The following is a 57,671-nucleotide window of genomic DNA, read 5'->3' as shown; positions in this document are numbered from 1 at the left end:
AAGCGCTTTAAACCCTCTAGCATGACACTTCCCGCACGATCGCGGCCGATATATCCAACAATTCCACACATAAAGCTTCAAATAAGTTCAGAGTGCGTTTAAGTTTTCAAGCTTATTGACTCACCCTGATACCTCAGAAAATATGAAAAAACGAAAAATCATCTGCATAATTATGGGCGGTGGCCGTGGCTCGCGCTTGAGCCCTCTGACGCGCGACCGCTGTAAGCCTGCTGTTCCACTGGCTGGCAAATACCGCTTGGTTGATATACCGATTAGTAATTGCCTGAACTCGGGCTACAACCAGATCTACGTTTTATCGCAATTTAACACGGCTTCCCTGCATCGTCACATCCAGGAATCTTATAAATTCGATCCCTATGCCGGCGGTTTTGTTGATATTTTGTCTGCAGAGCAAACGAACAAGGGCGACACCTGGTACCAGGGCACGGCCGATGCCGTGCGTCAGAATATGCACCACTTTCAAGGGCATAGTGAAGGTGATCTATACGTGATTTTGTCTGGTGATCAATTGTATCGAATGGACCTGGCAGATGTGGTTCGAGAGCACGACGCATCTGGCGCAGAGGTGACGATTACGGCTAAGCCGCTTGGTCTTGATGAAGCGGAAGGACTTGGCTTAATGCGGGTCAATGAGGACTTGGAAGTCACGGAATTTGTTGAAAAACCCACGGATCCTGAAGTCATTAAAGGTTTGGCGGTAGGTCAGAACGTCTTGAACAAAATGAAGGACCCGGGAGGGCGAGGCTACTGTCTGGCATCGATGGGCATTTATGTCTTTAATGCCAACACGTTGATTGAGGCGTTAAAGACGGATACGACGGATTTTGGCAAGGAGATCATTCCAGGTTTACTCGGAAAGTCGAAGATGTGCAGTTACGTTTTCGATGACTATTGGGAAGATATCGGAACGGTGAAGGCGTTCTTCGAATCGAATATTCGATTAACAGATCCAGTGCCACCGTTTAACTTTTTTGATGAAGAGGCCCGCATTTTCACCCATGCCCGCTTCTTGCCCGCTTCGAAGATTAATTCTTGTATTATCGACCGTGCGATTCTCGCGGATGGATGCATTGTCACGGATGCGAAAATAAAGCATTCCACGCTCGGGGTGCGTTCGGTTGTGCGTGAGAAAAGCGAGTTGGAGAATGTTGTGATGATGGGGGCGGATAACTTCGAAACCATGGAGGATATTGAGGATAACCTGCAGCAGAATCGTCCAAATTTCGGGGTAGGCCAACACTGTGTGATCAAAAATGCAATTCTGGATAAGAACGTGCGTATCGGTAACAATGTCGTGCTAGATCCCACTGGGCTGCCAGATAACTTCGGGCCTGATGTCGATATTGCCATTCGTGATGGAGTGCTGGTTGTCTGCAAAGAAACCATTGTGCCCGACGGTTTTGTGTTAAAAGCCTAGCGGGAATTGACAGCAAATTAACAAGCCTTTTGGCAGATAGGGCTAAATATCAACCGCGATTTCAGACTTCTCCGGAATCGCGGTTTTCAGTTGCTCTATATCAATCTTTGGATAGTATTATTGCGTCGAAGAAAATAGTCATTTGATGACTCTTATATAACCCAATATTGCGATGAAAAATATTCTAATCTGCACAGATGGTTCTAACTACTCGCACGAAGCCTGCCTTTACGGAGCATGGCTTAGTCAGCATACAAATGCCAGTATTAGTGTGCTCTATGTCACTGACTTACGTCAGTTCGAGATTCCGGCTGTGGCTGATTTTAGTGGTAGCCTAGGGATCCAGCCATTTGAAGGCATGGTTTCGCAATTGCATGAAGTTGAGGAAGTTAAGGCACAGTTTGTCAAAGAGCATGCGCTCAAAACTTTACAGGGTGCAGGAGTGGACGAGGTCAAGATCACTTTCCATCATGAGACTGGCTTATTGGTTGATGTGATGTCCGATTATGCCGACATGGCAGACTTGGTATTGATGGGAAAGCGCGGGGAGAATGCAAATTTCGCAACCGAGCATTTGGGGTCGATGCTGGAGCGTGTGCTTCGCTCCGTCGAGCAGCCCTGCTTAGTGACGAATCGTCAGTTTAAACCTATAGATAGTATTGCGATAGCTTATGATGGGGGTGCCAGTTGCCGGAAAGCGCTCAATTACATTATTGCCAACGAACCTTTCCGTTCAATGGACTTGCACATCATTGTTTGTGTTGAAGGGCATAAAGAGGATGAGGCAACACAGCGACTCAATGAAGCTGAGGCTGTTTTGAAAGCAGCGGCCCTAGCGCCGACTTGCCAAATGCTGACGGGGGAGGTGGAGACAGCAATTGCCGAATACGTGGTGCAATCGGATATTGATCTGTTGCTACTGGGTGCTTATGGACATAGTCGCATACGTGAGTTGTTAATCGGTAGCACCACGACGGAATTACTACGCAGTTGCTATGTGCCGGTGCTTTGCTTCCGTTAAACGCGATTACATGCATTAATTCTCATTCTGAGTTTCATGGTTCCGGCGTCGGTTCCACACTATGACGGAGCTGGCGTGTTCCGGGAGCGGCGTGCTAGCCAAATGGCTACAGTACCAGCAATTATCATGAACATTGAGTAAAATTGCCCGCGGCTGAGGCCGAATACAAGCGCTGCATCTGGTTCGCGAAAGAGTTCGCCCAGGATCCTGACAAGTGCATAGCCAATCAAAAACTCTCCCGCAAGTTGACCCGCTGGTGGGCGGGTGCACCAGAAGCGCCACTGGACATATGCAAGCATTAGGCCTCCTTCGAGAGCGGCTTCATACAGCTGCGAGGGATGGCGTGGTTGCGGGCCATAGGTCTCTAACAGCGGATTGTAGCTCTTGGGGCTATCCAGGAAAATTACTGCCCAACTGACTGTTGTGATACGTCCCCAGAGTTCTCCATTGATAAAGTTCGCGATTCGGCCAAACATTAATCCCATTGGAGCCAAGGTGACTACGACGTCACTCAAATGGAGGAAGCCACATCCTTGTTTACGTGCAAACCATAGAAGCGCGAACATCACGCCTATAAAGCCCCCATGGCTTGCCATTCCGCCTTGATCCACACGTAGAACTAATAGGGGATTGGCTAAAAATGCCTCCAAATCGTAAAGTAGCATGTAGCCGACGCGGCCACCGACTAAAACGCCCAGAATAATCGCCGTCATCAGGCTTGCTCGGGCATCGGCATCAATTGCGAATTTTTTCTTGTTATCGTAGAGCTTCAATAAGAGCCAAGCCCCCAGAAAGCCAAGTAAGTACGCGAGTCCATAGTAACGAATTCCGTCGAGCCCCAGTGGGTTCTCGGGAAAACGAATTAGAAAGGGGCTTAAATTGTGTACCCAGTATTGGCTTTGTTCGATCATGTTGATGCAATTTACAGAATAGTATGCCCCCCGCGATTCAACTGCTTTTACTACTTATTGCCAATACACTGAATCTCCACTCTTTTCTTTGACATTTCAGCCTGTGCCGAAATCTTCCTATTTTATGATCAAATCTTTCACTACGGCGTTTTTTTGCCTTTGCACCCTTTGTGTCTATGTCACTCCGGTGGTCGCTCAGGATAATCTCCGCGTGACCGTCGCAAACATGAGTCAGGATATGAACCTGCTCGCGCAGAACCTTAAAACGCTGCGGCTTGAAATTGAGGAACTGCATCGCGAAAATGCTCGTTTGCGTGCGGAGCTTGCTGCCGCCAGTTCGAGTCGTGATACCGAGGTACAAATTTCCAACCTGTCTAGTGCGATTGAAACCCTGCGTCGGGAATATCGTGCTGCAGACGATGCGCAGAAGCAACAGATACTTGCCGAGGTTAACCGTCAGGTGAGTGCATTAGCTACAGAAACTCAGGCAGCGATTAATTCGGTGGCGAAGGCAGTGGATAGTCAACCTCAGGTAGCGGCTTCAGTGCATTTTTCAGATGATTTTCCCAAGACGGGCAAACCTTACGTAGTTCGCTCCGGAGATACCCTCAGCAAAATTGCGCGGGTGCATGGTTCTACAGTAAAGAATATTCAAAATGCCAATAAGATTGTGAATCCAGCCCGTGACCTACAGGTAGGCGAAACTATTTTCATCCCGATCGCACAGTAAACATGTCAAATTCTAAAACAAGACTCGGCCGCGGACTCGGCGGCCTCATTTCCGGAGTCGGTAGCTCACAGCCTCAGACTAAATCCGAAACCAGCTCGCAAGTGACAAAAAAAACGGCGTCCAAGCAAGCTTCAGCTGCGAGTCAATCCAAGCCCGCGGTAAAGACGACGCAGGCAGCCACTACTAGCGCAGCCACTGCCCCCGGTTATCGTGAAATTGAAGTCAATGATGTGGTGGCCAATCCCTACCAGCCACGCCGCGAAATTCATGAAGAATACGTTGAAGAATTGGCGAAGAGTATTCAGTCTGAAGGACTCTTGCAGCCGATTGTGGTACGTGCAAAAGGTGGAAAATTTGAACTGATTGCAGGTGAGCGTCGTTTACGCGCGTTTAAGTATCTAAAAATCAAGACGATCCCTGCTCGCATTATTGAAGCGAGTGACGCTTCCTCAGCGACTCTCGCTTTAATTGAGAATCTTCAGCGCGAGAATCTGAATCCGATTGATGAAGCACTTGGTTATGCCAGCCTTGTGCGTGATTTTGATCTGACTCAAGAGGCAGCTGCCGAGCGTGTTGGCAAGGGGCGTGCCACTGTGGCCAACGCCTTGCGTTTGTTGACACTTGGCTCCGAGATTCAAGGTTATCTGAGCCGTCGTCTTATTTCAACCGGGCACGCAAAAGTTCTGCTTGGACTTGAAAGTTTGGAGCATCGCAAATTACTCGCACGTCGGATCATTGAAACTGGCATGAGCGTGCGTGAGGCCGAAGCCCAAGTGCGACGCTTGAAGGAGGGGCGCGCCAGCACTGCTAATAAAGGCACCAGCAAAACTCCAGAGGCCGAGCAGACCGCTATCCGAGATCTTGAAAAACGTATGGGGGCTCACTTTAATACTCGCGTGGCGCTTAAACATACCGCGAAGAAGGGGCGTATTACCATCGAGTATTTTGGCAACGAAGATCTCGACCGAATTCTGGAAAAGCTTGGTTTACAATAGTTGAGTATCCTATCTGTATCTTAGAATATGAATTACTGGTTAATGAAATCCGAACCTGATGTCTTTTCGTTTGAAGATCTTAAGGCACGCCCGAATCAAACTGAACCATGGGATGGAGTGCGCAATTATCAGGCACGTAATTTCATGCGAGATGTGATGCAGGTGGGAGATACCATATTGTTTTATCATTCGAATACCAATCCTCCAGGTGTGGCTGGAATTGCTCAAGTGGCCAGTGCAGCGTACCCAGACCCCACTGCGTTCGACCCTAAATCGAAATATTTCGACGCTAAGAGCGATCCAGCGAAACCTCGTTGGATGCTTGTCGACGTTAGCTATAAGGCTGACTTGAAGCGCTTGGTTTCGCTTCAGGAAATGAAATCGATGCCAGCACTTGCAGACATGCGCGCGCTACAGCGTGGCAATCGTCTATCGATTTGTCCTGTGAGTGAAGCGGAGTTTCAAGCCATTGTCAGCACGGCCAACCAGTAGTCAATCAGGGGAGGAGTAGTCCAATCACTTGGTGCATTTCCAGGGTATCTGTCACTTATTCACTCGCTGAGTTAACAGGCTCAAGTACTGTGTTATCCGAGATTGCTTCAGGCTTGTCGGTTGATTGCTTAATGAGTGTCAAGCCAGCCTTTTCAAGGTCTGAACCACTGGGGGCTTGGTAAGCACTTAAGCCAAATTCAGGCAGGACTGAGAGGAAATGATCAAAGATATCTCCCTGTATATCTTCATAGCGTGCCCAAGCGATATCATTGGTGAATACGTAAATTTCTAGCGGTAAACCGTGAGCATTTGGGGTTAATTGACGCACTAAAAGCGTCATATCCTGATGAATCTTGGGATGGTTACGCAAATAGGCGACACAGTAGGCGCGAAAAGTCCCTACATTTGTCAAGCGGCGCCCGTTGATTAGTTCAGAGAGTTCCTCACCTACGCCATCGTTGTATTTTTGGATCTCTTCGAGCTTTGTTTCAAGATATGGGCGAAGCAGGCGGATACGTTTGAAGCGCTCCAAGAGCTCTTCGTCGGCAAATTGGATCGTGCGCAGGTCAATATGTAAACTGCGTTTGATGCGTCGACCGCCCGCTTCACTCATTCCACGCCAATTCTTAAAAGAATCTGTAATGAGTGCATAAGTTGGTACAGTGGTAATCGTCTTATCCCAGTTTTGTACTTTGACTGTGGTGAGTGATACATCGATCACGCTACCATCGGCGCCGCGAGCCGGCATTTCGATCCAATCGTCGACCATGACCATATTGTTGACAGAGAGCTGGAAGCCGGCCACCAAGCCAAGTATGGCGTCTTTAAAAATTAAGAGTAAGATTGCTGTGACTGCACCTAAACCAGAAAACAGGACTAACGGGGATTTTTCCAATATGGATGAAAGAATGAAAATGAAACCGATCAGGTTCACGACAAGCTTTGCGGCCTGAACGAAGCTCTTGGCGGGGTAGCGTCTTCCCATGGAACTGCGCTCCCATAATGAGCGCGTGAAATTCAACACACCATCGATCACGAATAAAATGATCACGATTAGGTAGATGTTGACTAGTAATTGAAAGAAACTCGCTATGGTTGGTGTGTGTGCAAATAGTGCGGGTGCGAAAAAATGAATAATTGCAGCAGGGACGATGTGAGAGAAGCGTACGATTACCTTGTGCTCAATCAGTAAGTCGTCCCACTGCATCGAGGTTTTTCGTATTACTGGGTGTACGACATAAGCGATGAACCGTTTTGCTACAAAGTTAGCCAGAAGTGCCAATATGAACAGATACAGTCCAGCCACCAGTAGGCCGATGATACTTGCGGCAGCGGCGTTGACATTATAATTAAGGAGAAATTCGCTAATGAATTCTGGAGTCATAGACAGCATTGTTGGAGGTAATTTTGCTTGCTGACAATGCTTCGTTCAACACGAAGCTAATTAAATACAAACTGTTCTACCAAGGACTCTGCGTCAGCAATGCCATTACGCGAGCTACCTGTAATCCTGGCTCGTTTGTTAGCTTTATAATTTGAGTAAGCAGTGGAGCGGTGTGGCAACTAATTATTGCCTATATTGTCTTTGCCGAGCCCGCCCTTGAGCTGATTATCTAACTTCAGACGTTCAATTTGTGTGCGTAGTGCAACTACGAACTTTTCGAAGCGTGCATGGATGCCGCGAGTTTCCAAAAGCTCTTGTTTGAAGCGGCCATCTGGGCAGAGCGTGTAGATTGCCAGATCTAAAACATTTTCAGGTTCCTTGATATTGGATAAGAATTGTAAAACTTCCTGTGGTATATCGGCTCCAAGCCGTTTTTGCGTTTGCATCAGCGCTAATAGAGTAGGTTGAATCTTCCCCATTGTTTGCGTACTACCGTCTGATTCGCTTAAAACCTGATGGATACGAGCGCAGCGATATGGCTCTTCGGATACAAAACTCTCGAATTCGACGCGCGCTAATCCTTGTAGGATAAGATTGGACGTGCCGTCTGCGTTTTGTTTGCAGGCCCTTACGACGCCAACACTGGCGATCGAATAGGGGGTTTCCAATGCTTCTGCATCCTCTCTACGGTCATCCAATGCCGCGACAGCAAAAATACGATCCTGCTCCAAAACCCGACGGAGCATCTCCCGGTAACGTGGTTCAAATATAAATATGGGCATCATCGCCTGTGGGAAGAGTACACATTGACTTAAAGTCATCACCGGCACTTCGCGCGGTATTTCAATTTCTTGTGGCTTCATTGTGATTTAGTGGGCCAAGCGGAGAACTAGTTCCATTCGTCTGGATGTAATTTAGACACCTCGGGAGACTCGCTTTCTGCATAGTAGACTGCCATGCGGAAATAGCGAATATGAGTGTCGAATAAGGTGTCACTTCGTTTGCGTGCCTCTTCAAACAGAATTTCCGGGGCCCGTCCCTGAAGGTCGTAGATCTCACGGATGCCCATGTCGAGTAGACTGCGGGCGACGACTACATCCATACGTGGAATTCGCATGAGTGCGGAGTTGAGTGCTTCGTAGTCGACCTTTTTTTTCTTTTTTTGTGGAAACATTGTGTTTAATATCCGCTTTTAGATTGTGCCTTGGTGCCTTCGCAAATTGTCTGACAAGATGTCCAGCCGACGCCCAAGCGATGAGCGCCCATTTTTATGAAGTTTAGTGCATCCGATTGGTCGCGGATGCCCCCGGATGGTTTGACTTTGATTCGGCCAGCAGCGCTTTCGAGCATGATTTGTACGTCCTCCACTTTGGCACCTTCACCATTGAAACCGGTTGAAGTCTTTACGAAATCAGCTCCAGCACGGACGCATACCTCCACCATTCGCTTAATGGCTTCAGAGCTTAAATGTGCGGTTTCAAAAATAACTTTTAGTGGAACACCAGCACTGCGGGTCAGTTGGGCGACAGTGACGATGTCTGCTTCTACGTCCTTCCATTTTTCAGACCGAATCCATCCATAATTGGCCACCATATCAATCTCGTCGACTCCTCGCTCAATGTAACGTCGTGCTTCATCTGCTTTTGACGCGGGTAATTGTACACCGTGTGGAAAGCCTAATACTACACATACTGCGGTCTCTGTTTCTTGGCAAAGCTGCTGTGCGATTGTGATGTCGCAGGGGCGCACGCACACGCTATAAGTTTTTAGCTGGATGCATGCTTTGATGGCCTCGATTAGATCGGATTCAGTAAATTCCGGTTTTAAAATTGCGGCGTCGAGGTAGCGATTGATGTCAGGCATGGTGCTTCATATGTTATCTATTCAGGGGGGGGCATCTTCACTTAATTGCGATGCAGAGTCAATTCACCTCCTTTGTTTACTTTGAAATACTCAGAATGTTGATTTGAATCGTTGCTGATAGTATTCGTTTCGAACTCGCTGCCGACAGATACTCTGGGTTACCACCATTTTGAGATGACTTTTTTATGCTTTATCTGCAGGGCTTTCTGCCACTAGGTAGCTGGAATAATATAATGATTCAGGATCAACAAGGAAGAGGACTTACAGATTTACGGATATCGCTAACAGATCGATGCAATCTGCGCTGTACCTACTGCATGCCGAAAGAAGTATTCGGGGCGGATTACCAATTTTTGCGTAAATCGGAATGGCTGCGGTTTTCAGAATTGGACGATCTCGTGGCAGCATTTGTGCAGATTGGAGTACGTAAAATACGCCTGACCGGCGGGGAGCCTTTGTTGCGGCCTGGACTTACTAAATACATTCAACGTTTAAAGGACTTTCATGGGGTCGAAGACATTGCGATGACCACTAATGGCTTGCGTTTAGCTGAGCGCGTTAGTGAATTGAAGGCCGCTGGTTTGGATCGTGTGACAGTTAGTTTAGATGCATTGGATGCTGAAATCGCAGGTAAGATGAACGGTCGTGGGGTAGCACCGCGTGCCGTCCTCGCTGGCATTGCGGCGGCTCAGCACGAAGGCTTTTCGGTAAAGGTAAATATGGTGGTCGAGCGGGGAGTCAATGATAGTCAGATTCTACCGATGACGCGATATTTTAAACAACAGGGTGTAACGTTACGCTTCATCGAGTTTATGGATGTTGGCAACCACAATGGTTGGAGAATGGACCGAGTGATCAGCGGCCGTGAAATTTTACAGACGATACAAAGTGAGTTTGATGTGGAAGCTTTGGATCTGAGTTCTCGAAGTGAGGTCGCCAAGTGTTACAAATTTACCGATTCGTCTGCGGAATTTGGATTAATTACTTCTGTGACTCAGCCTTTTTGCCATGGTTGCACTCGTGCGCGTATTTCGGCGGATGGTCAGTTATATACCTGCTTATTTGCCAGTTCTGGCTTGAATTTGAAGAAAATTTTGCGTGCCGACAATTATTGTAAAGAAGCATTGGTTGAACTGCTATCGCAACACTGGGCTGCACGCTCCGATCGATATTCGGAACTGCGCACGCACTCCAGCGTTGTGCGCGATAAAGTGGAAATGTCCTATATTGGGGGCTGATGTATCCGATCAACACCGGTCACGTGCTACCATCGGGACTTAGTACGCGCAAAACGCTCTAGAGTGCCGATTGCATTGTGCTAGCGACTGCCTGACTGAGACCTAGGAAGGTTTCTTCATTGATCGAGAGCTTTTTATCCTTGGCGTAGCAGACTCCCCAATTCCGTATAATTGTACGTTTTCCCGTTGAGATTTGTACGAGACTACCCGCATTAATTTCATCTTCGACTGTCCATGAAGCCAGAAAGCTCACTCCGTAGTTGATTTTGACCAGTTCCTTAATCGCTTCCATGCTACCGAGTTCAATGTAATTTTGTAGCTGTACTTTGCTTTGCCGAAAATATTGCTCGATGAGATCGAAGGTTAGGCTTCCTTTATTGTAGAGCACCATGCGTTCTTGAGCAATCTTCTCCATTTGGACACGCTTATTCTGAGCCAATTCATGAATCGGGGACGCAACTAGAATGAGTTCGTCTGAAAAGAGTGGTTTAACTTCAATATTTTTGAGTTCGTTTGGAGTCACGATAATTGCCAAGTCGATCTCATGGCGACGGGTCATGTCCAGTAACTGCGGAGTATCGGCTGGAATAATCGTCAAAATACAGTCAGGGAAACACTCATTGTATTCCCTTAATATGCTGGGCAGTAGATGCTGACAAGCTGTTGTGCTAGCGCCTACGCGTAGACGTCCCCGCCCCCAGTTTTGGCGATCTTGTATGCGCAGACGCGCACCTTGCATCTGGTTTAGGATGTGGCGGGCGTCCTTATACAGCGCTTCCCCGTCGGCTGTAATGTTGATTTTTCGTCCCGTTCTGGTCACCAGTTGACAGCGAAGATCCAATTCGAGGTTCTTTACTGAGTGACTGATCGCTGATTGGGTTAGATTGAGTATATGAGCCGTTTCAGTAAAGCTGCCGGTCTGCACCAGTGTGCAAAAGGCGAGGAGTTGGCGACTGTCGATAGTTTCCTGCATGAGCAAAATTCATTCTATATATGATTACATTTGTTAGATGAATTCTACAAATGGGTATGGTCAATGCTAATCATAGGACAAGATGTTTACACCAGCAGCCAATATTTCAGCCCGTACGCGCCGCAGCGCTTCCATCAAACTCGGTTACGTTCGTTTACTCGATGCTGCACCGCTGATTATCGCGGATTGCTTGGGCTTCTTTCGCGAGGCTGGTGTGGATGTGAATTTGACTCGTGAAGTGGGGTGGGCAACTATTCGCGATAAGCTGGCATTTGGTGAACTTGATGTAGTTCAGGCACTAAGCCCGCTGCCCTTCGTCATGCAAATGGGGATTAATGTGGCGACGACCGAAGTTATTACGGGAATGGTGCTTAATTGTAATGGTAACGCGATTACATTATCGAATCAGTTACGTGAGGAGGGCGTGGATGATGGGCCTAGCCTACGGCGCTACATTAACACGGGTTTTAATTCTAGGAAACTGGTAATTGGCGTAGTATCTTTAGCCTCATCGCATCATTTCATGCTCTGTCGTTGGTTGGATAGCCTGGGGATCAATCCTAAGCAGGATGTGATTATATCAGTGCTGCCTCCTGATCAGATGGTGCGAAATCTCGCTTCCAATAATATTGATGGAATTTGTGTCGGCGAACCATGGAATTCATTGGCGGTTGAGGAAGAATTAGGTTGGTGCGTCGCGACCAGTGAACAAATCGCTAAGGGGTATCCGGAGAAGGTGTTGGCGACGACTGAACGTTTTTATAGCTATCGTGGTGAAGAGTATATTGCTATGATTCAGGCATTGCGACAGGCCTGTGAATACTGCGATAACCCGAATCAAAGAATAGAAATGTTAAAGATATTATCTAAATCAAAGTATTTAAACTGTAGTCCTAAGACATTATCCCATGCCTTTTCGACGGAATTTCCGATGGGATATGCGCAGACTGTTCACGGTGAGTTCATACGCTTTAGCGGGAGGGATTTAAATTGTCCTGACCTTAAGCGGGCCGCTTTGGTTTACGATGATTTATTACGCTTTATGCCGCACAATGTTTCTAAGCTCAGCACTGATTTGATTCCTCGCGTATTTCGAGAGAGTATCTATGCACAGGCTGCGGGTCTGTGTGAAGTTCGTTGAAGTTCCGCGGATCGATCACGACGCTGCAGCTATTCGCAACGTGTGCAATCTTGCACAGATTGATATGATGTGGGTAAGTGGTATTCTCAATGATGGTAATCTTGCTATCATTGTAGGTATTAATTTATGAAAAAAATACTCCCCATCATTTTTACTAGCTTATCTCTGCCCCTATCTATTCATGCGTGGCAAGATTCCTTTGAGGGGCCTGATCATAATTGGGAAGCTTCACCAAATACGACGCTTGCAGTTGTTCGTCAGGAGGTGGGGATTCCTGCAGAGGCCGTGAGTGATGGACAACAGTGTCTTATGCTATCCGGTTCTAAGGGGCATGCGTGGAATCAATTAGCCATCCGCAAAGATCTCTTGAGCAAAATAAAGTCTTCCACCTCTTTGAGCTTCGATGTATATGTGCCAGAAGAAAGTTTACCAGCAACCGGTTGGGCTAAAATACAGGTGCGTATCTATGGCGGACAAGGCAATAGTGCTGATTTTGATATCACTAGTGAACTAGAACTTGATCTAAATGCTGAGGGTGGAAAAAGTTATCATTTTTCATGGGATTATGCGGCGGACCCTGCTTTTGATCAGGATATTTATTGGGGGCATATAGGCATTGTTTCCATCGCGAGTGGTGGCTCGATGGCGCCGATTTACATCGATAATATGCAGTTATTTAATGCCAATGAGCTGGACGCTGAACTGCAAACTGATGCTTTCTTGCTTAGCGATAAGTGGGAACTTATCTGGAATGATGAGTTTGAAGGTAAGAAAGGTGATGCCCCAGCTGAGCATTGGCGGCCGGGAGCAATTTGGCGCGCCGATGGTACCTGGCGTGATTCGACCTTAGCTCCGGAGGAGGCATATTTAGATGGTCGCGGTAATTTAACAATGCGCACGCGTTATGAGAATGGCAAGCGCTTGGCTCCCTATTTAGTCACCTCTGAAAAAGACACTTACAGTAAGGATGACAGCATTACTTTTGGGCCCGGCGAGGAGGGCATCTATATTGAATGGCGTGCTAACGTTTCTCAATTCAAAGCGCATGCCGCATGGTTTGCGTTGTGGCTATTCTCGGACAACCCTTACACTGGTGATGCGGCTTTAGGCTCAGAGATTGATGTTATGGAGTATGTTCCTTTTAAAGGTCCAAACTATAGTTTGATGAATAAGTTTAATGCGGCCATTCATATCAGAGATGGTGGCAAAAGTGTTCAACCTCCACAGCCACACGGATTGGTCTCTTTTGATGAGAAGGTCTGGAATACATGGGGACTCTATTGGACTAAAGATATTCAAGTATACTACCTGAATGGTGAACCTTACTGGGTGAACCGCAATAAGGACTATATTTCTACTGATGATACGCACGGCATTCGTCTCACGATCGAAATTGCAAATGGTGATCCGGCCAATGGTAATAAAAATCACTGGGGACATGCAGTTGGGCGCTTTGAAGATAATCCGGAATCACGTTTGCCATCTTTTGCTTACGTAGATTATGTACGTGTCTACCGTAAACTTGCAGAGTAAATCAGTATGACTGATAAGTTGAGCCGCTGGAGAGAGAGAGAGCAGTTAATAGCTACTTGCAGAGATGATGAATCGGTATGATCTAGATGCGCTTGTCGAGCAGCGCTTATCAAAGTTAAGTTTGATTGAGAAGATTGGCCAACTCTGTCAAGAAACAGCTGAATGCGATGATAGGTCGGCATTGTCTGAGCGCATTCGCAGTGGCCAAGTTGGCTCATTGATATTGGCATCGACTCCTTTTGCCGGGAGTGAAGCTCAAGTTAGTTTGACTCTTTCAGAGCTCAATGAGCTCCAGAGAATCGCAGTGGAGGAAAGCCCCAATGGCATTCCTTTGCTTTATGGCAGGGATATTATTCATGGGCATCGCACTGTTTTCCCCGTGCCGCTTGGTCAAGCATGCACATGGAATTTGGACTTGATTGAAGCATGTAGTGACTTAGCAGCCACTGAAGCGTCACGAGCAGGAGTGCACTGGACTTTTTCACCGATGCTGGATGTCGCTCGAGATCCGCGCTGGGGACGCGTGGTCGAAGGTTATGGCGAAGACCCTTTTTATGTCGGCGAATGTGGAGCCGCCGCAATTCGCGGTTATCAAAATGTTGCAATTGGCAGTATGAAGGAACAGGGAAAATTAATCGCCTGCGCCAAGCATTTTATTGGATATGCTGCTGCAGAAGGAGGGCGTGATTACAATACCACTGAAATCACACAGCATAGCATGTCGAATGTCTATTTACCACCCTTTGAGCGAGCCATTGCGACTGGCTGCATGACGGTGATGAGTGCATTCAATGAGATTAATGGTGAAAGCGCATCTGGTAGTTATCACTTAATTAGCGAGCTTTTGAAGCAAGGGATGGGCTTCGATGGCCTTGTCGTGAGCGATTGGGCCTCGATATGGGAAATGCTTGAACATGGACTTGCAGCGCATGAATCTGATGCCGCGCGAATCGCCATGAATGCTGGCGTCGATATGGAGATGGTGACACGGTGCTATGCGGATTCTCTTGAGTCTTTACAAGCAACTGGACAGGTCTCGATGGAACGTATCGACGACGCCGTTCGACGTGTGTTACGCATTAAGTTGGCCTACGGTTTATTTGCGGATCCATATACCGTGCCGCAACCCGTTTCAGTGGTTCGTCAGTCACAGGTCCAAGCTCGCAAACTGGCCCGCCAGATGATGCAAGAAAGTGTTGTATTATTGAAAAATGAGCATGGTACACTTCCTTTGGAGCAATCTGAGCAAAAATTACTTTTAGTTGGGCCAATGTTGCACGAGCAAGATGCTTTGTTAGGTACATGGGCGATGGATGGAAACCCTGCAGATGTTTGTAGTTATGCCATGGCCGCTCAAGCTGAATGGGGAAGTGCGTGTCTGTGCATGCATGATGTCAATGCCTCAATGGAGGAAATGTTAGAATTTGCTAAGACGGCAGTTCTTTCGGCTTCGGATACAATTGTGGTTTTTGTCGGTGAACCGGCGACACGGAGTGGTGAGAATCATTGCGTCACGGATATACAATTACCACGTGGACAAATAGAACTCATTGAAGGCTTAGCTAAATTGGGGCGACCGCTTGTTGCTGTGGTCACTGCTGGTCGACCGCTGATACTGGATCGAGTCATCGCCTGTGCTGATGCGATTATCTTTAGTTTTCATGGTGGTGTTGAGTCTGGTCCGGGTTTGATTGATGTCCTTGTTGGCCGCGTTGATGCTGTCGGCCGCTTGCCGGTGAGTTTCCCTAAGGCTACAGGGCAGATTCCGATTTACTACAATCGTAAGCGTGTGGGGCGTCCGTGGGCTGGTGAATATTTGGATATGGATGCCTTACCGCAATTTAATTTCGGATCGGGATTATCGTACACTAAGTTTCAGATTCAAGAAGTTAACTTGTCTAGCAATTGTTATAGCCTCGGTTGTGATGATACACTTGAAGTGAAAGTCAGTATAAAGAATGTCGGTGCTCGTTCAGGTGTTGCACAAATACAGGTTTATGCTGAGGACTTGGTATCGACTCGATCCAGACCGAAGCGTTTTCTGGTTGGATTTTTTCGAGCCAAACTTAAACCGAATCAGAATCGGTCGATCAAATACCCAGTGCCCCTGACGCGTCTTGCATATGTTGTTTCAGGCGAAGAACGTATTGTTGAACCTGGTGATTTTAAGCTATGCGTTGGAATGGATTCGAACTGTGATATAGAAATACCTTTCTCAGTTTGTATTTGAATTTTAATACAATGATGCAGTTTTCGGCTGTAAACAAAAGAATATATATAATGAGAGAGCGCTTTTACTTTATTTGTCAGTCCTTGACTGTCACGGTCCTAACATTTGTTTTATTTCAGGCATTGCAAGCGAATCATGTCCCCTCTGAATGGCTTCCCGCGGGTGATTGGTTGCTGGATTGGTCCGACGAATTCACAGGGGAGGGGACAGTAGAAAAATGGTACCCGATGTTGGGATATACCCCAGAAGAATTTGCAAATAAATCCTCCAAGGGCTTGCGATGGAATGGGAGCACTGAGGCGAGCGCGCAAATGTACAGTGCTCGTAAGGGGCAACACTGGTTGAATGGCGATGGTCAATTAATCATACGTGCGAGTAGTAGCCGCTCGACTTCGAACGAAAATGGTCCAATCGTTGAAACTGCTTATCTTATGACAGGTTTCCCCCAAAGCTGGGATGAGTCGGAACCTACTAAGGTAAAATGGTCCGGCAAGTTTGTCAGTCCACAAGAGGGCGCTTTATATATTTCTGCTCGAGTACGCACAGATCAAGTCGTTGGGCATTCAACATGGTTTGCCTTTTGGCTGTTTTCGCAGACTCGTGCTTACAATGGTAATCCTATAGATGGCACCGAGGTGGATGTGATCGAGATCGCTAAAGGAGCTAAGAGCTATCTAGATCATAGCTTTAACGTGGCGAATCATTGGGCGAAAACTGGAGGATCGGAATCGAAGCAATTCAATCCACTCTCGGACCCTACTGCACTTTCATTAGTCGATGTTATGGATAGTGATTATCACATCTATGGTTTGGAATGGAGCACTGATTGGATGAAGTGTTATGTTGATGGCCAGTTGTATTACACCTTCACGGATAATATACCTAGTGACCCAATTGATATGATGCTGATGTTGACTATGGAGTTTCAACTTAACGCCTGGGATCCCCAGCAAGGAGATGGTCGCAATAGCGGTCCTTTTGTTTCTGAAACAGAACAGTCACGTGAAATGTCACGTGCCGTGATTGATTATGTGCGTGTTTATCGTGCTTTAAGCGAGTGAAGAAGAGTTAAAATTGTTCATTGGGACGCTGGGATAAAACTGGTAATCTATTTTGATACCGGTTTAATCCAGTAAACAAATTGTAACTTGATTCATGAATATTCATTTCAAAGAAACGTCTCGTTTTAAGGAAGCGATTGCTGCATTTGATGCGCTCAATCAACAAGATCCCAATCTTGTTGAAATTGAAGGGCAATCAGTTCCCCAGGAGCTGCATAAGTCACTCGCCATGACTCGCTGGGTCAATCACCTGGCACCGAATGCGAGCGAAGCCGTGCATTTAGCTGCTCGTTGTCAGCATCTTTGCCGCTGGGAAGTGCCGCGTCGTAGCTATCCTGAGGGGCGAACTGGCTATTTGCAATGGCGGGCCGATTTGAAGATCATGCACGCGCAGAAAAGTGCCGATATTTTGCGCCAGCTTGGTTATGAGCAAGAACTCATTGATACCGTCAAAATGATTAATCTAAAGCAAGGAATTAAAAGGCATCAAGAAGTCCAATTAATCGAGGATGCCCTCTGCCTAGTCTTCTTGGAATTTCAGTTTGAAGCATATCTTGATCAATGGGATACATCAAAAATGATTGGCATCTTACAAAAAACATGGGCTAAAATGAGTGATCAAGGTCATCAAGCGGCCTCACAGTTGTCTATGTTCGAGCGAGCCCAAAAAATCATACAGCAAGCGCTGGGATGAGAAATCGAATCAATTGTGCAACACTTACGATCGCAGTAACGACTGGGAGTTCGATTAACGTGAACGCACTCCAGCAGTGTCTAGTTTTTGATGGGACATCATTGTATAAACTTAATTAAGTCATCCGATCATAGAGTTCTAGGCTAATTTCGGATAGCAGGGGTTCATTAGCTGCATAGCGACGGATATTTTCTATGCTGTGTGCAAGTGCGTGTGCTCGACTTTCGGTAGTGAAACCGCCCAAGTGTGGCGTGAGCACCACATTTGGAAGTTTGCGCAAATCTGAGTCGCCAGGGAGTGGTTCTTTTGTAAATACATCGAGTCCCGCTCTCAGTTTGCCACTTTTCAGTCGTTTGATTAGAGCGGACTCGTCAACCAGTTCGCCACGCGCAACATTTATAAATGTTGCTTGGTCGGGTAAGCGATTGAGTAGGTCAGCGTTAATAATTTTACGCGTTTGATGGGTAAGGGCACAGAATACAACAAGTACATCGCAATTTGCATACAAGTCTTCGAGGGAGGCCGCCGCCTGTACTCCGAGCTCGGACATTTCTGAATGACTGACAAATGGGTCCCATGCCCGACACTTGGCACCATAGGGTTGGAGTAACTTTAGAAATTCACGACTGATTGCGCCAAACCCATGTAAGCCTACTTTACGCCCAAATAAACTAACCTCTGGCATGTGCTCAAAACGCCAAGGTTTATTTTCACGCATTGCATGCTGATGTGTCCCAATATTGCGTAGCGTTGCTAGGCTAAGTGACATCGCGCATTCAGCCACATAGCGTGAAATAGAGTGTCCCCAATTATCCCACCAAGTAGTGATTCTAGTAGCATCTAGCTTAAATGTGCGCATTGTTTTCAATTTTAGGATATTTGAGTCGTTGTGCCCATTCTGAATTCGCTTCTGGTATCTTGGCCTCTACCTCAGATTGCCAAGTCCGTAGTTTATGATAGAGCCGGTTCACTATCTCCGGTTTCTGATCCGCAATATTTTTTGCTTCACTTACATCGTCCTCTAGGTTGTAAAGCTCCAGTTCAGAGTTTTCAAAATGCTGAATTAACTTCCATTCGCCTTCTAATACGGATGCTGAAGGTGAGTCCCCCTGATTGCCATAATGAGGAAAGTGCCAGAATATCGGCCGTTCCGGTATCGCTTTATTCATGGTCATTGCGTCCAGTAGACTTATGCCATCGACGTGTTGCTCTGGTATTAAAGGCAATTGTGCAGCCTCAAGAAAGGTTGGATATAAATCGGTACTAGTTACGTTTTCATGATTCAATGAGCCTGCAGGGATTCTACCCGGCCAGCGGGCTAGTTGGCAGACTCGAACGCCGCCTTCATAGGCCCAACCTTTGCCTTCGCTCATCGGTGCATTACAAGTCGGAGCACCTTCGGCGGTTGAAAGACCACCATTATCGGAGGTCATGACTATCAGAGTATCTTCGGTGAGTCCTTCCTGTTCGAGTGCATCCAACAGACGACCAATATTTGTATCCAGGTTTTCAATCATGGCCGCATAAGCAGGGTCTGATTGCAGAACTCGCCGTGTGATGTGTTGATCTGATTTATGTAAGCAAGGGAAAGGCTCTCCCTCAATGATGGGATTGACCTGATCTAACTGTAAACGTTTTGCTTTGGCTTGATATTTTTTTATCAGATGTTCCGGAGCTTGTATCGGTGTGTGGACTGCATAGTGCCAAAAATTCAGAAAAAAGGGTTTGTCACCTCGATTGTGAATCAAATTGATTGCCTGGTCAGTCAAATGATCGGTGAGATAAGTTCCTGTTGGGGCCTCCTCTAATGTTGGGAGTTTCCATGGGGCGAAATATCCATTGTTAGGATGTCCGGCATGGCAGCCTCCGATGTTACAATCGAAACCGTGTTGTTCAGGATAAAAATCTTCGTCGCCCAGATGCCACTTTCCGAGGTGCCAAGTTTGATAGCCACCAGCTTTCAGTGCAGTAGCAATGGATTTTTGCTCTAACGGCAGATAATGCAAGTAGGGGACTGAAGCTAGTCTACCGGTATCTTGCCCTCCTATATAATGCGTCACACCCACGCGAGCCGGATACTGGCCACTTAGAATCGAGGCACGAGTCGGGGAACATACCGGCGCGGATGCGTAGGCATTCTCAAAGCGTATCCCCTCGCTGGCCATTCGGTCTAGATTGGGAGTTTCATAAAAAGATGAGCCAAAACAACCAAGATCGCGACAGCCGAGATCGTCGATTAACAGGAAAATTATATTAGGTTGTGCCATATCTTGTGATATCAGCTGCGATGGATATGTCTTGGCAAATTTTCTCTGATTATAATTATAAACTTTTATTACTTAGCTAGCCACCAGTTTGCTCTCTATCGTTTTGAAATCCCTATAGGCTGCTGTTTATTTAAAGCCTTTAAGGCTGAGGATAATTGAGCTTTAGATTTACAGTGAGCCGGTGCCTGTTATGCAACAATATGAATTGTTGGCTCCTTGTCTTTTTTGAGCGAATGATTTCTATCGAGATCCATTATGTCATTACTTTAATTTGTGGCTCCCATACTTTTATTTGTCTATCGCATGGACTTGCTAAGGTTGAATCTACGGGGACTGTGTTCTGATTTACGCTATGCCGACAACATCCAACGACTCCACATCCAAGAAGCTCTCAGTTCGAGAAAAAGCTGCCTGGGGCTGTGGTGGATTTAGTGATCAATTGGCTGCCAATGGATTGAATAATATTTTTGTCCCTATTTTTAATATTGGTCTAGGATTGAGCTCTGTCTTGATTGGTTGGGCGGTGTCCATACCGCGATTCGTGGATATGATTTCAGACCCGCTGATGGGAAATATATCCGATAACAGCCGAAGTCGATTTGGTCGTCGGCGGCCATTAATCTTTCTTGGCAGTATACTCATGGCTTTGGGGTTTGGTGTTTCCTATATGGCGTCCCCTTATTGGGGGGATTGGCAGCTCTTTAGCTATGCTCTGGTCAGCTGCATCTTCTTTTACCTAATGTATACGGTGTATTCGGTACCTTACAATGCCTTGGGGCTTGAACTAGCAGAAGATTATGATGATCGGGCTGATTTGCAGAAATATCGACTCCTCGCTTCATCGTTTGCGTCGTTTACGATCCCATGGCTTTATAAGTTGTGCATCTTGGCTGGTGAGCACATTCAGGCAGTCATCCTTTCAGAGAAGACGGTATGGTATGGATCATTACTAGCGCCAGTTAGCGAGATGATTCTAGCCGACGATGTTAAATTGGAAGTGATTGGGGCTCGTTACGTGGCCTGGGGAATTGCTTTGATGATTGTATTGACGGCGTTGCCTGCTGTGCTCTTCACCAAGGAGAAATTGACGCTGACAAGTGTCCCCAAAGTCAGTTTTTTCAATTCGGGTGTTTTGGCGGTGAAGAATCGGTCGTTTCGAACACTCTGCTGCATGATCTTTCTTGTAATCACTGGTATGTATTTCATTGGAGTTCTAGTGACTTATGCAAACATCTTTTATGTTTTCGACGGTGATCGATCAACGGCGGCGACTTGGACTGGCTTGTATGGAACAGTCACTGGGATTACCGGAATGGTCTCATCGTTTCTGATTCCCGTCTTAGTGAAGCGTTTTGATAAGAAACGTGTACTGATGTTTGGCTTATTGTTAGCAGTCGTATCCATATCCAGTTCTTGGTTTTTATTGAATCCGGCGCTGCCACAGCTTCAACTATTGATGGCGGCTATGGTTAGCTTCGGAATGAGTGCTTGCTGGCTGTTGAACGGAGCTTTTATCGCTGATATTTGTGATGAGGATGAACTCCTGAATGGATATCGTCAGGAGGGAATGTTTGCGGCGTTCTTTGGTTTTGTCGTTAAGATGGCCTTTTCGGGAATCGCGCTGCTCTTGGGCTTAGTACTTTGGCTGATTGGCTATGAAGCAGGCGCTGAGTTAATGTCTGAACAGACCATTCTTCGCATGCGTCTATTTATCGCAGTCTTTCCTCCGATTTGTTTGGTCGGTGCTTTTTGGGTCTTTCGAAACTATCGCCTGAACCGTCAGGTGATTTATGAAATCCAGCATGAACTTAAGAAGAGGAAGGCTATGGAATCTGCCTAGCAGTTTACCTGTATATAACATAGCCTTCTAATCATACAACGATGTGAATGCAATATTTGTTGAGTTCAGAGATCATTTCAAAATGCTTAAGGACAGTATGTTAAAGTTGCCCCGCTTATTTGGTATATTCTGTATGATCCTTTCTGCACAGGTGACTTATGGTGAACTGCCTCTGCGAGAGGAGTTGACATGGGTTCCTCGGCCTGAAGTCTTTGTATCCGGTGAGGATATGGGTGAAACTATGGCATGGTTGAAGCGGGGAGGCTCCGATTCTGAAGCGATGTGGGAGGCGTTTGTCAGGAAGGTGAATGTTGCGATCGATGAGTCCTCTCAGCCTTATCATGGTAGTGACTTAGTTGCGTTTCGATATGCGGCAATTGGCGATGCGACAGCGGTTTCAGATTTGGCATTATATTATGAATTAACTGGCGATGAAACAGCCTTGGCTGTGGCGAAGCAGCGCCTAATGATTTGGGCTGAGGTCGATCCGCTACCTGGATCGACAATTTCTATCTCACATTACCCGCCGAGAACCGACGATTCCAATATGGGGGTGAACCGAGGCATCAATTTTGCGATTCCAGCTGCGGCATTTTCCAACGCTTATGCCTTACTTTACCCTTATCTGAATGAGACTGAGCGTGTGGAGTTCCGTGATTGGTTACTCTATTTGGTGTCGAATGTGCAGTTTTGTTTTAACTTGTGGGTCAATAATGACTTTTATGACCATCAGGCATTCAACAATCACATGACAACCCATATGTTGGGCTTGGCTGCGAGTGGGGCTGCACTTGAGGATGTGGGATTGCTGGATTTTGTTTATCGAAATTCCAATAATCCGCGGAGGTTTGAATGTTTAATTGAAGGGGTCATTTTGACTGAGGCAGAAGGGAGTGAACAGCTTTGGTATAAGGATAGCTCGCCCGAGGTTCAGGACGGTGAAATTTATGATCGCTACCGGATTATTAGCCTCCGTAACGGCAAAGGAAGTGGTTTAATGTATTCTATGATACAAATGCGAACCTTACTTTTGTTGTCAGAGTTGGCACGAATCAATAAAATCGATGGTTGGCAGCATGTTGGGCACAATGGTGAATCGCTCGACTTAGCTTTCAATTTTATGGCTCCCATCTTGTTGGATGAGAATCCTGCGGCTCAAGGGGAGTATTATGCGAATGACCATTTACTTACTCCGGTAAAGGAAGCGACCGTTTGTTATTATCATTTGGCTCGTGCGCATTATCCTGAATCTCTCCCCATTTCAGCGGTCCTTGAGGCATTTCCTGGATATTATTCCGACGAGGAGTTTATGGGCTTTGGTTTAGCCCTATTACACCAACGACCTTTGACTTTCACACCCGAGGAACACTCTGAAAACATCGAGTAACTTTGTCACAAACTATACACCCAAATAATCATATAATTAACGAAAGTACTTACCTATGAAAATGAAATCCCGATCCGCACTATTAATTGGGGGCATGTTCGTCTCCGCTCTCAACCTGGCACAGGCTCAGAACTCGTTTTCGGACGATTTTAACCGGCCTGACTCATCTGGCTTGGGTTCGGATTACACTTATTATGATGATGAATCTACGGGCTCAAGTATCTTTTCGATTTCCAGTCAAACAGCGATTACCAATGACACAGTAAATGTTGGCGTTGCTGCGATCAATTCAGGGGATTTCTTATTGCAGACTGGTGTGGGCTTTACGGTCGAAGTGGATATTTTGGCGAGTGCGACAGCGAGCTCTGCACGTGTAGGTTTAGCCTATAATTTTCAAGATATCGATAATTACAGTTTGGTCCGATACCGTTCTTCGGATGGTGCGGTTCAAGTCCTTTCCTATACTGCTGGTTCGCTCTCTCACTACAATCAAGTCGTGGATGCTAATTACATTTTAAATGGTACAGTGAACATGCTTCTGAGCGTAGATGAGACTGGGGATTATACAGTCACACTCTCGGCGACAGGATTAGACGATTTTGTGGTTACCGGTAACAATAATACTGCATTTTCAGGGGGACTTGCGGGGCTCTATTATAATGGTGTAGGGACTGGCGCAAGTGAGTATGGTTTCGACAATCTCTCTGCGTCGAACATTCCTGAAAGTAATTCGGCGGCCTTACTCATGGGCATCGGAGCCGCACTCTTTTTGGGATCGCGGCGAAGCCGTCAGCGTTAGTTACTGAGGAATCATTTACGTAGCGAGGGTGATTTACATGCCCTCGCTTTTTTGTAAACTCCTCAGGAGATTAAGGAAAGTGAATCGAATTAAGCTGATGAACCGACGATGGATTCTTAACTTACACCCAGAGAGGCGCGATGGAAGTTGGACTCCGACCGATTTTTGCGATTGCCGCTTGAACACTTGGAAACTGGGGCTCGGCTGCCAACAGTGATGGCACCTAATTGATGAGATGAACTTTGATGAGTGTATGGAAACATGCGACGAGCTGGGGTTGGAGTCTGTCGTCGTCATCATCAACATACTGTCCCATCAGTCTCTTCGGCGTTTTAATCACAGTGACTTTACTCAGAGTCAATGAGAAGGCTTTTTCTTGGGCAGCGTTGAACCGTCTTTCCAATTTCCTTTGACGAGGACTTCAGTCGGATCTGTTTGCTCGCCCGGTTGTCCGTTCGGCAGCATTCCTACCAACATCTGAACCGATTTATTTCCAATGACTTCCAGTTTTTCGTCCACGCCTGACATGCTTTCGTCTGGTGAGACTGCCAAACTGACCACTGCGACATCTTCAGGCACGCGTAAGCCAGCAGCTCTCAAGCTATCAACGGCTTGATCTTGGCCATAAATCGTAAGGATAACCTCCACGTTTTCCTTGCGTATCCAAGGAATGAGTTGATCCAGTGAATCATTCTCATCGAAATGCGGGGGCAGCAGAATCTTTAAACTGAGGTCCAGTTGCTGGAAAACGAGACATCCTCCGAGGTGACGCTGCGCCAGTCGATGATTATGCGCGGCAGATACGGCAAATCCAATTCGCCGATAGCCGCGTTCCAAACATGCTTGGACGCAGATTTGTGCATTAATAAAATAGTTTGGGCGAACGTAGTGTAGTCCGAAACCCTTCAGTGAACTCCCGATGGCAACCGAGTGGAAATGCATCCATGGGAATTCCTGAAGCGGCTCTCCACAACCAACCGGAGCGACCAATACCGCGTTGATGCTCCGATAGGCCATGATTTTACCCAAGCGCTCTGCTTTCCATTCGACATCGCCGGTCCAAAATTCTTCTAGCTTCCATCCGAGGCGAGAGGCCTCAGCCTCACACCCAAGATAAAAGCGTTTTAGGTAAGGGACCGATTTCCAGACGGCTCGGGTGGGATGACTGGTGAGATACGCGAGTGTGGGAGCGGCGTCTGGGTTACGACCTCGACTTCGATGTTGCATTAGGGCGGATACATATGGATTCGCTTTGTAGCCGAGTTCAGCGGCAATCTTTTGAATCTGCAATCGCGTTTTCTCCGGTAGACGGGGACTGTTTCTCAGTGCGAGGGATACTGTTGATGGGTCGACACCAGCTTTGGCGGCAACATCTCGCATGGTTAGGTGCTTTTGTGAAGATTTATCCAACGATATGAATGAATGGCTGCTTGAGCGCTTAGGTCAAGATGGAATGCTCATTAGGATGAATCGCTGCCAGAATTCAATGTGTTCCGCTAACAGCTCCACTGCATCTGATCTGAATTAGGCAGAGTTTTCTGACCGTGCACATAATTCGTATGAGCACTCCGCCAATAAGCCGACTACACCAACATGCAAAAGCCCACAGCCATATTCCTACTTGGTCAAGATGCGCAGCCTTTGATTTACAGCAAAGAAGTGATTCAAGAGATTCAGCTTCTTACCGATTGCGATGGTCGTGTGCACAATGCACAGGAAATTCTAGCAAAACCGGAGAAGTACTCAAATGTGCAGATCATTTTTTCTGGGTGGGGGGCGCCAAGGATGGATGAAGCACTTTTGGGGGCTCTGCCCCAACTGAAAGCTTATTTCTTTGGAGCGGGTACAGTGCGTTATGTGACAAGTGACGCTTTTTGGAAACGAGAGATTCTCATCACGAGTGCTTATCAGGCGAATGCCATACCAGTTGCTGAGTTCACTGTTGCGGGTATTGTGTTTTCATTGAAGCGAGTACTTGCTTTTAATTATGGATTAAAAGGAGAGGGAACTATGCCCACCAAACTCTCGGGAGTTTACAAAGGCTCTAGAGTTGGAATCATTTCATTGGGGGCAATCGGTCGTAGGGTTTGTCAAATACTGTCTCATTATGATTTGGATCTTATTGCTTATGACCCTTATGCACCGAGTGAGCTGTTTGCCGAATTATCTGTAGAGAGAGTGGCTGACTTGGAGACGCTCTTTGGCTCCTGCGATGTAGTTTCGCTACATGCTCCGAGTTTGCCGGAAACCGAAGCCTTGATCACACGGAAGTTACTCATGTCGATGCCGGAGGGAGCGACTTTTATCAATACTGCTCGGGGGGCCATTGTAGACGAATTTGCGCTGATTGAAGTTCTGACGGAACGCAAAGACCTTTCGGCAATGATTGATGTAATTGTCGATGAGAACCGGTATGAGGAGTCCCCTTTACTGAAGATGCCGAACGTGCTTCTCACTCCACATATCGCTGGTTCCGGGGGACGGGAGTGTCACCGATTGGGGGATATGGTATTTGAAGAATTGCGGCGCTACCTAGCCAGCGAACCCGCTCTCACTCCCATTACTGAAGCGGAATCTCTCCGGATGGCTTAGACTCGAGAACGATTGATTATTATTTTTTATGCAAAGACCTGAAGTAGCTGTTTATTATTTTCCTAACTATCATGTTGATCCCAGGAATGAGCGCGTTCACGGCGCGAAATGGACTGAATGGGAGCTTGTGAAACGCGCGACGCCTCGCTTTCCAGGGCACCAACAGCCCAAACTGCCACGTGATGGATTTCTCGATGAATCCGATCCCGAGGTGATGGCTGGAAAAATTGACCTCGCTGCAGATCACGGTGTCGACAGCTTTATCTTCGATTGGTATTGGTATAATGATGGGCCTTATTTGGAACGGGCGCTCGAGCAAGGCTTTCTTAGGGCGAAGAATAACCATCGATTGAAGTTTGCGTTGATGTGGGCGAATCATGACTGGCTCAATATTCATCCGGTTCGTTACACGCATTCTCCGTTGGAAGCGGCACCTTTATTGTATCCTGGCGCTGTCACAGAGGAAACGTTTGAAGTCGTAATGGATTATTGCATCGAGAATTATTTCAAGCACCCATCCTACTGGCTGATCGATGGATGCCCTTATTTTTCGATTTATGCCTTGGATCGACTGATTGTTGGTTTGGGGGGGAGAGAGTCAACACGCCATTTCCTCGCTCGGTTTCGTGAAAAGGTTCAGGCCACTGGTTTCCCTGATCTGCATCTGAATGCAGTTGTGTACACTTGTGCGATTTTGCCCGGAGAGAATGCACTATTGGATACAGCCGCTGCGGTGGAGTTCTTGGGCTTCGATACGGTGACTTCGTATGTGTGGATTCATCACTACGAGGGGAGTGAGTTTCCGCAGGTGGATTACGAGGTCGTTTTAAAGGCATATCTTGATTATTGGGATCAAGTGGAAAAGAAATGTCCCTTACCGTACTATCCGAATGCTACGATGGGCTGGGATGCCTCTGCACGTACAATTCAGTCGGACCGATATGAAAATTTAGGATATCCATTCATGTACATACTGGGGGAGAATACCCCAAAGCGCTTTGCAAAGGCTTTGAGCCAAATTAAAGATCGACTACAGCATCGCGAGCTACCGCATCCTTTTGTCACGATTAATGCCTGGAATGAATGGACGGAGGGCAGCTATTTAGAACCTGATCAATTAAATGGCATAGCGTATCTTGAAGCAATTCGATCTGTTTTTGATACGAAGTAATGAGTCAAATACTCGGTGTGCTTTCAACAATATGAATGAATACTTGCTTCTCTTTCGCAAATCTTTGCGACAATCCTAATATTGTCTTTTCTCTTCAAACACTGATATGGATTGATTCCAACTTTCGAGCAGCCGTGTTGAACTGAAACTCTGATTTGCGTTCATATCCCGACTTTCATTAATTCCATGTTTTCATTGTTTTATTCTTCCGGATTTCTCCGAAGTGAGTCTCCAACTAGACAATCGACATCGAAGGCCTGTCATCTATCCTCTTTTGTCAGCACGAGATCTGGTGTTACTTCTTCGAAGAATACCGCACAAAATTCAGGCTTTGCATTGATTTTGGCTCTATTGCTGATGGCATTCCTGTTGTTGTTGTTGGTCACACTCTCGTCGCTGATTCGGGTGGAAACGCAGGCGGCACAGAAAAACGAGACGATTGCCCTGGCCCGTCTCAATGCGATGGTTGGTCTTTCTGTGGCATTGGGGGAGTTACAGGAGCTGGCTGGTTCGGACCAACGGGCAACTGGAACTGCTGAACTGTATCATAACTCCGGAGCCAATACTGCCAATGGGCTTGTCAGTCCAGTGGATGGCTCGCGTCATTGGGTGGCGGTCTGGGGTAATTCCAATTTGTCCACCGATGCGACGAGTTCACCGGTTTTGCTCAATTGGTTGGTGAGTGGTAATGAGAATGTCCGTCAGAATTTTGATGTATCGAGTGGTCAAATCGGTTCGAATGTTGCTGCGGCAGTGAATTACTCCCCATCGAGTAATATAACGGTGACTGCCAATGGTGCGACAGTGGATGGAGAGCGCGCGGCCTTACTTGTAGCCAGTGGAACAGTCGGGGATGAAGCGGATTATATTGCCGCTCCAATCGTCGATTTAGTGAACACTGCAGATCAACCTGCCGGAGGATATGCATTCTGGGTCGGTGATGAAGGCGTGAAGGGGCATATTGCCCTGACGACGGGAGCGAAGATTCTATCCGAACCCAGCAGTTCAGTTTATGGAGAGCGTGCTGCCAAACGTGTCATCGCTAGGCAATCTTTGGTTGCTGGTGGCCAGCTTTTGTCTATAGAAGACGGGGGAGCTACTTGGAGTGATTACGCCCTGTCAAAGACGAGCTACCGTAATGACCTTGAGCGTATTGAAAACTTAAATGGATTGGGTTTGATGAATAATGCCTATGAGACGCTGCGAAAGAACCGTTGGCATGAAATCACTACTCTCAGCCAAGGCCTTCAAACGAATAGCTTAAATGGAGGGCTGAAGACCGACTTATCACTGGCGTTTGAGATGCCGGACGTGACTTTCCAGAATACACAGCTGATGAACAATAGTTACTTGGGCCATATCTATCGCTACAGCAGTGTCTTGGGTCCAAAGTGGGCTTTGTTTCGCGATTATTATCGCCTCTATAAACGAATGACGAATGTGACGAGCGATCCTCTGATTACTGCGGATCTGGTGACTCCTTTACCTGCGGAAGATCCGGATCTTGGGATTGCATATATTTTCAGTGAAGGACGTGGAGATCCGATGAGCACAGGGCTTACCGGGAACGAAACTATAGAAGGTGCTGATGTCACCTTTCCGAAAAAGGTACGAGATGCGATTTTTCCTGAAAAGATGAAACTCGCCCCTGTGGTCGCTGAGATGAAATTCCTCATTTCGATGGATTCGATTCAAGCCAGTGAATCAATTGTGGTTGGTGGAAAAACTGTCGATGCAGACCGTCAGTTACGCTTAATTTTTGACCCGATAGTCAAGCTTTGGAATCCTTACAACGTACAATTGAAGTTTGATGCGTTTACGATCCGAGCCAGTCATTTACCGATCGGCTTTCGATGGAATGTACAACATGAAGCAACAGACGGTTCTACTGTGAATCGTGATTACAGCTGGTCTGGGGAAGATGGTTTCGTTCCTTTTCGTAGACTCTTAACTCATTATTACGGAGGTGGTTATGGCAATTTTGATAATTGGCTGGATTCGATGGTTTTTTCGATCGGGAGTAGCAGTGGCATTACTTTACAGCCAGGTGAGGTGAAAATATTCTCTTCCGGAAGTACAAGTCCAGTCGCGCTTCAACAGAATATTGATCTTCAAGAGGGCTACAATGACCAAGGCGGCTACTTGTTAGACGAAATGCATTTGGAGACAGATACCAGCACTGGGGGGGCGAGTGTGGATTCTCTAATTCTTGCGAATGGGCAATCGCGATTTACTGTGGATCTTTCGTCTGAGGATTATAGCGGATCCGGTGGTGTCGCTCCGTCTGGATGGGCCCATTTTCGTGTCAGCACATATCTTTTTCAACCGGGGCGCTATGCAGACCGGCACAATGTGAAAGACACAGGTGCTGACTATTTTTATAATACTGCATATCTGTATAACTTGACTCGTAACATCCCTTTTGAGCAAAACGACGGAACCAGTACCGGTGTCGCACGAGTCACTTTTCCGAGTTCTGGAACGGCTCTGGTTCCCGACCTCCCATCGCCTACTAGTTCGAATCGACAATACTTACTTTCGATTGAATCACGTTTGAAAGCTGAAGATCAGGCAGATAAACCAGTGCCACTGGCCCAGTTTTCCCCGACAGCTTACGTACATGAGTCCAGAGGGAATTCTCTTGTGCGCGATGATTTTAGGAGCGGTCCCAGCTATACGCTTCACTACCGTCGAATTAATAGCGCCTTTGAATCAGATGTTCAATTTAACTCAGATAACCAAGGGTATTATGGTGCGAGCCATTGGTTGGGTGGAGCCACGCATATCACTTTTCTTGATATTCCTCAAGCCCCGCTGACTTCTCTCGGCCAATTGCAAAATGTGGATACATCCATTCATGCTGTGGATTCATTGTTGGCTATGGGGAATTCCTTTCGTTCACCTCACTTGAGTCCCAATGTATTGGCTGGAACAGTGAATAGTGAGGGATTCGTGCGTAGTTGGTCAGATCGAAGTTACCTTTTGAATCGTTCTCTTTGGGATTCTGCGTTCTTTTCCACGATTGCACCTGCAGAAACTGAATTATTTACGGATCATGTGGCGGCTCGTGATATCACCGTAGTGTTGAATGATTTTATTTCCGGATCGGCACCATTGTTGAATCCGAATCTACGGCCAATCACCTCTGATTCTGGAGATGCTTTCAGTGCACTTATTGATAAATCTGCGCTACGTGTTGAGGCTCCTGATCGATCTGCGGCTTTTCTGGCTCAAGAAGGACAGTTCAATATTAACTCCGTTTCGGTGGAGGCCTGGAAGAGTTTGCTAGGAAGTACACTTGGTCAAAGGTTAGAAACGCGCCAAGCTTCGGGGAACTTGTTGGATGATACTGGCGCTGGCGCCCATTTTAGCCGCTATTCACTGCCATTAGGCAACGCAAATTTGACTGATGAATGGGGGGGCTTTCGTCGGTTGAATTCAACTGAAGTAAATGATTTAGTAACTGAAATTGTCGATCTCATTCAGCAACGTGGACCATTAATCACGCTTAGTGACTTTATCAATCGTGAAGTTGGGAGTGCGCAAGGTGGCATTCTCGAGCAGGCCATTGAGAATGCTGGAATCAATAGTGCGTTTACCGCCACTGTGTCGGCTACAGATCTTTCCTTCTTGCCGAATTCCAATGCCCGTGCCGCCATCGCTGGAAAAATCGCGCAAGGAGCGTCTCAATTACTATTACCGGGAGACGTTCTCAGCGTGATTGGCCAACGTTTGGCGACTCGCTCGGATACTTTTCGGATTCGTAGTTATGGAGAAGTACGTGATCCGCTTGCTGATCCAAATGCTCCCGTGGCTAAAGCTTGGGTTGAGGCGATTGTTCAACGTGTCCCAGATTATGTGAATTCGAATACAAACGCTGCGTGGGACAATCCAAATGGTGCGAATGCCCAGTTTGGCCGAAAGTTTATCCTCCGCTCTGTCCGCTACCTGAGTCCAGAAGAAATATAAATGGTTATGATGAAAGATTCCGAAATTCGCTCGATACTCATCTTTGTTTTTCTGTGGCCTATCATGGTACATGGGCAGAACGATGTTCCCGTTTATGATGTCTCCTTTCAGACTCTTTTTCTGAATCGCTCATCAGAAACATTCACTTATTTGAATCAGGGAAGAGTGGAGACTTTACCCGTGAATTATGACATTGTTTCACAGACGGTTCGCTATCAGGGGACAAGTCCAATGCTTATTTTTCGAGGAGAGCCTAATTTGGAAGCTGGTGACCTTGAGAGGCAAGCCGTTGCTCGGATCCCCCTTATTTCTCTCGAATCAGAATTTACCTTAATTTGCGCTTCTGAAAACGGAAATCTCGCGTGCATGCCGATCAACAGTTCTAACGAAACGATGCCACGCGGCACTTTTTGTTTTATCAATGCGACGAGCAATCAAGTGATTGGTGTCTTGGAAGCTGAGCGAATTAGTATCCCTCCACGCTCATTCGAGATGGTTCCTGGGGACAATCTCGAGTCTCGTCGTATCCCGATTCGTTTAGCTTTTATGGCTGAAGAAGAGTGGGAGGTTTTTTATTCTACTGAATGGACAGCATTGGGCCAGAAACGTGCCTTTGTGATCGTCTATAATTCGCCACGGAATGGAAGACTTACGGTTCGAGGGGTTGAGTTTCGATGAGTTGGCGTTTGTTTACAGCCTATGCGACACTCTATGTCAGTGGTTTATTGGGCGAGCCAATAGATGTTCGTCTTAGACTGCAAACTGAAGTCGCAGCACCCTATGATTTCGAAGCTTATATACGGTCTGTCTGGAAATCCGGCATCATGACGAATGAATCGGTCTTTTTCCTGAGCCTTGATGATGGAGGTCCCGTGCGTGCCAGTTTGCTATTCACTCCAGAGAAAGTGCTTTCGGTTCAGAATGGTATGCTCAATCAAGCGTATCAGGAAGGCGTCGATTTCAAATTAGTCGGCAATCAAATTGAACTGATACCGGAAACTTCCATTCCAGTGGTTCCGTACGAGCAATTTCATCCAAAATCACAATCAGGGCAGTCGATACGTATATTCTGGTTTTCCGGATTGAACCGATTCGCTTTATCACCAGAAGGTGCTTGGTTTCATCAGCATCAGGTGTTCATCAGCTATGAATATGCCGGTGATCGAACAACCGATTTTGTCACAGGAACTCCACGGTCTCCGGAACGTTTGCAAAATACCGTTTCTAATTACTCGAACTATTTTCTCATTCGTATCTATGCTCAGGTGATTGCTGAATGTTTGAGTCCCTCTGATCCTGAATCTCTCACGAATTTATGAAGATAGAAGGCATTTTAGAATTACGGGAAGCGTTCATACAATCGCCTTTTGAATCTGGAGGGGACGCACCTCCTGCGCGCTATCTACGCCATAAATTCAGATGTGAGAAAGCAATTCGTTCAGCAACGCTCCGATATGCAGCCTTTGGACTATTAGAGCCTTGGCTGAATGGTTGTCGTCTCAATGATGATCGATTTCTACCTGGTTGGAGTGATTATCGGAAGCGACTTTACTGGATCGAGGAGTCTGTGACTGAACAGCTCAAACCTGGTGATAATACACTCGGATTTGTCGTCGCGAACGGTTGGGCGGGTGTGCATTATGGCCCATGGCCGACGACTCAATGTTTGGTAGATACGATTTCGGTATCAGTTATCCTGGAGATTGTATACACTGATAGCACCTCGGAGATCATTCGGTCCAGCCCAGATTGGCTCTGGGCGAAAGGTCCAGTGAGTTCACAGGCTCTGTATCATGGCGAGACTTATGATGCGCGAAAAGAACTCGTTGATTGGTTGACGCCAGATTGTGACAAACGGCGTTGGAGGCCAGGGTGCGCCGTTGTGTGTCCGGATGTTACTTTCTCACGACGCAAAGCGCCGCCGGTACGAGTGATTGAAGAATTAGCTCCACAGCGAATTTGGAAACGTTCAGAGAGGAGGTACATCGTTGATTTTGGACAGAACTTGGTTGGTGTGGTCAAGTTGAGGCTCAATGAATCCTCTGGGACAAAAGTTAGGCTACGTTTTGGCGAAATGCTAGAAAGTAGTGGGGAATTATATACCGAAAACCTGCGCTCTGCTCGGTCAACGGATGTCTACTATTGTAAAGGTGTCGAGGGGGAGACGCTGGCGCCTAGATGGACCTTTCATGGTTTTCGTTATGTTGAGATAGAAGGTTTGAGTCTGCCCCCGGATCTGAGCCACATGAATGCTCAGGTTTTACATAATGACTTAGAGCCAATCGGTCGCTTCAAAACTTCTCACCCTTTGATTGATCAATTGCAGAGTTGCATTGTCTGGGGGCAACGGGGCAATTTTCTGGAGGTTCCAACCGACTGCCCTCAGCGTGACGAGCGCCTTGGATGGTCGGGAGATGCCCAAGTATTTGTCAAGACGGCCTGCTTTAACTACGACTGTAATGATTTTTACAGACAATGGATGGATGCCATGCGTGATGGTCAGCGAGCGGATGGTGCCTTTCCTGATTTGGCTCCCGATGTTTTGGGATGGCATGGTAATCCGGGATGGGGCGATGCGGGTATCATCGTTCCATATTCGGTTTGGCAGTGTTATGGAGATACGCGTATTGTCGAAGAAAACTGGGAAGCGATGCTTCAATATCTGAACTTTTTGAAGGGAAATCAGGGAGAGGGGCGTATTGAGCCTGAAGTGATTTATGGCGATTGGCTTGCAGTCGATGCGGCACGACCTCAATGGGGGCCGACCCCTAAGGATCTGATTGCGGATGCCTATCACGCACATGTGGTGCATTTAATGTCGGAAATGGCTCATTTACTTGGCCATAAAAAGAAACACCATGAGCTGGTTGTACATCGGAAAAAGCTTCAGAAGCAATTCCAAGACCGATACATCACCCGAGCAGGTTTAATACTAGGAGATACGCAGGCCAGTTACCTTCATGCACTCGCCTTTGATTTGGTCCCCTCCAATTTAGTGCAGAAGTCTGCTGATCGATTGATCGAGAAAATCAAAGAGCGCGACTGGCACCTCTCTACCGGTTTTTTAGGCACACCATTATTGAATCCAGTGTTAAGTAAGGTTGGTCGTAGCGAAGTTGCTTATCAAATTTTGGAGCAAGAAACCTATCCTAGTTGGTTGTACCCCATTGTTAATGGCGCAACAACCATGTGGGAGCGCTGGAATAGTTGGACCCGAACGGATGGATTTGGTCCGGTAGATATGAATTCTTTCAATCACTATGCCTACGGTGCGATTGGTGAGTGGTTGTATCAGCATCTTGCTGGCTTGGAAGTCCGCAATGCCTTCGATCAGCCAAGAGTTCGACTCACACCAAAGCCGGGGGGGACGGTGAAACAGGCTTCTGCTGAAATGAAGACGAAGTTCGGTAAAGTTAAGATTCAGTGGAAGTTAAACACGAAGCGTTTCAGCTTGAATGTTATGATTCCGAAAGGTGTGTCTGCTTCACTCGTCATGCCCGTACTTGCGCATGATAGTATTGTCGTGAAGCAAGGTTCGGTCGAGGATATTGAAAAAGTCCTCTCAAGCGTGGATGGACAGAATCCAGCTTATTCCCTAATGCCTGGCCGCTATGAATTTTCAGTGCCCGTCGATGCAATACAGTTAGCTAAAGAGAAGAATACCTGCTATTGAGTTGAACCTGAATTATGCATTAGAAAATCTGTGTTGATACGTGCATTGCAATGGGTTACGAGAGGATGCTGTTATTCGAGAGGTATTTGGGTTCAATCAAATGCCCTCGCAAAGCACGTATCGTCGATTTTTTGGCAAGTTCAGTCATCAGCGTACAATGCAGTCTTCCCGCAGCTGCGGCAGTCCCATTTTTTGGGAAATCATTTTAGCAGTTCTATCGACTAATCTAAGGAATGTCTCTTTGTTTGGAATCTCTTCCTTAATGCGGAATTGACAGTCAAATGGGTCATTGAGGTCAACAGGTGATGAGAACCACACTGACTCATTAATCAGGCTAGATAAGGCAAACCTTGTTAACCGCTCGGTATTTAAACAGTATTTTTGAATCCATTCTAATTGCTTGAAGTTAATCCGCTGCCATAGCCAGCCCTGCAATGTGTCCACCAGTCCAACATGCTTGGAAATTAAAACCACCTGTGATGCCGTCGATGTCAATGCATTCACCTGCAAAATAGAGGTTGGGCACGATTTTACTCTCCATTGTGCGGAAATCTATCTCATTGCGAGATATGCCACCTGCCGTAACAAACTCTGCTGGAACGGTTTCCTTCATTCCTTTAGCTACAAGTGAAGGATTGACTTTGAGTTTATTGGTGGTCTTCCCCTGAACCTTATAGCGCCCATTGACGAGTTCGTTGATGAGTGCGCTCTCCTTGTCCTTGGAGAGTTGGGCCCATTTTTGATCGTCGGCGATGCCGACGACTTCGACCATGCGCTCCCAGAAGCGGCGTGGGATTTGTTCGAAGATTTTTGTTTTTACCTGGGTCTTGCCCTTGCGTAGGCGTTTGAATTGTTCGCGGACTTGGTTTTCGGTCATGTCGCCGAGCCAGTTGATTTCAATTTCGAAATGGTAGTTCTTTTCTTGCAAGGTGCGGGCTTGCCAAGCGGAGAGACGTAAAATGGCGGGCCCGCTGAGGCCGCGATGGGTGATGAGGATGGGGCCGGTTTGAGGTGTGGGCTTGGACTTGCGAGAGCTGCCCTTGGGCTCTGCGGTCTTCACCAGTGAAGCCCCTACGTTTGGGGCGTAGGTGACTCGGGCGTTTTGCACGGCTAGACCGGCTAGGCCGTGGGTGCGCTTGTCGGCTAGGTTGAAGGCGAAGAGTGAAGGGGCCAGGGGAGCGATGCTGTGGCCGAGGGCTTCGAGTGAGCGGGTGAGTGGGGAGGCTTTGAGGGAACCGGTGGCGATCAGCACTTTGTCGGCGCTGACTTGGCTGTCGTCGCTGAGATGAAGGATGAACGATGGCTGATTATTGATGGCTGATAACTGCTGGCCGATGTTTTTTACGGCGCATTCTTTGCGAAGTTTGACGCCTGCGCTCTGGGCGGCTTGGTGGAAGCAGTCGATGATGGTCTGAGAGTCATCGGTGGTGGGGAACATGCGGCCGTCGGCTTCGGCCTTGATCCTGACCCCACGCTCGGCAAACCATTGCAGGGTGTCTTGCGGCTGCCAGCGGTGGAAGGCGCCGCGCAACTCGCGGGATCCGCGCGGGTAGCGGGTGGCGAGTTCTTTGGGATCGAAGCAGTTGTGGGTGACATTACAGCGGCCGCCCCCGGATATTTTGACTTTGCTGAGTGTGCGTTTACTGGCCTCGTAGATGGTGACCGTGGCGTTGGGATTGCTTTCAGCTGCAGTAATTGCGGCAAAATAGCCGGCAGCACCTCCACCAATCACAATGATACGAGGATGTGGGCTATCGCCGGCAATTGAAGGTGTCGTTTTGTACGTTGTCACGGTAGTGATACCGATGGCGATAGACCGCGACAGGTGCAAGACGGATATGATCAAAAAGTTATCGGTGAGGTGTGGGGATGAACAATAGATACTGTTCGTGTTTGATTCGAAAATTCAGCATTGGCAATGCTGGTAGTTTAAGACTTGTCGCAGGCTATAAACGCTTCTATGAGTAGTAACAGCTGTTCCTCCCCCCGTTCATCCCCTGTTCGCCATCTCCACTCTGTATGCGCATTTCTTCTAAGCTCCGCTGGTTTGTAGTATTATTAGTGGTGCTGACTTCATTAAGTATCGCTTTGGTGGGCTATTGGGGCAGCACGAAAATTATTTCAGACTTTCAGATGGAGACTTTGAAGAAGCGTTCCCAGTTTGAGGTTAGTCGCCTGCAGTTAGCATTTTCAGAATTGAATCATGATATTGATTTTATCTCTAATTTGCCAATGGTAGATCATCTTGCGAATGCAGATGGAATGAGTCAGCTTGCAGTGGATCGAGAGCTGGACGATTTGACCACTATTTTTGAGCAAATGCTGAGCGCTAAACCTTATTATTCTCAGATACGGTTGATTCCTGAGGCAAACAATGGTTTGGAATCTGTGCGGGTGAATCAGCAGGATGGAATGATTTATCGCGTTCCGAGGGCAGAATTGCAGGAAAAGGGGCAGCGAGATTACTTCCTACGAGCAAAAGAGCGAAAGGCGGGAGAACTCTTTCATTCGGAGATAAACCTGAATCGTGAACATGGAGAATTGGAAGTGCCGCATCGGCCCATGTTGCGAGTTGCGATGCCGATATATGATCGTATGGAGATTTTTTTTGGCATTGTAGTAATCAATCTGGATTTTGAAGGCTTCATAGAGCAATTATTTGGTAATGGGCTCGATCGCAGTCGCTACGATTATTATGTATTGAATCAAGATGGTTATTTCCTCTTACATCCGAATTCTGACTATACATTCGGTTTTGATCGTGGGCTGGAATACCAGGCTGATCAGTTTTTTTCACAATTGAAGGGCTTTGTTGATGATGAGGGGCAATCGCGCACTTTCCGACTGGACTCATTGCCGGGCGCATCAAGTGGTCTGGCTCACTTTACAAAGTTTCGCGTTTTCAATCCTGAACGTGAAATCACAATTGGTTTAATCGGCTCCTATGATGATATTGGTCGAGCGTCTGCCTTTACAATTGCTGCCATTATTATTGCGATGTTGCTGCTAACTGCACTCGCAATGTTTGTCGCGATTCGATTCTCGTTTGGAATTACGCAACCATTGGATCGTATCAGTCTAGCAACTAAACACTTTCAAAAGTTTCAAGAAATTGCCCACGATTTACCAATTGAGCGGGACGATGAAGTCGGCGCCTTAGCTAAGACCTTTGTCGATATGCAGCTGTCGATTGAAAAGCATCAATCTCGCTTGCAACTCGCGAATCAAAGGCTTTTAGAAATGAATCGCGATTTGGAGCATTTTGCACGGGTTGCCTCTCATGATTTACGTGAACCGATTCAGCGCATTGCAGGTTTGGCTAGTCTCTATCAGACGGAGGTCACGCCTGAGGCCTCGGAGAGCGCAAAGGAGGTTTTAGAGCAGTTACACTCCGAGTGTGAGAAAGCGATGCGGCTTATCGTCGATTTTCGTGAGTTTACAGATATCACACACGAGGGGAAATTACATCGGGAAAGCTGTGACCCGCGGGATTTGATCCAGTCAGTTTTAGATGAGTATAAGCCAGCACTTGTAAATCGAAAAGTTGAAATTGAGGTGGAGCCGCATCCAGCCCCCATGTTTCTTTATAAGAGTCTAGTTCGAGTTTTGTATCGAAACTTAGTTGATAACGCACTCAAGCATGTTAAAATGGACGGGTTTAGCTTGAAATTCAGCTGCGAAGCGACTGTGGATGGCGGGGTATGCTTTAGCGTGATGAATTCGGGGTCATCCTTATCGCCCAATCAGGCTTTAGAAGCTTTTGATATTTTTTCCAAGATAGAAGCTGGTTCACTGAGCCATGGGATGGGGCTCACGATCTGCAAACGAATCGCCAATTTTCACGGTGGAAATATTTGGATTGAATCAGATGAAACTAACGTTCATGTTCGTTTCCATCTAGGGATTGTAGAAACTAATGCAAATAATTGAAAGAAAATGTCTGAATGAAGTCGATCCAATCGTGGTGGTGGATGACAGTATGGTTGATTTAACTATCACAAAACGGGTCTATGAGCGCTCGGAGCTAAAAAATCCATTGCTTACCTTCACAAATGGTTACGCATTTCTTGATTATATGCTATCGACTGCAACGGGAGAGGTGCCTGTGCCCGCGATGGTTTTGATGGATATCAATATGCCGGAGCTGAATGGGTTTGATACGATCGCCAAATTGCGAGATCGCGCGGAATTTAGTGAAATCCCCGTGATTGTTATGTTGACGAATTCAGATAGTAACCAAGATGCAGAGAAAGCGTTTGAAGTAGGCGCGAATGGTTTTCAGACCAAGGATTTCAATATCGATCGTTATACCGCCTTTTTTAATTCACTAAAAGCTAGCTGAGCGATTCTAACTGTTCATAAGCTTCCAAGATATCGTTTTCCATCTTTTCTAGTCGTTGCGCATCACCGGATAAATCGTTTTCTTGGTTTTGATAATATTCTGGGGTTGCCATCAGGCTAGTCAGAGCAGCGTGTTCGGCTTCTAATTGCTCTATTTTGGTTGGCAGTGACTTGAGTGCTTCCCGTTCTTTATTGCTGAGTTTGCGCTTTGGAGTGGTCTCGGCAGTGCTTTGAACAACTTTATCAGGAGCCGTTGTTTTTTGTTTTTTGGAAGCATTTTTCTTATCTTCCTGCTTCTTTAGCCAGGTTTCGCAACCTCCGACATACTCTTCTATGCAACCATTGCCTTCGAGTGCGATGGTGCTAGTGACGACGTTATCCAGGAAGCTACGGTCGTGACTGACTAAGAGGAGCGTGCCATTGTATTCAAGTAAGCGTTCTTCCAACAGTTCAACGGTTTCAATGTCGAGGTCGTTGGTTGGCTCGTCCAATACCAATACGTTGGCAGGTTGGATAAACAGCTTTGCTAATAATAACCGCGCTCGCTCGCCACCGGATAATTTAGTGATGGGAGAGCGTGAAGTTTCTGGAGTGAAGAGGAAGTCCTGTAGATAGGAGAGGATGTGCCTCGGCTTTCCGTTGATGTTGACCATTTCACCGGCGGGATGGACGTTTTCAGCGACGCTTAGTTTGCTGTCGAGTTGGTCCCGATGCTGATCAAAGTATGCCACCTCGAGTTTGGTGCCATGTGTGACGGAGCCACTGCTAGGCTCAAGTTTCTTTAGCAGTAGATTAAGTAAGGTAGTTTTTCCAGAGCCATTCAGCCCAACGATGCCGATCTTATCGCCTCGCCAGATCGTCGTGGAGAAATTCTCGATAAGAGGTGTGTGTGCCCAGCTGTAGCTGATCTCATCGACGGTGATAACCTTGCGTCCAGAGAGCTGCGCATCACTTAGGTCGAGTTTGGTCTTACCTTGAATATTCCTGCGCTCGGCACGTTCCTCTCGCATTTTTTTGAGTGATCGCACACGACCTTCATTACGAGTGCGTCGCGCTTGAATGCCCTTACGAATCCAAATTTCTTCTTCGGCGAGTTTCTTGTCGAAAACCGCTTGCTGCTTAGCCTCGCCAGCCAGTAATTCAGCTTTTCGCACCAGATAGGTATCATAGTCGCATTCCCATCGAGTGAGTTGTCCACGATCTAGATCGAGTGTTTTGTTGGCTACGCGTTGGATAAAAGCGCGGTCGTGAGAAACAAAGAGCAGGGCTATATCGGCCTTACGCAGGAACTCCTCGAGCCAGCGTATGCCGGGAATGTCCAAGTGGTTGGTCGGCTCATCCAATAATAGAATATGAGGTTCCTTGATTAAGGCGCGAGCCAGTAAGGCCCGGCGCTTGTTGCCACCGGAGAGCGAGGAAAACTCTTGTTCGCCATCCAGATCGACCCGCTGAAGAATATTCTCGACTTTATGTTCGATCGCCCATCCGTCCGTTTGGTCCAGTTGATGCTGTAGCTCATCGAGTTGTTCGCCGATATTTTCATCGTCGGGGTGTTCTCCGATTTCGTGTAGCAAATGATGGTATTTTGCAATGGTCTCAGCAGCATCTCCAAGTCCCTGAGCGACGATTTCGAAAACAGTGCCATCCAGTGTGGCGGGCACTTCCTGATCCAGTTTACCAATTCTGAGACCAGGTATGGCCTCGATTTCGCCTTTGTCGGGTTGAATTTCAGAGTTTAAAATGCGTAGCAGGGTGGATTTACCTTCGCCGTTGCGCCCTAGGAGGCAGATACGCTCACGTTTATCGATGGTAAGGCCCGCGTTATCGAGCAGCTTGGGGCCACCAAAAGAAACGGTTAGATTGCGGTAGGAAAGGAGCACTTTAGTAAATTAGGAATTAAAGTTAAGAATTAAGAATGTAGATCAGAGTCTACTGGAGGGCGCGAAGCCATTAGGAAGTTGATATATGCGAGGTCGCCTGGAGTGGTTAGCTTGGGATTGGGAATTTGGTTGGGCACAAGTGTGGTATTTAAGCCAATTAATCGTGCCGCTGCGGTATCATCTGTAATGCTTAGTTTTTTTTGACTCACCAGCTGATAGGCTTTCAGAATACTTGCAAAGTTAAACGCTTGAGGTGTCTCCATGGCCCATAGTCGCTGACGATCCAAATCTTCCAATTCAACTTTATGCAACTGCTTGGGCGCTGGAATACGTTTAATGGTATCAATGACTGGATGCGCAAGGCTGGCTGCCTGATCCCGCAAGACAGCTTGGTGCAGGGACTGAATTGCCTGATACGTCACGCAGGGGCGGGCACAGTCATGTATAAAAACGTAATCGCAGCTCTCATTGGCAATATTCAGCGCGTGAATGACCGAATCCTGTCGTTCCTGACCACCTGCAACAGCGTTGATTTTTAAATGCTGCAGCTCGCATTGTTGCACGGCTGCTGCGAGCTGAGACTTTTGAGCTTCGTCACGGTAGACGACAATATAGTCATCGATGACCCCCGAGCGATGGAATGCCTGTAAGCTATAGCAAAATGCTGGCAAGCCGTTTAGGTTCGCGAGCACCTTATCGGCAACCTGACCTTGCATTCGATTGCCGCTACCGGCGGCGAGTAATATTGCAGTGACCATTCAACTGAAGCGAGCGAGATGAATTTGAGTGAATGCGAAAAATGCTGTTCAGGCTAAATCAGCCTGAATGGCTTGTGCAGCAACCGCTGGATCCGCTGCTTTGAGAATGGGGCGACCGACTACTATAAAGCTAGAACCTGCCGCCGCCGCAGCAGCAGGAGTCATAATACGTTTTTGCTCGTCGGCCGCACTTCCAGCCGGGCGAATACCTGGGGTGACTATAATCGGATCGTTGCCAAAACGCGCGCGTAGTGGAGCCAATTCCAAAGATGAGCAGACCAAGCCCTGCACGCCCGATTTTAAGGTGATGTCTGCCAAATGTAGCACCTGGGCTTCGGGGGTGTTCGCGACATTCAACGCACGCAGTTGTGCTTCATTCATGGAAGTCAGCACGGTAACAGCTAGTAAATTCAATTCTGGAGCATAATCAGTTCGTGCCCGGTTCGCCCATGTTAACATTTCACCGCCGCCACAGGCGTGAAGAGTCAGCAATTCAACTGGTAGGGCGGCGATGCTTTGAACGGCCTTGGCCACTGTATTCGGAATGTCGTGTAATTTAAGATCGAGAAACACCTTATAGCCTCTATCGGCAATCTCGCGTACAAAATCAGGCCCATATGCGGTAAAGAGCTGTAGGCCGATTTTGACCCATTTTAGAGAATCGCCGAGGCGATCCAGCATGGCGAGAGCTTCCTCACGCGTTTCGAGGTCGAGGGCTAGGATGAGTTGGCATGACGCTTGTTTAGACATAGCGCAGATTAGGAAGCGAATATCGCGCGAATGGCAAAGTGCAAAAATGGAAATTTTCATGGCACATGCCAGCGGAGTGCTCTTACTGTATGGATTTTTATGAATTCAGTGACCTTACATTCGCCCGCGAAGATCAATCTCATGCTTTCCGTTCATGGAAGGCGCAACGACGGTTTTCATGGGCTGACCTCTTTGGTGGTGCCAATCGCTTTTGGCGACACATTGCAAGTCGCCATCGGAGAGGCGGGACAGGACCGCTTGAGTTGTCGGGATGTTTCAGTGCCCAGGGGGGGGCAGAACTTAATTATACAGGCGGCCGCTGCGCTTCGAGCTGCCAGCGGACGAAATGTCTATTTTGATATCGAGCTAAACAAGCAGATACCTATGGGGGCAGGTCTTGGAGGAGGGAGTAGTAACGCCTCAGTCGCGCTCATTGCGATGAATCAACTGTTGGACTCACCGCTCTGTTTGGATGAATTGTCCGCATTGGCTGCTCGCCTTGGCTCTGACTGCCCCTTTTTTCTGCATTCTCAGCCGATGGTCATGACCGGTCGTGGTGAAGCGCTTACAGGTCTACCGGGAGCTGTTTCACAGCAGTTGAGGGGGCGCACAGTTTTGCTTTTTCGTCCTCATTTTGGTATTCAGACCGCGTGGGCTTATGGGAAATTAGTTAAGGCGGGGGGGGGCTCTTATGAAGCGGAGCCCCTGGCCACTCAGCGTTTGCAGCAGTTTTACGATTCAGGCCGTATCGATAATTTGCTCTATAATAGTTTTGAGCGAAGTGTAGGCTCCAAGTATTTGGCCATCGCATGCCTGTTAGAGGAATTGCGCTGCAATGGCATTGCCTGCCTGATGAGTGGCAGTGGCAGTTGTTGTTTTGCGCTGCCTAGAAATCAGGTAGAACAGGCTCTGATCGAGGAGATTTGTCAAAATGCTTGGGGTTCGGACACATTTTTTATTGAAACTTCAATCCTCTGACTGGATGATCTTGAAAGGAGCGCTCCTTGCTGCAATTTGATCAACTCTATCTGTGACCGATCCCCATACTAAAGAAGAGATTATACTCGAAGGCATTGCTGCGTCTACAGGCGTAGCACATGGCCGTGCTGTTGTTTACCTGCAGAAGCAGTTGGATGTGCCTAGTTACGACGTTGCGGATGACGCCCTTGATGCGGAGCTAGCTCGTTTTGATAAGGCGATCTTGGAAACGCGTGCTGAAATTACAGCGGTGCGTGATCAAATCGCACAAAGCTTAGGGGAGGGCGAAGCACGTATATTTGATGCCCACTTATTAGTACTTGAAGACAACGCCTTGCTCGAGGAAGTGACCACTGAACTGCAGAGTACTAAGAAAAACATCGAGTTTTGCTATAATAATGTAGCGCAGCGCTATATTTCGTTTTTCCGCTCGATGGAGGACGAGTATTTGCGTGAGCGTGTTTCTGATATCGGAGATGTTTCACGGCGATTGCTGCATAACTTGATCGGGATGCAGAAAGTTAACCTCGGCCAGCTTGCAGCTGAGAGCATCATCGTTTCAGAAGATATTTCACCCTCCGATGCTGCCGATTTAGATCGGAACAAGCTGCTTGGATTTGTCACTGATGCAGGAGGGAAAACCAGTCACTCGGTGATTATGGCGCGCTCGTTACGTATCCCCGCCGTGGTGGGGACACATGATGCGACAAAGCGCATCGTTAGCGGTGATCATATACTTGTCGATGGGCATGAGGGGATCATCGTGGTGAATCCTTCGGAAGATCGACTCTATAAGTATGGCAAGCTCGCGAGTGAACGTCAGAAGCGCGACGATACTTTCAGTTCTTTTATCTCTGAGCCGGCTGTGACGCTAGATGGTGCCTCCATTAGTTTAATGGCAAATGTAGAAGGAGCGCAGGAAATGGAGCATGTTCAAGCCATGCATGCGGAAGGGGTTGGTCTCTTTCGCACCGAGGGTATTTTCCTGCGTCATCATGGCTACCCGCCGGAATCGGTGCAATATGAAGCCTATCGTGAGGTCGTGGAAGCGGCAGGAGAGCACCCGGTTATCATCCGAACACTCGATGTGGGGGGCGATAAGACGATCGGTGACGAGAACGTAAAAGACGACAATTCCTTTATGGGGTTTCGTGCGATCCGCTTTTGCCTGGGCAACGAAGCCATTTTCACCACGCAGTTGCGTGCCATTCTTCGCTCGAGTGCGCATGGTAACGTGAAGATTATGTATCCTATGATTAGTGGGATGAACGAGTTGCGGATGGCCAACCGAGTGCTTGAGTCCGTTAAAAAGGAACTGCGTTCAGAGGGGCAGGCCTTTGATGAAGCCATCGAAGTCGGAGCGATGGTGGAAGTGCCAAGTGCGGCGGCGATTATTGATTTATTGGCTGCTGAAACTGACTTTCTCAGTATTGGGACCAATGATTTGATTCAATATTTGATTGCAGTGGATCGTTTGAACGATCAGGTGGCGCATTTGTATGATCCTGCGCACCCAGCAGTTCTGCGTACGCTGAAAGCGATTATTGATGGGGCGAATCAAGCCAAGACACCAATCAGTATTTGTGGGGAGATTGCTGGTGACCCAATTTATGCGGGCATCTTACTCGGGATGGGAGCCGACTCTTTAAGTCTCACATCCAGTTTATTGCCAGAAGTTAAGTATTTCATTCGTCACATTAAAAAGTCGGATGCAAAAGCCTTGGTAGCCGAAGTCATGCAACTGAGCGATTCGAATGATATCATTCAACGCCTGGAAGCATTTCGCCAACAAGCGCTCGGCGATCTAGCCTAGTTGATCTTGGCATTCGGAGGGAAGGGCTGTGCTGAGGCTGAGCTCTATGCTCCGAGGCCTAGCATAGATTTAATACCTTCTTTGATATGTTCAATGGCTTCCGGACCTTGGGTGAGTGCAATATAAATGATGCCAGCATAGAGTAAGACTGCGCCACAGCCCACCGCGAAGGCCGCGAGTGCCAGTAAGCCATCCTCCTCAGAAAGACCGACGCCAATCATAAAAATGACCATGGCTGGAAAGGTATTGGTCAGAGGGATTGGAAGCATCATTAAGCAGGCCATGATTAGAATGACGCTGGCAAGACCTGCTTGACCCGCGCGCCCGCGAATCCATAATTGGCGCGGGCGGATAAAGCGCTCAATGGCTTTTAGGAATTTAGATGCGCTGCCCAGCATAGTAGCTGCCAAGGCGGGCTGAATGCGTACAGATGCCAGTTTGCGGGGGAGCCAGACTGCAGCTCGGCCTCGCATCATTTGTAGTGCGACCAGGGCGATGACGATGCCGAATGGTGTGCTATACCCCGGGGCTGGCACAGGCAGGGCGCTTGGTAAGGACAATACAATCAACACCAGACCAAATCCCTTTTCACCGACTGCACGTGTGATTTCGCGAATGGAGAGCCCGTTGTCATTATCTGTGACTAAAAGTTGTTTTAAGGTATCTCCGAGCGAAAGATGTTGAGAGGATTCTTCGGCGGTTTGCATTTGCGGTTCGTTGGATAGGTAGGAAACTGGACTGTTTTTAATGATCACTTCCGATTACTGTGCAACCATGAATCCGACAGAATTAGCAATGCACCCTGCCTCCGTTGCGCTCTATGGAGGTAGTTTTGACCCTGTTCACCGAGCGCATCTCCAAGTTGCGCGCAGTGCCTTGGCGAATTTAGATTTGCAGCAAGTTATTTTTATTCCCGCTGCTCAGTCGCCACTCAAGACAACTGCGACGGTGGCCAGTGACGCGGATCGGGTGAGTATGTTACGGCTCGCCACTGCTGATGAAGCGCGCTTCTTCGTAGACACATGTGAGTTACAGCGAGGTGGCACGAGCTATACAATCGATACTGTTATGAATTTTCGTGCGCAATGGCCGAACTGTCAGTTGCACTGGATTATTGGTGCCGATCAATTTGAGTGCTTACATCGCTGGCATCGGATCGAAGATATCGTGAGCATGCTGCATTTCATCGTATTGCAGCGACCAGGTCACTCGATTGCAGAATCGAAGGTTCCAGGCTTGAAATATACCGAGGTTCAGGCTCCCTTAATGACTCATAGCTCGAGTGAAATTCGATTCTTACTCAAACAGGGACGTGCAACAGAAGACTTACTGCCGCCCGCAGTTGAGGCTTTCATTTCCAGCCACGGCCTTTATACCCAGTAACAATTACCAAGATCAATATGACCAAAGACTTAAGTAAACAGGAAAAAAATACCCTCGAAGAGATGCGTTGCGCTGTCACCGCAATTGAAGATAAAAAGGGAGAGGCGATCCGTGTGTTGGATGTGCGGGGCAAGTCCTCGATTACCGACTACATCATTCTCGCTACCGGTACCTCGGATCCACACGTTAAAGCCTTGAAAAGCGGCCTCGATCAGGCGCTCAAAGAAGCCGGGGTGCAACTACTTGGGCAAGACCGAACATTAGGCAGTGGCTGGCTAGTGGTGGATGCTTTCGATTTCATGATTCATTTGCAAACTTCTGAAATGCGCGATTTTTACCGTTTGGATCAACTCTGGAAAGATGCCACTGAAGTGGCCTTGTAAGCGGTGCTATGAATACAGTTTTAGTTGTTTTTGTTGTTCTTTTGGTGCTCAAGTTGGGGACGAGTATTGTGCTCGATATGCTTAATTTGCGTCATGCGCAGGCGCGAACCAGTGAAGTGCCCGAGAGTTTTCGTGATTTTATTGATTTACCAACTTATCAGAAATCGATTGCTTACACCACAGCCAAGACACGTTTTGGTATTGTCAGCGACCTCTATGATGCTGGTGTGCTCGCCGTGGTGCTGCTATGGGGCATATTAGCATGTTTTTACCAGTTATTTAGCAGCTGGTTTGGTTATGGAATTTGGGGCCAGGCGCTGGTACTCTTTTTAGTCGGGCTGGTATTGAGCCTTCCTTCCATGCCATTCGATTATTGGAGCACCTTTAAGCTTGAGGAACGTTTCGGCTTCAATAAGAGCACACGCAAGCTTTGGTTGGTGGATAAAATGAAAGGAACCTTACTTGGATTTGCAATCGGGTATCCACTTTTGGCCTTGTTAATTTTTCTAGTGACCTGGGCGGGGCCACTGTGGTGGGTCTGGGGCTTTAGCGTTTTCTTTCTCTTTCAATTAGTGATGGTGGTGGCTTATCCCATGTTTATCATGCCATTGTTCAACAAGTTAGAGCCCATGCAGGATGGTGATCTAAAGACGCGTCTATTTGCACTGGCAGATCGCACTGGCTTTCAGGCGCAAACGATTTTGGTTCTAGATGGCAGCAAACGTTCTGGTCACTCAAATGCCTTTTTCTCAGGCTTTGGTCGTTTTCGTCGCATTGTCTTATATGACACTTTGATCGAGCAAATGGAGCCCGAAGAATTAGAAGCAGTGCTGGCGCATGAAATCGGGCACTATAAGCTTGGTCATATCCCTAAGATGATGATCATGGCTGCAATTACGTCCTTCGGCATGTTTGCCGTATTAGGGTGGTTGACGAATGCTGATTGGTTTGTGCAGGCCTTTTATTTCGATACCCCGCCTGAAGGCCAAATTGTTATCGTCCCTGTGCTCTTGCTGTTTATGCTACTGAGCGGACTGGTTACTTTTTGGTTATCGCCGCTATCCAGTCGTCTTTCCCGCAAGCATGAGTATGAGGCTGACGCTTTTGCGCGCGACGCTATGGGGAGTGATCAGCCTCTGTCTAAAGCCTTACGTAAGCTACACAAGGAGAACTTGAGCAATTTGACGCCACATCCGGTGTACAGTAGTTTTCACTATTCCCACCCCACGCTGGTCGAGCGAGAGACAGCCATGCGAGCAGACTAACCACCTATAATTATCTGAATGCGACGATTTTTTCGTTATTACCTGCGTGGCCTAATGCCACTCATGTTTCTTTTACCCTTAAGTGGTGAAGCGCTTAGAATCGCAACGTATAACTTAGATAACTATTTGGTGATGGATCGCAATATTGGTGCACGCTGGCGGCCATCTTACCCGAAGCCTGAGAGTGAGAAAGTCATTATTCGGCAGATCATAGGTGAGATTGCGCCCGATATTTTAGTGTTACAAGAAATGGGCTCGCTGGACTTTCTGGAAGAATTGCGATCCGACCTCATACAAGAGGGAGTGCATTATACTTATGCGATTCACATGCAAGCGGCAGATCCCGTACGGCATCTGGCAGTGCTGTCTAAGCATGCGCCACAGGCCGTAGTAAAGCATACCGATTTGGATTTTAAGTATATAAGAGAGCGTCAACTGGTGAAGCGGGGAATGTTAGAAATGACTTTTAAATTGAGTGACGATCAGCTGTTTCAACTGTTTGTTATCCACCTCAAAAGTCGCTATACCGATGTTCGGGAAGATGAGGAATCTCAGTTGCGACGTGTGCGGGAGGCTGAGGCATGTCGCAATCGTATCATTGAGCGCACATACGAAAATGACCGCACGGATTTTTTAATTGTAGGTGATTTTAATGATCATCCGGTCAGTGCGCCGATGCGTCGTTTTTACCGTCGGGGGAATCTCGAAATTGGGAGTTTGGTGCCCGCGACTGATAGTCGCGGTGAGCTTTGGACCTATTTTTATGAGAGGGAGGCGCGCTATGAATGCGTAGATGGGTTTATTGCCTCTCCAGCGATGCTTGCTCGTATCAAAGCAGGACACGGACATGTGGTCGATAGCCCAGGAGCCTTATCTGGTAGCGACCACCGCATGGTCTATTTGGACCTCTTGCAGTCCAGCTCTGAGCTTGAATCATTTGAGTAATTGTACCTTAAGGCGCTATGATTTTTGAATGCCAATTCGCAAATAAATTTGAACTGAATGGGGCTGTTTATCCTTGTCTCGGTTCTCGGAGCCAGAGATATGCCCCCCCGAAACTTAGTTTCGGGAGCTCCTTAGGGCTATTGTATTGATTACTTATTCGTAAAATGGGTTATCACTTTGATTCTCGCTGTCTTTTGGCCTCATAGAGACACACGGCCGCGGCAGCAGCCACATTTAAAGAGTCTGCCTGTCCAGCCATTGGGATCCGTATTCGATGTGTCGCTTTATTGAGCCAATAAGGCTGCAGACCATCGCTTTCACTCCCCATAAAGATTGCCATTGCCTGGCGGTAATCGACATCCCAATGCAGTGTTTCTGTATCGGGAGTGGTGGCACAGCAGAGTATATGATTCGATTCTAACCATGTATTTAAGGCCTCGCGCTCGGTGGACACAATTGGCAGGGCAAACAGCAGGCCCTGGGATGAACGGATCGCGTTTGGATTGTAAAGGTCCAGCACACAGTCGACCAGAATCACCGCGTCGACTCCAGCACCATCGGCACTACGTAAAATGGCCCCTAGGTTTCCTGGTTTTTCAATACCTTCTAATACTAGCAATAATGGTGTGTCACTCAACGTTAAATCCGACAATACGTTGTTTTGTTGCACGGCGATAGCGATTAATCCATCCGGGCCCTCGCGATGGGATGCCTTGGTAAAGGCATCGGGACTCATACCAATCAGTGGGAACCGTGCTGTGCTTTTTTGTGAACGAATGAAATCATCATGTGCCTGACTGGGAAATAAATTGCTACAGTGGTAAAGTTGCGTGATTTCAAATCCGGCGGTGAGCGCGTGGCCAATCTCGCGTAGGCCTTCAACTAAAAAGCGTGACTGACGGTCACGGTGTTTGCGTTCGCGTAATTTAACGAGGTTTTTGACCTGATCGTTTTGTCGACTTTGTATGTATAAATCTTCCATGAGAGAGCTGTCCTGACATTTTAGTATTGCAGGATGCTTAAGCATACGGGAGGGCATGGGGATGCAAGTGCCAAAAAATTTCGTATCTGAACCTTTTGACTATCATCAGGAGGTTGAATTCACCGTAGAAAGCCTCACAAACTTGGGGATGGGCGTCGGCCGTGTTGATGGCTGGGTCGTCATGGTCCCTTTTGTGGTGCCCGGTGAACGTGTCAAAGTTCGCATTTTTCGTAACTTTCAAAATTATTCTGATGCTGACTTAGTCGAGGTGCTGGAGTCGTCACCCGATCGCATCGAGCCAGAATGTCCGCTCTACACACGCTGTGGGGGCTGCCAATATCAACATATGACGTATGAGCGGCAATTAAAAGAGAAGACGCAGCATGTGGAAGAATTGATGCAGAAATTGGGAGAAATCGAATTTCCGGTGGATTTGGCCCATGGTTCTCCTCAGGTTTATCACTACCGCTCAAAGATTACCCCTCACTATAATCGTCCCGAGCGCGATGGTTCACAGCCGATCGGTTTTTTACAGTATGGGCGTCGCAATCAGATCATCGATGTGGAGCATTGTCCGATCGCTACCGAGGCAATTAACGCCGCTTTTCCCGAAGCACGTGAGGAAGCACGGCGTGCGGGCGGTAAAAAGCGTCGGCAACGCGGTGGCACACTTTTGATGCGCGATGTGTTGGAAGGCGTGGTTAATGACCCTCAGGAGATCGTCTCGGAACGGGTGGGAGCTGTTACTTTTCAATTTAAAGCTGGAGAATTTTTCCAAAACAATCCCTTTATCTTGCCCGAACTCGTGGAGCACGTTGCAAGCGAGGCCTCAGCTGAAGGGGCTCGTTATCTGGTCGATGCATATTGCGGGGTGGGGCTCTTTGCGCTGTCCACCGCGAAGTCCTTCGAACAAGTAGCCGGGGTTGAAATTAGCGAGCCTGCAGTGCGCTGGGCACAGGCAAATTGTAAAATTAGCAACATTAAGAATGCTCGTTTTGTTATTGGTAAAGCCGAGGCCATATTCAACGGCCTCAAATTCCCCGCCGATGAGACTGCGATGGTGATTGATCCACCACGTAAGGGCTGTGATGAGAGTTTTCGTCAACAATTGCTACAGTATCGGCCACAGCGCCTGGTTTATGTTTCCTGTGATCCTGCGACTCAGGCACGTGATTTGAAGGAGTTCATTGCAGGTGGCTATACAATTACCCGGATTCAGCCCTTTGACTTGTTTCCACATACGCGGCATATTGAGAATGTTGTCTCGCTCAGCTTAACATAGCCGGAGTCGAGTATTTTTTGTTCGCACCGTAGCTTTAATATTTTGCACTATTTCTGACTTGAGTAAAACCGCACAGTCTAAACCCAATCTTTATCTCGTCGGCTTTATGGGCGTGGGCAAATCGGCGATTGGTCGCCGAGTGGCCCGTGAGTTAGGTCTTCGCTTTATTGACTCAGACGACCAAATCGAGCGGGAGCAAGGTCGTAAAATCCCTGAACTCTTTGCCAGTAAAGGGGAAGCATACTTCCGCAAGCTGGAACGACAATTTATTGAGCACGGCCATGCGGATCGAGGCTGCGTTGTCTCGTGCGGTGGTGGTTTGGTTGTGCAAGAAGGCATGAAGGAATTATTAAAGCAAAAGGGGGTGGTGATCTGCCTCTTTGCCTCTGCGGAAAGCATTATAGAGCGCACTAGCCGTAATAAGAACCGCCCTTTACTCAATGTGCCTAACCCCGAAGAAAAGGTTAGAGCCTTACTTGCTGAGCGTGAGCCCATTTACATGGATTCTGGCGCCTGTATCACGACTGAAGGACGTACCATCCCCGAGGTCGTTCGACACATGATTCGAACCTATAAGTCCATTGCGCGTAACTTTGGCAAGTAGACTGTTATTCAGCTGCCCAGGCGGCTTCGATTTTCTGTAATAGATCTTCTGGAGGGCGCTGTGCTTGGCCATTGCGATCCATGAAGCCGTGGCTGGATTGGCCAGTAGCGAGTAGCGTATCGCCTCGGCGCACTTCATATTCGAAGTGCATGCGCGCCCGCGGCTTTTTGTTCATATATAGATGCACTTCCAGATGATCATCAAAGCGGGCAGGGCTTTTGTAAGCCGCACTTACGGTGAGCACAGGTAGGAATAGACCCCGCGCCTCGATTTCACGATATGGGATACCTATTTGATCGAGCATTTGAATGCGGGCCGTTTCAAACCATACGAGATAATTACTATGGTAAACCACATCCATCCGGTCGGTTTCGGCATAGCGTACGCGAATCTTGGAAATACTATGAATCATTTGAATTGAGAGATTGGAAATGAGGGCGTCTTCAAACCACTGGCGATGAAAGTGTGCCCGGGATATTCAGGGATTGGTTGAGCTCATCGAGGGATTCGAAAGCGGCATCGGCTCCCGCATCTAATAGTTCGGCTACTGAATACGCGCCAGTGGCGACACCGTAGCCACTCAGCCCCGCGTTTTGAGCGACTGCGATGTCGGTGGGGGAATCACCGATTATAATTGCTCCGGCTGGCTGGGCTTCAATTTGTTGCAGCACGTGCCGTGTCAGTTCGGGCTGTGGCTTGTGCCAGTCTGTGTCGACGCTGCCGACACAGACTGGTATGTATTTGGCAAAGCCAGTATAGCGACTGATTTGTCGAGCTGTATCGCCGTGTTTGTTGGTAAAGAGTGCCTGTGGTATGCGTGCCTTATAAGCACGTTCAATCAGTTGCATTCCGCCTGAGAGCACGATCAGGCCATCAAACATAATTTTTGGAAAATGAGCGCGGAATGCCTTACTTGCGGTGTCCAGTTGATCTGCGTCGACAAATAACTGCATTGTTTCTGCCAATGTGCCGCCCAAGCTGCGCCGAATGACATTATCACTGGGAGTTGGGTGGCCCAGATCGGTAATAACTGTACGGTAGCAAGTGATAATCGCATCCGTTTGATCTATCAACGTGCCATCCATATCCCAAAGTATAGCCGAGGGGCAGGGGAGGCACTGTGCAGTGTTTGAAATCATTATAATAGATGAGCGCGACGATCATGTCCGCTATTCTCAGTGGCGGTTTTTACGATGCGGGGACTCGTTCAGAATTAGTTCGCGCTGAGGGTTGAACGGAGGCCAAAAACTTTTTCAGCCAGCTCAAAGAGGTCCTGATGAACATGGTCTGCGACCAGATGTTCAGAGAGCTGTTCTGCGCTATGACTCCCCGTTGCAACTAGGTGACAAGTCAGGCAACCTGCCTCGGCAGCAGCTAAATCGTAGGGAGAATCTCCGATCATGATCGCCTCATCAGAAGCGCAATCCATTTGTTCCAATGCGTAGGCTGTAAACAGAGGATCTGGCTTGCGGTAGGGGCACTCCGGCTCTCCCGTGCCGATGATCACATCCAGCCATTGATCCAGGCCCAAGTGAGCTAAGACCGAGCGGGTGTCGCCGGCGTATTTATTGGTAAAGACGCCGAGCTTGTCGCCGCGCGCTTTGAGTTCTTGTAATAGCCATTCGGCTCCGGGGAGCGTGAACACATCGTCAAAGATTATTTCGGCAAAATGCTTGCGAAATAGAGGTTCTGCAGCCGCTACATTTGCTTCGCCGCAGAGCTTGGAGAGTGTGATTGGCACGGATCCACCCACAGTGGCGCGCACGGTGGGGTAGTCACTCTCCACTAAACCAAGTTCACGTTGTGCGTAGGCCACACTCTTGTGAATGGTCGTAAAGTGGTCGATCAAAGTGCCGTCCAGATCAAATAGGATGTATTGCATATTAAAATGTACTTTATTAGAAAAAGGAATCGCTACAGGCTTAAGCCTTTTATCCATGCCTGCTTTGTTGTATTTGGCAAGCGTGCGATGGTGGACTCTATCAAAGATGACTAAAATGACGCAGAAAGCAGATTGGGCAACCCGCCGTAAGCGGGGCGTCTTCGTCGTTCATTTTTCTGGCACTTGGACTAATGAAAATGTGAAGCCGGATATGGAGGCCCTGTATGCTGACATTGAGTTAGAGGCTAATTTAGCAGAACTGCACTTAGAAGCGGACCACCTCAGTGGCTGGGACAGTTCCTTACTTGTGATGGTGCGCCGGCTCTGCGACTGGGCGGAAACACATGGTCTGCAAACACGTCTCGATGGGATGCCAGCAGGTGTGCAAAATTTAATTCAGTTATCGCGAGCAGTTCCGGAAAATAAGCAAGTAGAGGATGTGCTTGCGGAAGATTTTTTGAGTCGGGTTGGTCTGCAAACATTGGCGGCGTATCGTGGCTTGAATGGATATTTCGAATTTCTGGGGCAGCTCTTCATCGATCTTTTTGCTCTGTTGCGTGGGAAGGGGCGAGTTCGTGCTAAAGATTTTTTAATGATCTTACAGAGCACAGGCGCACAGGCGGTGCCGATTGTTTCACTGCTGAGCTTTTTAACAGGACTCATCATTGCCTTCATTGGAGTGATACAATTGCAGAAATTTGCTGCAGATATATATGTGGCGGATCTGGTAGGTCTTGCCACCACACGTGAACTGGGCGCTGTCATGGCTGGTGTGATTATGGCGGGGCGCACCGGAGCTTCGTTTGCCGCGCAAATCGGGAGTATGCAGGTCAATGAGGAAGTTGATGCACTCACTACCTTTGGTATTTCCCCGATGCAATTTCTAGTTGTTCCGCGGGTGCTGGCACTGGTGTTAATGATGCCGCTCTTGTGTGCTTGCGCCGACTTTGTGTCGATTGCGGGCGGCATGGTAGTGGCAGTCGCGATTTCAGATGTCAGTGTCCTACAATACTTTAGCCAAATTCAATTGGCCGTTGGTTTAAATGACCTCGCTGTCGGGATCTTTAAGAGTGCTGTATTTGGTTTGATTATTGCACTTGCAGGCTGTTATCGCGGTTTAAATTGTGGTCGTGATGCCAGTTCAGTGGGGCAGGCGGCAACGTCTGCTGTAGTTACTTCCATTACCTGGATCGTGGTCGCCGATGCCATTTTCGCTGTTATGTTTCACATTTTAAACATCTAGTTATGTCAAAGAATGCTCCCGCGATCAATGTGACTCATCTCACCATGGCCTATGGTGATTATACGGTGATGCGTGACCTTAATTTTTCAGTGAAGCGCAGTGAAATTAAAATCATAATGGGTGGCAGTGGTTGTGGAAAAAGTACCTTACTGAAGCATTTAATTGGACTGGAGCGCGCCAAGGCCGGGGAGATTTATTATGGAAATGAGCGTTTCCTGCCTGACAGTCCTGAAGCGGAGCGTATACGGCGTCGTTTCGGCGTTTCCTTTCAAAGTGGTGCATTGTGGAGTTCCATGACGCTGGAGGAAAACGTTGCTCTGCCATTGGAGCAATACACTGAACTCAGCCGTGCTGAGATTCGTGAAACAGTTGATTTTAAATTATCCCTGGTAGGATTGGCTGGTTTCGGGCATCGTTATCCTGCTGAACTCAGTGGCGGTATGCAAAAACGTGCCGGTTTGGCACGGGCCATTGCACTGGATCCACACATATTATTTTTTGACGAGCCCTCAGCGGGACTTGACCCGCTGAGTTCACGCCGCTTGGACGACCTCATCCTGGAGTTACGTGCGGCCCTCGGGGCTACAGTGGTTATCGTGACACACGAGCTCGCCAGTATCTTTGCGATTGCGGATTCGGCTCTTTTTCTCGACGCTGAGAGTCAGACGGCACTCTGTGATGGCAATCCGAACGATTTACTCGACGATCCGACTACGGACCCCAAGGTAAGCCGATTCCTCAGTCGCGGGGAAAGGAATAACGATTGATCCACAGCCTGTTTTCGACCAAAACCAACCTAACTATCCGTGAAACGTAATTCTCCAAACCCAAAGATAATCGGTGCTTTTGTCACAGTGATGCTTGCACTCATTGTGGCTATGGTCATGTATTTCGGCACGGCCAATTTCCTGAATCGTTCGACTCATTTCATTCTTTTTTTTGATCAATCAGTCAATGGTCTGCAGGTCGGATCGGCAGTTAAATTTAGAGGAGTCCCCGTGGGGGAAGTGCGACGAATCATGATCCGTGCAGAAGGGCAACATGATGAATCCACCGCGATTCCAGTCGTTATTAAAATCAATCAGTCTCGCTTGGAAAACGACCTCGGAGTCTCTCGTACTGCATTTGCACCTGAATCGATCCACGAATCTTTGGAACGGGGACTGGTGGCACAATTAAATTTGGAAAGCCTCATCACCGGTCAGCTTTTTGTAGAGTTCAGTTTTGAACCCGAAAAAACAGTCTCAGCTCAAACGCACTTGGCCGAGGTAAATGGAATGGTTGAAATTCCGACTCTGAATTCATCGTTGGATGAGATTACGGCTGACGTCGCTCAAATCATTGCTGATGTTAAAGAGTTAGATTTGCACAAGCTTAGCAATAACATCAATAACTTATTAATCAGTGCCACGACGCAATTAGATGGTTTGAATACCAGTCAAATTAGTAGTTCGATTACGGAAACTGCAGATGAAATAAAAGTGTTTGTCGCTTCGGAGCAGTTTAGCCAATCAGTCGACGCCATGCGTGTGGCCTTCGAACAAGTGACTGCTACAGCACAGTCTTTTGATTTAAACGATGGCCCCTTATCAGCGACCATACAAACGTGGACACAGCAGATTACTGATACCCTGGCGAGTTTAGACAATTTGACTCAGGATGCGAACGCATTACTGCAGCCCGGCTCCGACATGCGTCACGAATTTGAATCGATGCTGCGTGAGCTCGGACGGGCCGCTCGCTCGGTGCGCTTGCTGTCGGAATATTTGGAACGTAACCC

At 47.6% G+C, this 57,671-nt stretch carries 52 protein-coding genes (2 of these 52 running past the window's edge); 33 read left to right on the top strand and 19 right to left on the bottom strand.

The features are described from left to right. A protein-coding gene (gene glmS, locus QEH59_RS05590; RefSeq protein WP_308984376.1) for a glutamine--fructose-6-phosphate transaminase (isomerizing) crosses the window boundary here: on the bottom strand, nt 1–71 show its beginning. Its footprint begins 1,780 nt before the window's first position; only the first 71 of its 1,851 coding nucleotides appear in the window; the start codon lies at nt 69–71; its stop codon lies off the left edge, out of view. Nucleotides 72–142: 71 nt separating this feature from the next. Between glmS and QEH59_RS05585 the strand changes: the two genes are divergently transcribed. Together QEH59_RS05585 and QEH59_RS05580 are read left to right on the top strand one after the other, a co-directional pair. Next, nucleotides 143–1,438: a glucose-1-phosphate adenylyltransferase gene (locus tag QEH59_RS05585; protein ID WP_308984375.1), complete on the top strand. Its 1,296-nt coding sequence runs from the start codon at nt 143–145 to the stop codon at nt 1,436–1,438. Between the two features lie 172 nt (nt 1,439–1,610). After that, nucleotides 1,611–2,459, top strand: coding sequence for a universal stress protein (locus tag QEH59_RS05580; RefSeq protein WP_308984374.1), 849 nt, complete (start codon nt 1,611–1,613; stop codon nt 2,457–2,459). A gap of 59 nt (nt 2,460–2,518) precedes the next feature. On the opposite strand, the gene lgt is transcribed toward QEH59_RS05580, so the two are convergent. After that, nucleotides 2,519–3,370 (bottom strand): prolipoprotein diacylglyceryl transferase, encoded by an 852-nt coding sequence (gene lgt, locus QEH59_RS05575; protein ID WP_308984373.1) that lies wholly within the window; start codon nt 3,368–3,370, stop codon nt 2,519–2,521. Between the two features lie 124 nt (nt 3,371–3,494). On the opposite strand from lgt, the gene QEH59_RS05570 reads away from it, so the two are divergent. Genes QEH59_RS05570 through QEH59_RS05560 form a run of 3 tightly spaced genes read left to right on the top strand, consistent with a single transcriptional unit; the run spans nt 3,495 to nt 5,587 of the window. Further along, nucleotides 3,495–4,100 (top strand): LysM peptidoglycan-binding domain-containing protein, encoded by a 606-nt coding sequence (locus QEH59_RS05570; protein ID WP_308984372.1) that lies wholly within the window; start codon nt 3,495–3,497, stop codon nt 4,098–4,100. 2 nt (nt 4,101–4,102) lie between these two features. Further along, nucleotides 4,103–5,095 (top strand): ParB/RepB/Spo0J family partition protein, encoded by a 993-nt coding sequence (locus QEH59_RS05565; protein ID WP_308984371.1) that lies wholly within the window; start codon nt 4,103–4,105, stop codon nt 5,093–5,095. A 27-nt stretch (nt 5,096–5,122) separates the two neighbouring features. Next, the gene (locus tag QEH59_RS05560; RefSeq protein ID WP_345785328.1) at nt 5,123–5,587 is read left to right on the top strand and encodes an EVE domain-containing protein; all 465 of its coding nucleotides are present in this window, start codon (nt 5,123–5,125) and stop codon (nt 5,585–5,587) included. 55 nt (nt 5,588–5,642) lie between these two features. Here the strand turns inward: QEH59_RS05560 and QEH59_RS05555 are convergent, their stop codons facing one another. The 4 genes from QEH59_RS05555 to deoC all read right to left on the bottom strand — a co-directional run bounded on the left by QEH59_RS05555 (nt 5,643) and on the right by deoC (nt 8,834). Then, a complete protein-coding gene (locus QEH59_RS05555; RefSeq protein WP_308984369.1) occupies nt 5,643–6,971 on the bottom strand; it encodes a mechanosensitive ion channel family protein in 1,329 nt (442 codons plus the stop codon). Between the two features lie 179 nt (nt 6,972–7,150). Next, on the bottom strand, nt 7,151–7,834 hold the full coding sequence (locus QEH59_RS05550; protein ID WP_308984368.1) for an LON peptidase substrate-binding domain-containing protein: 684 nt from the start codon (nt 7,832–7,834) through the stop codon (nt 7,151–7,153). A 26-nt stretch (nt 7,835–7,860) separates the two neighbouring features. After that, the gene (locus QEH59_RS05545) at nt 7,861–8,145 is read right to left on the bottom strand and encodes a helix-hairpin-helix domain-containing protein (RefSeq protein WP_308984367.1); all 285 of its coding nucleotides are present in this window, start codon (nt 8,143–8,145) and stop codon (nt 7,861–7,863) included. A gap of 5 nt (nt 8,146–8,150) precedes the next feature. Continuing rightward, nucleotides 8,151–8,834: a deoxyribose-phosphate aldolase gene (gene deoC / locus QEH59_RS05540; RefSeq protein WP_308984366.1), complete on the bottom strand. Its 684-nt coding sequence runs from the start codon at nt 8,832–8,834 to the stop codon at nt 8,151–8,153. A 233-nt stretch (nt 8,835–9,067) separates the two neighbouring features. On the opposite strand from deoC, the gene moaA reads away from it, so the two are divergent. Beyond that, nucleotides 9,068–10,072: a GTP 3',8-cyclase MoaA gene (moaA, locus tag QEH59_RS05535; protein ID WP_345785329.1), complete on the top strand. Its 1,005-nt coding sequence runs from the start codon at nt 9,068–9,070 to the stop codon at nt 10,070–10,072. A 58-nt stretch (nt 10,073–10,130) separates the two neighbouring features. Here moaA and QEH59_RS05530 read toward each other — a convergent pair whose 3' ends face one another. Continuing rightward, a complete protein-coding gene (locus QEH59_RS05530) occupies nt 10,131–11,045 on the bottom strand; it encodes a LysR family transcriptional regulator (protein ID WP_308984364.1) in 915 nt (304 codons plus the stop codon). Between the two features lie 82 nt (nt 11,046–11,127). Here QEH59_RS05530 and QEH59_RS05525 point away from each other — a divergent pair, with 82 nt between their 5' ends. The 5 genes from QEH59_RS05525 to QEH59_RS05505 all read left to right on the top strand — a co-directional run bounded on the left by QEH59_RS05525 (nt 11,128) and on the right by QEH59_RS05505 (nt 17,704). Then, a complete protein-coding gene (locus tag QEH59_RS05525; protein ID WP_308984363.1) occupies nt 11,128–12,186 on the top strand; it encodes a CmpA/NrtA family ABC transporter substrate-binding protein in 1,059 nt (352 codons plus the stop codon). A gap of 126 nt (nt 12,187–12,312) precedes the next feature. Further along, nucleotides 12,313–13,719, top strand: coding sequence for a hypothetical protein (locus tag QEH59_RS05520; RefSeq protein WP_308984362.1), 1,407 nt, complete (start codon nt 12,313–12,315; stop codon nt 13,717–13,719). Nucleotides 13,720–13,783: 64 nt separating this feature from the next. After that, entirely contained in the window at nt 13,784–15,949 is a 2,166-nt protein-coding gene (locus QEH59_RS05515) for a glycoside hydrolase family 3 N-terminal domain-containing protein (protein WP_308984361.1), read from the top strand. 50 nt (nt 15,950–15,999) lie between these two features. Continuing rightward, nucleotides 16,000–17,010, top strand: coding sequence for a glycoside hydrolase family 16 protein (locus tag QEH59_RS05510; protein ID WP_308984360.1), 1,011 nt, complete (start codon nt 16,000–16,002; stop codon nt 17,008–17,010). Between the two features lie 94 nt (nt 17,011–17,104). After that, nucleotides 17,105–17,704, top strand: a complete 600-nt coding sequence (locus tag QEH59_RS05505) for a DUF4202 domain-containing protein (RefSeq protein ID WP_308984359.1) — start codon at nt 17,105–17,107, stop codon at nt 17,702–17,704. Nucleotides 17,705–17,819: 115 nt separating this feature from the next. Here QEH59_RS05505 and QEH59_RS05500 read toward each other — a convergent pair whose 3' ends face one another. After that, nucleotides 17,820–18,563, bottom strand: coding sequence for an NAD(P)-dependent oxidoreductase (locus QEH59_RS05500; RefSeq protein WP_308984358.1), 744 nt, complete (start codon nt 18,561–18,563; stop codon nt 17,820–17,822). Further along, nucleotides 18,550–19,971, bottom strand: coding sequence for a sulfatase (locus QEH59_RS05495; protein ID WP_308984357.1), 1,422 nt, complete (start codon nt 19,969–19,971; stop codon nt 18,550–18,552). Before QEH59_RS05495 ends, QEH59_RS05500 begins: the two co-directional genes overlap by 14 nt. Nucleotides 19,972–20,323: 352 nt before the next feature. Between QEH59_RS05495 and QEH59_RS05490 the strand changes: the two genes are divergently transcribed. The 3 genes from QEH59_RS05490 to QEH59_RS05480 all read left to right on the top strand — a co-directional run bounded on the left by QEH59_RS05490 (nt 20,324) and on the right by QEH59_RS05480 (nt 23,997). After that, entirely contained in the window at nt 20,324–21,811 is a 1,488-nt protein-coding gene (locus tag QEH59_RS05490; RefSeq protein ID WP_308984356.1) for an MFS transporter, read from the top strand. A 133-nt stretch (nt 21,812–21,944) separates the two neighbouring features. After that, nucleotides 21,945–23,198 (top strand): alginate lyase family protein, encoded by a 1,254-nt coding sequence (locus QEH59_RS05485; protein ID WP_308984355.1) that lies wholly within the window; start codon nt 21,945–21,947, stop codon nt 23,196–23,198. A gap of 61 nt (nt 23,199–23,259) precedes the next feature. Next, on the top strand, nt 23,260–23,997 hold the full coding sequence (locus QEH59_RS05480; RefSeq protein WP_308984354.1) for a hypothetical protein: 738 nt from the start codon (nt 23,260–23,262) through the stop codon (nt 23,995–23,997). A gap of 357 nt (nt 23,998–24,354) precedes the next feature. Here QEH59_RS05480 and QEH59_RS05475 read toward each other — a convergent pair whose 3' ends face one another. Next, nucleotides 24,355–25,377 carry a LacI family DNA-binding transcriptional regulator gene (locus tag QEH59_RS05475; RefSeq protein WP_308984353.1) on the bottom strand — a complete coding sequence of 341 codons (1,023 nt, stop codon included), beginning with the start codon at nt 25,375–25,377 and terminating at the stop codon, nt 24,355–24,357. Between the two features lie 213 nt (nt 25,378–25,590). On the opposite strand from QEH59_RS05475, the gene QEH59_RS05470 reads away from it, so the two are divergent. The 6 genes from QEH59_RS05470 (at nt 25,591) to QEH59_RS05445 (ending at nt 35,402) form a co-directional block, all read left to right on the top strand. Further along, a complete protein-coding gene (locus QEH59_RS05470; RefSeq protein ID WP_308984352.1) occupies nt 25,591–26,589 on the top strand; it encodes a hydroxyacid dehydrogenase in 999 nt (332 codons plus the stop codon). 28 nt (nt 26,590–26,617) lie between these two features. Beyond that, the gene (locus tag QEH59_RS05465; RefSeq protein WP_308984351.1) at nt 26,618–27,760 is read left to right on the top strand and encodes a glycosyltransferase WbsX family protein; all 1,143 of its coding nucleotides are present in this window, start codon (nt 26,618–26,620) and stop codon (nt 27,758–27,760) included. A gap of 357 nt (nt 27,761–28,117) precedes the next feature. After that, nucleotides 28,118–31,729, top strand: coding sequence for a hypothetical protein (locus QEH59_RS05460; RefSeq protein ID WP_308984350.1), 3,612 nt, complete (start codon nt 28,118–28,120; stop codon nt 31,727–31,729). A 6-nt stretch (nt 31,730–31,735) separates the two neighbouring features. Then, the gene (locus QEH59_RS05455) at nt 31,736–32,407 is read left to right on the top strand and encodes a hypothetical protein (RefSeq protein ID WP_308984349.1); all 672 of its coding nucleotides are present in this window, start codon (nt 31,736–31,738) and stop codon (nt 32,405–32,407) included. After that, nucleotides 32,404–33,048 (top strand): hypothetical protein, encoded by a 645-nt coding sequence (locus tag QEH59_RS05450; protein ID WP_308984348.1) that lies wholly within the window; start codon nt 32,404–32,406, stop codon nt 33,046–33,048. Before QEH59_RS05455 ends, QEH59_RS05450 begins: the two co-directional genes overlap by 4 nt. Then, nucleotides 33,045–35,402 carry an alpha-L-rhamnosidase gene (locus tag QEH59_RS05445; protein WP_308984347.1) on the top strand — a complete coding sequence of 786 codons (2,358 nt, stop codon included), beginning with the start codon at nt 33,045–33,047 and terminating at the stop codon, nt 35,400–35,402. Before QEH59_RS05450 ends, QEH59_RS05445 begins: the two co-directional genes overlap by 4 nt. A 406-nt stretch (nt 35,403–35,808) precedes the next feature. Here the strand turns inward: QEH59_RS05445 and QEH59_RS05440 are convergent, their stop codons facing one another. Beyond that, nucleotides 35,809–37,194, bottom strand: a complete 1,386-nt coding sequence (locus QEH59_RS05440; RefSeq protein WP_308984346.1) for a BaiN/RdsA family NAD(P)/FAD-dependent oxidoreductase — start codon at nt 37,192–37,194, stop codon at nt 35,809–35,811. A gap of 227 nt (nt 37,195–37,421) precedes the next feature. On the opposite strand from QEH59_RS05440, the gene QEH59_RS05435 reads away from it, so the two are divergent. Both QEH59_RS05435 and QEH59_RS05430 read left to right on the top strand, forming a co-directional pair. Next, the gene (locus tag QEH59_RS05435; RefSeq protein ID WP_308984345.1) at nt 37,422–39,332 is read left to right on the top strand and encodes a sensor histidine kinase; all 1,911 of its coding nucleotides are present in this window, start codon (nt 37,422–37,424) and stop codon (nt 39,330–39,332) included. Beyond that, nucleotides 39,319–39,744 (top strand): response regulator, encoded by a 426-nt coding sequence (locus QEH59_RS05430; protein WP_308984344.1) that lies wholly within the window; start codon nt 39,319–39,321, stop codon nt 39,742–39,744. The genes QEH59_RS05435 and QEH59_RS05430 overlap by 14 nt, the downstream gene beginning before the upstream one ends. Here QEH59_RS05430 and QEH59_RS05425 read toward each other — a convergent pair. From QEH59_RS05425 to pyrF, 3 genes are read right to left on the bottom strand one after another with little or no spacing between them, the layout of a single operon-like run. Next, the gene (locus QEH59_RS05425; protein ID WP_308984343.1) at nt 39,737–41,623 is read right to left on the bottom strand and encodes an ATP-binding cassette domain-containing protein; all 1,887 of its coding nucleotides are present in this window, start codon (nt 41,621–41,623) and stop codon (nt 39,737–39,739) included. The two genes, QEH59_RS05430 and QEH59_RS05425, sit on opposite strands and share 8 nt — an antisense overlap. Nucleotides 41,624–41,652: 29 nt before the next feature. Continuing rightward, complete coding sequence (locus QEH59_RS05420; protein ID WP_308984342.1) at nt 41,653–42,381, bottom strand: IspD/TarI family cytidylyltransferase; 729 nt, start codon at nt 42,379–42,381, stop codon at nt 41,653–41,655. 48 nt (nt 42,382–42,429) lie between these two features. Then, nucleotides 42,430–43,131: an orotidine-5'-phosphate decarboxylase gene (gene pyrF / locus QEH59_RS05415; protein ID WP_308984341.1), complete on the bottom strand. Its 702-nt coding sequence runs from the start codon at nt 43,129–43,131 to the stop codon at nt 42,430–42,432. A 99-nt stretch (nt 43,132–43,230) separates the two neighbouring features. On the opposite strand from pyrF, the gene ispE reads away from it, so the two are divergent. Both ispE and ptsP read left to right on the top strand, forming a co-directional pair. After that, complete coding sequence (ispE, locus tag QEH59_RS05410; RefSeq protein ID WP_308984340.1) at nt 43,231–44,109, top strand: 4-(cytidine 5'-diphospho)-2-C-methyl-D-erythritol kinase; 879 nt, start codon at nt 43,231–43,233, stop codon at nt 44,107–44,109. A gap of 52 nt (nt 44,110–44,161) precedes the next feature. Beyond that, nucleotides 44,162–45,922 (top strand): phosphoenolpyruvate--protein phosphotransferase, encoded by a 1,761-nt coding sequence (gene ptsP, locus QEH59_RS05405; RefSeq protein ID WP_308984339.1) that lies wholly within the window; start codon nt 44,162–44,164, stop codon nt 45,920–45,922. A 44-nt stretch (nt 45,923–45,966) separates the two neighbouring features. Here ptsP and QEH59_RS05400 read toward each other — a convergent pair whose 3' ends face one another. Then, nucleotides 45,967–46,677 carry an exopolysaccharide biosynthesis protein gene (locus QEH59_RS05400; RefSeq protein ID WP_308984338.1) on the bottom strand — a complete coding sequence of 237 codons (711 nt, stop codon included), beginning with the start codon at nt 46,675–46,677 and terminating at the stop codon, nt 45,967–45,969. A 19-nt stretch (nt 46,678–46,696) separates the two neighbouring features. Here QEH59_RS05400 and nadD point away from each other — a divergent pair, with 19 nt between their 5' ends. The 4 genes from nadD to QEH59_RS05380 are packed head-to-tail and all read left to right on the top strand — an operon-like array spanning nt 46,697 to nt 49,898. Beyond that, nucleotides 46,697–47,305, top strand: a complete 609-nt coding sequence (gene nadD, locus QEH59_RS05395; protein ID WP_308984337.1) for a nicotinate (nicotinamide) nucleotide adenylyltransferase — start codon at nt 46,697–46,699, stop codon at nt 47,303–47,305. Between the two features lie 17 nt (nt 47,306–47,322). After that, nucleotides 47,323–47,688: a ribosome silencing factor gene (rsfS, locus tag QEH59_RS05390; protein ID WP_308984336.1), complete on the top strand. Its 366-nt coding sequence runs from the start codon at nt 47,323–47,325 to the stop codon at nt 47,686–47,688. Between the two features lie 8 nt (nt 47,689–47,696). Beyond that, a complete protein-coding gene (locus QEH59_RS05385) occupies nt 47,697–48,953 on the top strand; it encodes a M48 family metallopeptidase (RefSeq protein ID WP_308984335.1) in 1,257 nt (418 codons plus the stop codon). 18 nt (nt 48,954–48,971) lie between these two features. Next, a complete protein-coding gene (locus tag QEH59_RS05380) occupies nt 48,972–49,898 on the top strand; it encodes an endonuclease/exonuclease/phosphatase family protein (protein WP_308984334.1) in 927 nt (308 codons plus the stop codon). Between the two features lie 172 nt (nt 49,899–50,070). On the opposite strand, the gene QEH59_RS05375 is transcribed toward QEH59_RS05380, so the two are convergent. Next, complete coding sequence (locus QEH59_RS05375) at nt 50,071–50,880, bottom strand: TrmH family RNA methyltransferase (protein ID WP_308984333.1); 810 nt, start codon at nt 50,878–50,880, stop codon at nt 50,071–50,073. 61 nt (nt 50,881–50,941) lie between these two features. Here QEH59_RS05375 and QEH59_RS05370 point away from each other — a divergent pair, with 61 nt between their 5' ends. Both QEH59_RS05370 and QEH59_RS05365 read left to right on the top strand, forming a co-directional pair. Further along, on the top strand, nt 50,942–52,162 hold the full coding sequence (locus QEH59_RS05370) for a class I SAM-dependent RNA methyltransferase (protein WP_308984332.1): 1,221 nt from the start codon (nt 50,942–50,944) through the stop codon (nt 52,160–52,162). 58 nt (nt 52,163–52,220) lie between these two features. Continuing rightward, entirely contained in the window at nt 52,221–52,766 is a 546-nt protein-coding gene (locus QEH59_RS05365) for a shikimate kinase (RefSeq protein ID WP_308984331.1), read from the top strand. A gap of 4 nt (nt 52,767–52,770) precedes the next feature. Here the strand turns inward: QEH59_RS05365 and QEH59_RS05360 are convergent, their stop codons facing one another. From QEH59_RS05360 to QEH59_RS05350, 3 genes are all read right to left on the bottom strand, one after another. Beyond that, a complete protein-coding gene (locus tag QEH59_RS05360; protein WP_308984330.1) occupies nt 52,771–53,178 on the bottom strand; it encodes an acyl-CoA thioesterase in 408 nt (135 codons plus the stop codon). 31 nt (nt 53,179–53,209) lie between these two features. Continuing rightward, nucleotides 53,210–53,905: an HAD family hydrolase gene (locus QEH59_RS05355; RefSeq protein ID WP_308984329.1), complete on the bottom strand. Its 696-nt coding sequence runs from the start codon at nt 53,903–53,905 to the stop codon at nt 53,210–53,212. Between the two features lie 74 nt (nt 53,906–53,979). Continuing rightward, the gene (locus tag QEH59_RS05350) at nt 53,980–54,705 is read right to left on the bottom strand and encodes an HAD family hydrolase (protein ID WP_308984328.1); all 726 of its coding nucleotides are present in this window, start codon (nt 54,703–54,705) and stop codon (nt 53,980–53,982) included. Nucleotides 54,706–54,763: 58 nt separating this feature from the next. On the opposite strand from QEH59_RS05350, the gene QEH59_RS05345 reads away from it, so the two are divergent. The 3 genes in view from QEH59_RS05345 to QEH59_RS05335 are tightly spaced (at most 39 nt apart) and all read left to right on the top strand, a layout consistent with a single transcriptional unit that may run on beyond the window. Continuing rightward, nucleotides 54,764–55,891, top strand: coding sequence for an MlaE family ABC transporter permease (locus tag QEH59_RS05345; protein ID WP_308984327.1), 1,128 nt, complete (start codon nt 54,764–54,766; stop codon nt 55,889–55,891). Nucleotides 55,892–55,893: 2 nt separating this feature from the next. Then, nucleotides 55,894–56,658 carry an ABC transporter ATP-binding protein gene (locus QEH59_RS05340; RefSeq protein ID WP_308984326.1) on the top strand — a complete coding sequence of 255 codons (765 nt, stop codon included), beginning with the start codon at nt 55,894–55,896 and terminating at the stop codon, nt 56,656–56,658. Between the two features lie 39 nt (nt 56,659–56,697). Continuing rightward, a protein-coding gene (locus QEH59_RS05335; RefSeq protein WP_308984325.1) for an MlaD family protein crosses the window boundary here: on the top strand, nt 56,698–57,671 show its 5' portion. 46 nt of this gene lie beyond the right edge of the window; only the first 974 of its 1,020 coding nucleotides appear in the window; its start codon is at nt 56,698–56,700; its stop codon lies off the right edge, out of view.

Source organism: Thalassobacterium sedimentorum, assembly GCF_031127905.1.
GTDB lineage: Bacteria > Verrucomicrobiota > Verrucomicrobiia > Opitutales > Coraliomargaritaceae > Thalassobacterium > Thalassobacterium sedimentorum.
The sequence above is the reverse complement of the archived record's forward strand: the minus strand, read 5'-3'. Positions and strand labels throughout refer to the sequence as shown.

What these genes read in the sequence shown, in the direction of transcription:
- QEH59_RS05505 (WP_308984359.1), top strand. Translation starts at nt 17,105, where the DNA reads ATGAATATTCATTTCAAAGAAACGTCTCGTTTTAAGGAAGCGATTGCT.
- QEH59_RS05465 (WP_308984351.1), top strand. Translation starts at nt 26,618, where the DNA reads ATGCAAAGACCTGAAGTAGCTGTTTATTATTTTCCTAACTATCATGTT.
- lgt (WP_308984373.1), bottom strand. Translation starts at nt 3,370, where the DNA reads ATGATCGAACAAAGCCAATACTGGGTACACAATTTAAGCCCCTTTCTA.
- QEH59_RS05450 (WP_308984348.1), top strand. Translation starts at nt 32,404, where the DNA reads ATGAGTTGGCGTTTGTTTACAGCCTATGCGACACTCTATGTCAGTGGT.
- QEH59_RS05370 (WP_308984332.1), top strand. Translation starts at nt 50,942, where the DNA reads ATGCAAGTGCCAAAAAATTTCGTATCTGAACCTTTTGACTATCATCAG.
- QEH59_RS05420 (WP_308984342.1), bottom strand. Translation starts at nt 42,381, where the DNA reads ATGGTCACTGCAATATTACTCGCCGCCGGTAGCGGCAATCGAATGCAA.
- QEH59_RS05550 (WP_308984368.1), bottom strand. Translation starts at nt 7,834, where the DNA reads ATGAAGCCACAAGAAATTGAAATACCGCGCGAAGTGCCGGTGATGACT.
- pyrF (WP_308984341.1), bottom strand. Translation starts at nt 43,131, where the DNA reads ATGTCTAAACAAGCGTCATGCCAACTCATCCTAGCCCTCGACCTCGAA.
- QEH59_RS05490 (WP_308984356.1), top strand. Translation starts at nt 20,324, where the DNA reads ATGCCGACAACATCCAACGACTCCACATCCAAGAAGCTCTCAGTTCGA.
- moaA (WP_345785329.1), top strand. Translation starts at nt 9,068, where the DNA reads ATGATTCAGGATCAACAAGGAAGAGGACTTACAGATTTACGGATATCG.
- QEH59_RS05500 (WP_308984358.1), bottom strand. Translation starts at nt 18,563, where the DNA reads ATGCGCACATTTAAGCTAGATGCTACTAGAATCACTACTTGGTGGGAT.
- QEH59_RS05480 (WP_308984354.1), top strand. Translation starts at nt 23,260, where the DNA reads ATGAAATCCCGATCCGCACTATTAATTGGGGGCATGTTCGTCTCCGCT.
- QEH59_RS05560 (WP_345785328.1), top strand. Translation starts at nt 5,123, where the DNA reads ATGAATTACTGGTTAATGAAATCCGAACCTGATGTCTTTTCGTTTGAA.
- QEH59_RS05455 (WP_308984349.1), top strand. Translation starts at nt 31,736, where the DNA reads ATGATGAAAGATTCCGAAATTCGCTCGATACTCATCTTTGTTTTTCTG.
- QEH59_RS05555 (WP_308984369.1), bottom strand. Translation starts at nt 6,971, where the DNA reads ATGACTCCAGAATTCATTAGCGAATTTCTCCTTAATTATAATGTCAAC.
- deoC (WP_308984366.1), bottom strand. Translation starts at nt 8,834, where the DNA reads ATGCCTGACATCAATCGCTACCTCGACGCCGCAATTTTAAAACCGGAA.
- QEH59_RS05375 (WP_308984333.1), bottom strand. Translation starts at nt 50,880, where the DNA reads ATGGAAGATTTATACATACAAAGTCGACAAAACGATCAGGTCAAAAAC.
- QEH59_RS05380 (WP_308984334.1), top strand. Translation starts at nt 48,972, where the DNA reads ATGCGACGATTTTTTCGTTATTACCTGCGTGGCCTAATGCCACTCATG.
- QEH59_RS05565 (WP_308984371.1), top strand. Translation starts at nt 4,103, where the DNA reads ATGTCAAATTCTAAAACAAGACTCGGCCGCGGACTCGGCGGCCTCATT.
- QEH59_RS05485 (WP_308984355.1), top strand. Translation starts at nt 21,945, where the DNA reads ATGATCCTTTCTGCACAGGTGACTTATGGTGAACTGCCTCTGCGAGAG.
- rsfS (WP_308984336.1), top strand. Translation starts at nt 47,323, where the DNA reads ATGACCAAAGACTTAAGTAAACAGGAAAAAAATACCCTCGAAGAGATG.
- ispE (WP_308984340.1), top strand. Translation starts at nt 43,231, where the DNA reads ATGAATTCAGTGACCTTACATTCGCCCGCGAAGATCAATCTCATGCTT.
- QEH59_RS05430 (WP_308984344.1), top strand. Translation starts at nt 39,319, where the DNA reads ATGCAAATAATTGAAAGAAAATGTCTGAATGAAGTCGATCCAATCGTG.
- nadD (WP_308984337.1), top strand. Translation starts at nt 46,697, where the DNA reads ATGAATCCGACAGAATTAGCAATGCACCCTGCCTCCGTTGCGCTCTAT.
- QEH59_RS05545 (WP_308984367.1), bottom strand. Translation starts at nt 8,145, where the DNA reads ATGTTTCCACAAAAAAAGAAAAAAAAGGTCGACTACGAAGCACTCAAC.
- QEH59_RS05385 (WP_308984335.1), top strand. Translation starts at nt 47,697, where the DNA reads ATGAATACAGTTTTAGTTGTTTTTGTTGTTCTTTTGGTGCTCAAGTTG.
- QEH59_RS05515 (WP_308984361.1), top strand. Translation starts at nt 13,784, where the DNA reads ATGATGAATCGGTATGATCTAGATGCGCTTGTCGAGCAGCGCTTATCA.
- QEH59_RS05460 (WP_308984350.1), top strand. Translation starts at nt 28,118, where the DNA reads ATGGCATTCCTGTTGTTGTTGTTGGTCACACTCTCGTCGCTGATTCGG.
- QEH59_RS05530 (WP_308984364.1), bottom strand. Translation starts at nt 11,045, where the DNA reads ATGCAGGAAACTATCGACAGTCGCCAACTCCTCGCCTTTTGCACACTG.
- QEH59_RS05570 (WP_308984372.1), top strand. Translation starts at nt 3,495, where the DNA reads ATGATCAAATCTTTCACTACGGCGTTTTTTTGCCTTTGCACCCTTTGT.
- QEH59_RS05345 (WP_308984327.1), top strand. Translation starts at nt 54,764, where the DNA reads ATGACGCAGAAAGCAGATTGGGCAACCCGCCGTAAGCGGGGCGTCTTC.
- QEH59_RS05445 (WP_308984347.1), top strand. Translation starts at nt 33,045, where the DNA reads ATGAAGATAGAAGGCATTTTAGAATTACGGGAAGCGTTCATACAATCG.
- QEH59_RS05355 (WP_308984329.1), bottom strand. Translation starts at nt 53,905, where the DNA reads ATGATTTCAAACACTGCACAGTGCCTCCCCTGCCCCTCGGCTATACTT.
- QEH59_RS05585 (WP_308984375.1), top strand. Translation starts at nt 143, where the DNA reads ATGAAAAAACGAAAAATCATCTGCATAATTATGGGCGGTGGCCGTGGC.
- QEH59_RS05495 (WP_308984357.1), bottom strand. Translation starts at nt 19,971, where the DNA reads ATGGCACAACCTAATATAATTTTCCTGTTAATCGACGATCTCGGCTGT.
- QEH59_RS05435 (WP_308984345.1), top strand. Translation starts at nt 37,422, where the DNA reads ATGCGCATTTCTTCTAAGCTCCGCTGGTTTGTAGTATTATTAGTGGTG.
- QEH59_RS05340 (WP_308984326.1), top strand. Translation starts at nt 55,894, where the DNA reads ATGTCAAAGAATGCTCCCGCGATCAATGTGACTCATCTCACCATGGCC.
- QEH59_RS05475 (WP_308984353.1), bottom strand. Translation starts at nt 25,377, where the DNA reads ATGCGAGATGTTGCCGCCAAAGCTGGTGTCGACCCATCAACAGTATCC.
- QEH59_RS05350 (WP_308984328.1), bottom strand. Translation starts at nt 54,705, where the DNA reads ATGGATAAAAGGCTTAAGCCTGTAGCGATTCCTTTTTCTAATAAAGTA.
- QEH59_RS05360 (WP_308984330.1), bottom strand. Translation starts at nt 53,178, where the DNA reads ATGATTCATAGTATTTCCAAGATTCGCGTACGCTATGCCGAAACCGAC.
- QEH59_RS05525 (WP_308984363.1), top strand. Translation starts at nt 11,128, where the DNA reads ATGTTTACACCAGCAGCCAATATTTCAGCCCGTACGCGCCGCAGCGCT.
- QEH59_RS05580 (WP_308984374.1), top strand. Translation starts at nt 1,611, where the DNA reads ATGAAAAATATTCTAATCTGCACAGATGGTTCTAACTACTCGCACGAA.
- QEH59_RS05470 (WP_308984352.1), top strand. Translation starts at nt 25,591, where the DNA reads ATGCAAAAGCCCACAGCCATATTCCTACTTGGTCAAGATGCGCAGCCT.
- QEH59_RS05510 (WP_308984360.1), top strand. Translation starts at nt 16,000, where the DNA reads ATGAGAGAGCGCTTTTACTTTATTTGTCAGTCCTTGACTGTCACGGTC.
- QEH59_RS05520 (WP_308984362.1), top strand. Translation starts at nt 12,313, where the DNA reads ATGAAAAAAATACTCCCCATCATTTTTACTAGCTTATCTCTGCCCCTA.